Raw genomic sequence first — 57,671 nt, 5'->3', positions numbered from 1 at the left:
AGCCGCAGCATTGTCGGCGCAATCTTGTTTTTCCGTGGACCTGGCCTTGCTGCAGGCGGCGCATGGCGCCTGCGCCGGGCATTCACCCACGCCAGAGACACCATGCTTGCCGCCATGATCATGCCGTCTGGTGCGGGCATTAGGCGAGCGGCAGGCATGAAAAGGGCGTCCGAAGACGCCTTGTTTTGCGATGCCCTTACCGCTTCACGAATTCGGCATTCTTGCTGTCGATTACGACGATGCCGACGATCTCGCATTGCCCGGCCTTCTTCTTGCCTGCCGTGCCATCGATAATCCTGGCGTTTTTGTCCAGGCATGCATCGACATGCATGAAAGGCTCGGCCAGCGATGGAATGCCACCGTAGCCTCCTCCACCCTGGGCGTGGCAGAAACCGGAGAAAACCAGCAAGGAAAGGAAAATCGATTTCTTCATGATTATTCACCCATGACTTCGGCACAAAGCTCCGTACTCAAAGTTGGTGCGACATCATAATTAGCTAAGGCGCGGTTGTACGGAAAATCGTACCCGGATTAATCATCACAGGAACATCCTGCACATATACATCATAGCCCGCGGCTGATGCGGCGTTTCAGGCAAAATCCACTGGCGCATGCCGCCCACCATCGGCTCATCCGCTCCGTCAGGCGCGAACACGCAGACCGCCGCCGGTTTCACCGGCCGACATTCAGCTCTACCGCGCCCCGCCTCACACCAGGCGGCTGCCGCTGGACAGCGGCAGCGTAAACTCCGCCAACACCACATTGCCGGCCTCGTCATAGGCGCCGGTAACCAGCACCTCGGAACGCACGCCGGCTACGCGCTTGGGAGGGAAGTTGCAGACGCACAACACGCGCTTGCCTAGCAGGCTGTCCGGCGAATAATGGTGGGTAATCTGAGCGCTGGCGGTTTTCACACCCAGCTCGCCCATATCCACCGTCAGCACATAAGCCGGCTTGCGGGCCTGGACATTGGGCGCGGCGCCGACAATAGTGCCCACCCGCAGGTCCACCTGCAAAAAGTCGTCCCAGCTGATTTCGTTCACTTGCTCTCTCCTTGCCTTGAAACAGCCGCAGAGTATGGCAAGGGCCGGGACGCCGCGCGCTCGCCAGGCTCCGGTCTAAGCGCGTCGGACTCTGCCCCGCGCGGCGCTGGGCGCGTGACCGAAGTGCAGGCGGTAAGCCGCGCCGAAAGCCGACGCCGATTGGTAGACCACCTGCAGCGCCACATCCAGCACGCTGTCGGGGCTGTCCCGCAACAGACGGCGCGCCCGCTCCATCCGCAGCCGGCACAGTTAGGCCATGGGCGTCAGCCCGGTTTCCGCCTTCAGCCGGGCGTGAAACTGGCTGGCCGACAGATGGCAGGCCGCCGCCAAGCGCGGCATTCGAAAATGACCCACAAGATGAATGTGAAAACGCAAAGGAGGGAGAGATGAAGCAAGCACCAACGCGGGGCGGCGATCAGCCGCTGATTTTGAGCGACAAGCAAGGCTTTGACCGGCGCTGGTTCGCGCCTCAGCTGCAAGCCGTTTACGTGCCCACCCGCCACGAGCAGGCAGAGGAATATGTCGGCGCGGCGCTGAGCGAATATGGCCGCGATATGAAAATCGCCTCCGGCCGCCACTGTTACGAGAACTTCGTCTACAACCACAGCACCCGCGCCATCATCGACATGTCCGCCATGAACCAGGCGGGCTTCGATGCGGAACGCAATGCGTACTTTGTTGATGCCGGCTGTGAAAACTGGGCGTGTACCGCGCCTTGCTCAATGGCTATGGCAAAACCTTGCCGGCCGGCTCCTGTTATTCAGTCGGGGCTGGCGGGCATATCACCGGCGGCGGTTACGGCCTGCTGTCCCGCTTGCATGGCTTGACCGTCGATCATTTAAGCGCCGTCGACATCGTCACCTGGGATGCGGCGCAAGGCCAGGCCAAATTGCGCCATGTTTCCGAGCAAATCGGCGACCAGGCGGAACGCGATCTGTTCTGGGCCCTGCGCGGCGCCGGCTGCGGCAATTTCGGCGTGATTGTCCGCTATTATTTCGCCACGCTGCCGGATGCGCCCGACCATGCCACGCAGTTTACGCTGGCCTGGGATTGGGAGAAGATCACCAAACAAGCCTTCGACCAATTGTTGGACGAATACGCCGACTTCGTCGCGCATATGCCCAACACCGACTTCAGCTTGCTGAAGCTGAATCAAGTCGAGAACACGCAGATCGGTTTGCTGGTGCAAATCGCCTCGCCCGTCGGCGCCAGCTTCCAACAGCACTGCCAGCAGGCCGAGACGCGCATCCAGAGCCTGCAACAACGCTTTGCCGCCATTGCGCCCGCAACCGTTCTGCGCCGGCCGATGGGCGGCCATCCCGGCTGGATCAACACGCTGCACGCCAGTCTCAGCGCGCAACACTTGACCTATCTGGAAGCGCTGCAAACAGTAAACGGCTCCGGCCCCAACCAGTTTGGCAAATACAAATCCGCCTATATGAACAAGGGATTCCCGCAAAATCAAAAGGATGAGATTTATCGCTGGCTGCATGATAAACCGGAAGGGCTGGCGGCCGATGCTCTGGCGCAAAGCCTGCTGCAGGTGGACAGCTACGGCGGCGTGATCAACGAGCGCAGCAGCAGCGCCACCCCGGTGCCGCAGCGCAGCTCCATCATGAAGCTGCAATACCAAACCTATTGGAACAACGCCTCCGCGCCAGGGCAGCGCCATCAATCACGCCACCAGGAACAGGCCCAGGCGCACCTGGACTGGATCAATGGCTTTTACCAGGCGGTATACGCCGAATATGGCGGCACGCCCAATCCGGAGCAAGACAAGAATGGCGTGGTGGACGGCTGCTATTACAACTACCCGGATTGCGAGTTGGGCACCCATGAGAACGGCCAGATCGATCAAGCCATGCAGCTGTATTTCAAGGAAAACTACCGCAGCGCGCCGCGCAACTTGGTGCAAGTGAAGCAGCGGTGGGACCCGCAAGACTACTTCCACCACGCGCAGTCCATTCCCATCAAGTAGGGTGCGTCACCCCACAGGGGCGACGCACCGCAAACATACCTCGCCTGATCAATATTTGAGAAAGTGGGAAACAAATAGTGCGTCGCCCCCTTGAAGTGGCGCACCCTACTCGTTCTTGCCAGCCATTGCCGCCTGCCCGTCACCGTGGTATAAAACCGCGTCGGAAAAGGCAAACTTGGTCTGGTAAGCCCAAGTCCTTTCGGTAACGAAAGCTCTGGTCTTTGGCCTCGCGCACAAGATCCCCGCGACGAACAGCAGACGCCGCAAGCGTCCAATCGTTCGTCCGTGCGGATCTGAAGATGAGGAACGCTCCGGTCGAACATCGACAATGGAGCCCCTCATGCACAATCATCATTCCACCCCTTACGACGTCATCATCGCCGGCGCCGGCCCCGTCGGACTCTTCCTGGCTTGCGAGCTTCGCCTATTCGGCCTTTCGGTCCTGGTATTGGAGCAAGCAGAGGATTCACACTCTCCTTTGAAGCGTCTTCCGTTCGGCATGCGCGGCCTGTCGGTACCCACCTTTGAAGCCTTGCATCGCCGCGGCTTGCTGGACGAAATCGTCGCCGCGACGAATACGAACGATGCGGCCAAGCAGACAGAGGCAAGCGCGCATTGGATGCAAGAGCCGCGCCGCGCTGCCGGACATTTCGCGGGTATACCGTTCTATCTAGATGACATCGACACCTCGAATTGGCCTTTCCGTTTGCCAGGTCCAGCCGACACACCGATGGCGGTCACATTGGAGGTCTTCGAAACAGCCGTAGCACGCCGAGCCTCTGCTATGGGGGCGACGATTCTGCGCGGCGTCGGTGTCGATGGCTATCTTGCCTCAGGCGACGAGGTAACAGTTCACGCCGGCGGCGAAGTTTTTCGCGGACGTTGGCTCATTGGCTGCGATGGCGGCCGCAGCCAGGTTCGCAAGGCTGGCGGCTTCGAATTCCTTGGCACTGATCCCGAGTTTACCGGCTATTCCATCGACGCGGTGTTGGCTGACCCACACGCGCTGCAACCCGGCCGGCACTATACGCCGACTGGTATGTATACCTACGCGCGGCCCGGCGTGATCGCGATGGCCGAGTTCGACGGCGGCGCGTGCCATCGCAATCAGCCGCTCACTCTGGCGCACATACAAGCCGTGTTGCGCCGCGTATCTGGAACAGACCTTACGCTGACAAACATTCGGCTAGCCACCACCTGGACCGATCGCGCCTATCAGGCGACGGCGTATCGCAGGGGGCGCGTGCTGCTCGCTGGCGACGCGGCGCACATTCACTCCCCCCTGGGCGGTCAAGGTCTCAATCTCGGAATCGGCGACGCGATCAACCTTGGCTGGAAGCTGGCCGCGACGATACGCAAAGACGCGCCGACCGGACTGCTCGACAGCTACCACCATGAGCGGCATCCGGTTGGCGCGCGCGTGCTCGACTGGTCCCGCGCCCAGGTTGCGCTGATGCGCCCCACGCCAAGCACGCGGGCGCTCGAGGCCATCATCCGCGACCTGATCGCGACTCGCGATGGCGCGACATATTTCGCTGAACGGGTATGGGGCGTGTCCCTGCGCTACGACCTTGCGGGCAAGCATCCGCTGGTAGGCCGCAGCGTGCCGGACTTCGAGTTTGAAGACGGGATGAAGATTAGCCACCTGTTGCGCAATGGACGGGGCTTGTTGCTGGATTTCAACCCAGCTGCGCCGCTTCGAACATGGATGAAGCGCTGGCAAGGGCGGGTTGGCTATGTCGCGGCCACGGTCAAAAACAATCTTGGCCTGAGCGCCGTTCTGGTGCGTCCTGACGGCTTCGTGGTTTGGGCCAGCGAGACCTCGCCCGATGTGGAGGAAATTACGCCAATCCTGGCGCAATGGTTTGGCGAACCGAAAGAGTCCAGCGATCACCCGTAGGGTGCGTCACCCCAACGGGGCGACGCACCTCTAACATATCCCGCCGAATCAACATTTGTGAGAATGAAAAAAACGGTGCGTCGCCCCTACGGGGTGACGCACCCTACGTGGCCGGCCATGGCGAGCATGCCCAAAACAGAAAAGCCGCCAGCACTGATGCCGGCGGCTTTTGCTTTCAACTCATCAAGGCTCGCTCAGGGGCTGATCGCAAAGAACACGAAAGAGGCGAAGATCACCAGATGCACTATGCCCTGCAAGATCGTGGTGCGCCCTACCGATAGCGACAAGGAGCATGCCACCAGCGTCAGCAGCAAAAATATGGTTTCCTTGATTTCCAAGCCCAGGATCAGCGGCTCGCCCATGAACACGAAAATCATCGCCACCGTGGGAATGGTCAGGCCAATCGATGCCAGCGCCGAACCCAAAGCCAGATTCAGGCTGGTCTGCACCCGGTCCGCCCTCGCCGCATTGGCGGCGGCCAACCCTTCCGGCAACAGCACCAGGGCGGCGATGATAATGCCCACCACCGCCGCCGGCGCGCCGGCATCCACCACAAAACGCTCAATCGACGGCGACAGCAGCTTGGCCAGGGTCACCACCGCTACCAGGCAAATCAGCAGCATCGCCACGGCCAGCATGGCCACCTTGTTGGAGGGCGGCGGCGCGTGCTCATTCTCGTCATGGCTGCCCTCCACCAGGAAATAATCGCGGTGGCGAATGGTTTGCACAAAAACAAAAGCGCCGTACAGCACCAGCGATACCACGCCGGTGAACGCCAATTGTGACGACGACAGCAAAGGCCCTGGCTGGCTAGTGCCATAGTTGGGCAGCACCAGCGCCAATACCGAAATCGCCGCCAGCACCGTCAATGCCGCCTTGGCGCCGCTAAGCTGGAAGTTCTGCTCGCGATGGCGCAAACCGCCCAACAGCAGGCAGATGCCGAGAATGCCATTGCAGGTGATCATGATGGCGGAAAAAATGGTGTCCCGCGCCAGCGCCAGCTTCTCCTCGCCCCCGCCCAGCATGAAGGAAATGATCAGCGCCACCTCGATCACCGTCACCGCCAGCGCCAGGATCAGGGTGCCGAAAGGCTCGCCAACCTTATGCGCCACCACCTCGGCGTGATGCACCGCGGCGAATACCGTTCCCGCCAGCAAAATACCCAGCAGCGCCAGATAAAAAGCCTGTCCGCCCACCGCCGACGACGCGGCGATGGCAGCCCAGGCCAAGACAGGGGTGACAATGGTCCAGCGCGGAATCGTGCTATGAGTCAATGGATTTTCCTTATTTTGACGAACAGCCGCCTGCCCGGCATCGGAACCGCCAAGCCAGCCAAAGCGACCATTCTGAAAGATGAATTGAAAGCCAGCAGGAGAGCTGCCGTAGCCACAGCATAGCAGCATTAAGTAAATAGACCGCGACACGGCCAATGGGTTCAGGCTTTGTAAACAAACGGTGCGTCGCCCCGTCGGAAAGAACGCTACCACCCCCTCACTCCGAAGGCCCATCCACTCGACCAATCTCAAGCGACCTCCAAAGTAGGGTGCGTCACCCCGCAGGGGCGACGCACCGCCAACACATCTCGTCGGATCAACATTTGAGGGTATGCAACGCAAATAGTGTGTCGCCCATCGGTGTGTCGCCCCTACGGGGTGACGCACCCTACGAATCACTCATCTGCTACCCGCAGGCTCATCCGCTCGGCCAAGCGCAAATGGCAGGCCGCGGCCAGCTTCACCAGCTCGGTATCGGTTGCCGGCATGCCGTCCGGCACGGCGATCAACTCCGCCAGGGCATCCAAGGTGGCAACGGAGCTGTTGAGGCCCATCATGCGGCCGAGCGGATGTTTCTGGCGGTTATGCCGCTCGTAGTCCAGCGTCACCAGCCAGCGGCTATGCTGCCAGCACGCCTCGTCATTCTCCAATACCGCATCCAGCACAGCCCGGCTCACCTGCCGCGCCGCCTCCGCCGCCAGCGCCAAGGCCAGCTCCAGCTGATCCGCCGTCAACGCCTCCTCGCCCTCCCGCCGCAAGGCCGGCAGCAACTCCTCCTCCAGCCAACGCCGAAACCGCCGCGCCGCCGGCTTGCGATAGCGCCGAATCGCCATGGCCACGCCGGTTTCGGACAGGCACACCACATCCTCCGCGCCTACCGGCAGGGTGCGGACTTCTTCTTTGTTGAGTTTGCTGAGCAGCGCCGCTGTGCTGCGGCACTTGATCCCCGCCGCGACGTCATCGGCGAAGAACCACAGGCCGTTGTGGCGATGCAGGAGATGGAAGGGTTTATCGAGGAAAGTAAATTCCCGCAAAGATGGGGGCGCGGGTGATTGGATGGACTGTGCCATTGGTAAAACTCCATGTGGGTATTAGCCACTGCCCCCTCGTCGCCAAACGGGGTGGCAGGCCGAAACGGGGTTGGCGAACCGGACACATGGACCCGGCAGACCCGTAGGTCTCCCCGCCCGGCCCGCCATGGAGTGCATGAGCGCGCTCAAGCGCGACAGACATAGCTTCTATCAGCAATGTCTGCCATGTGTCCCAGGTCGCCAAACCTGATCGTGCTATTGAACACGACTCGACTAGGCTAGAACCCAGGCACAAGAGGGTCAAGGGTAAATGACAGCGGGAAGACTGGCAAGAAGATCAGCGGAAAAATACCTATACACTACAAAATACTTGATTCATTTCAAATTCAAAGAATTTATCGCTAGCTCCAGTGTCCGCTCAGCCTCTTCAATACCTACGGCTGACAAGACATGGCTTGGAATCAACCATGGATCAGACGAGGTCCGATGCAAGGAAGATAGGAAAAAATTATATATTGCATAATATGCGTATTCAGCTTTCTCAGAAAACTCAACATCACCATCTTGCAATGCAACTATAGGTTCGCGATAACATCCGTAGACTTGATGCATTAGCTCTATAGAATCAACAGAGTCCAATGCCTTCCTTGGAAGAGTAACATCAAATATTTGACTTGTGCCAGCAACACTCTCTCTATAAATAAAATTCTCAGGAATTAATTTCTCCCATACTTCCAGAGCCACCTCGCAAAGGAAAAGCTGGACATTTCGTTGGCTTTCTGGATTTAATTTAAAGTACTGTTCTACAACTGAATTCATTCCACACCACTCACAATTCTTATAACGTATCCACATCCCGCCCATCAGCGCAAGCCGGCTTCGAAGCCATTTTCAAGGTTTTAAGTCGCCGGTTGTTCGACGCGGCGCGACGGTAGCGCGCCGCTAGTTCCGGCGACTCCTTGAAAATGGCTTTGAAGACGGGGTTTCGCAGCGCTGCTGGGCCGCCTTTTCTTTCGTCTATTTCTTTTGGCGGAGCAAAAGAAATGGACCCGTCAAGCCGGGCGGAACCGGCGCCCAAACATCCGTCCGCGAAGCGGACACAAAAATTCCTACAAACCGATACAGCAAGAGTTGAGCTACATTGCACTCAGCCTGGCCACCAAGCCTATTCCGCAGCTTCCAAATACACCTTCAGCGCCCACGATGGCAACACCGTACTATTTAAATCATCAATCCAATTTAATTTAAAATTCATATAACTAAGGGAAAATGCTGCTCTAGAATTCTCCTCATACACTGAAAGCCCCCTCGGAGTAATTGCCAAGCAAAAAGCTGGGTTATCTACAGAAAGCCATCGACAAGTTCTAACAAAATCCCCATCAGGACTTGCCACCCACTCAGCAAGCCTCTTGACATAAAGCCTACACCTATTTACAGCCACAGTGACCACATCCGCCGTCGCAGCTGATGTGATGCCCGAGCCCGCCATGAAATATACCTTACCACCCAGAACCAATGGAGCGCTTACTCCACTCCTTCTCATTTGATAAATTTCATCCCCCTCACAAACCTTGCCTGGTAACACTCCTTTTAATTGCACCATTCTTTCAGGCCAATTACCGGCAATAATCTCCACAATATCCAAATCTGCATACTCGACACCTCTGAGGTGCGAGCGCGCATCAATAAACAAAACTCTGTCCTCCTCAACAATGCAAAGTAAATGATCCCCCCTCTTTACAAAGTAGTCTCCCACCACCACGTCACCGTCTGAGAGATGGAAGTGCGACACTCCCCAATCGGCCCACAGCCCATCCGTTCTATTACTTTTACGTCGACCACTTGTATCATTAAAGTTTACTAATCCTTGCCCTTGATATGGATTCACATCACCACCAGTCTCAAATATTCTTATTAGCCTATTTAATCCTGACAATGCCTCATCCGACAACCCAGAGATAGGAAATTTATCCGATAGAACAACCTTTCTAGGCCGGGGATTTACATAGCGCAGTCTGAAATCCAACCAACGGAGAAGTGGCAAGGAAAGATGATCCACCTCCCTCTCGAACTTCAACGAAAAAGCAGAAATCAGGCCCTGTGAAATTTGATTGAGATTTTCATAAAATATATTAGCTAGCTCTTCTTGATTTAGAGTACACATATCCCCTCCACGAAGGAAGTCAGCACAATATCAATGCCTAAAAGTCAAAAAAATCATCACTCAAACGATGAAAATTTAACCGCCAAGTATCGCTTTCTGGCTCTACAACCCGCAACTCGGCATTTGGAAATTCATACATCATCCTCTTGGCAACTTGTTTCATCACCCTACGGGGCGATTTTTTATCTTTTTGACATCGCCAACCAAAATACAACTCCTTAACAGCGGCGGGATCAAATACCACATCAAGAAAGGCCTCATAGGTCTTTTTGCTCGCGCCGCCAAGCGCCTCCCTATGGCACACAATTCTCACCTCTTCCTCATAAGCCCATTCTTGGCTTTTGTACAAATAATTTCTCTGCAAAGCTTCAAGATACATTGGATCAAATTCTTGAAGTGAGAATACCCCATCATTAAAAGAATCCGAATAAAACCCTTTTGGCTTTGTATTGGTATAAATTACACTTCCAAACTGACATGGAAGCACGCACTTCCTTTTGTCGTAAAACCCCATGGCAACCATATCAAAACCCACTACAACTCCTCGGTGAGACTCTCCGTAATGGGACCACATCAACGAATTAAGTGGATTCCGCGTCAAACAAAAAACAACCACATTCTCACGAATCCCTGAGAACCTTTCCAGGTCGGCTTCAAACCATGCAGTATTTGATAGCGGATGATCCGCCGCCTTAGTCTCAAATGGGTCATTAAAATCGTGAGGGTTTGAAAAACGTACTTTCTTAGATTTTGAAACAATATTAATCCAAGTATCCCAAGAATAATATTTATACAATATCATATGGCCAGTTGGTCCAAGAGACATAAAAAACCCCCATCACCTTTCGATGATGGGGGTTTTATCATGAATGACATTTAACTATCAAGCCAGCTTGACAAGCTGCGCCTTCACCTTCTCCAACTTGTCATTCAGCTCCGCCAACTGAGCCCTATCGCGCTCCACCAAGTGCGCCGGCGCCTTGTCCACATAACCCGGCTTCTCCAGCTTGGCCGTCAGCTTGGCCAGCTCGGCCTCCACCTTGCCCTGCTCCTTGGTCAGGCGCGCGGTTTCGGCGGCCTTGTCCACTTCCACCTTCAGCATCAGGCGCGCTTCGCCGGACATCGCCACCGGGGCATCGTCTTCCGGCAGCTTGGACACCAGCGTGCCTTCGGTCAGGCGGGCCAGCAACTTCAGGTAAGGCACGAAGTCGGCGATGGAGGCGTCGGCGGTTTCGATGAACAACGGCGCCTTAACGGCCGGGCCGATGCCCATTTCGCCGCGCAGGTTGCGCACCGCGTTGACCATCTCTTTGAACGCGTCCATGCGGGCGTTGGCTGCCGCGCTGATCTTGGATTCGTCCGCCACCGGCCACGGGGCCAGCATCAGCGATTCCGCCTTCTTGGCGTTGGCCAGCGGAGCCACGGTCTGCCACAGCTCTTCGGTGATGAAGGGCATCAGCGGGTGAGTCAGGCGCAGCGCCACTTCCAGTACGCGGACGATGGTGCGGCGGGTGGCGCGCTGCTGCGCTTCGTTGCCGGTTTGCAACTGCACCTTGGCCAGTTCCACGTACCAGTCGCAGTACTCGTTCCAGATGAATTCGTAGATCACCTGGGCGGCGATGTCGAAGCGGTAGGTTTCCAGCGCATTGGTGACATCGATCTCGGCCTGTTGCAGGCGGCCGATGATCCACTGGTCGACAAAGCTGTATTCCAGCGGCAGGCTTTCATCCTGGCCGCAGTCCTTGCCTTCCACGTTCATCATCACGAAGCGGGTGGCGTTCCACAGCTTGTTGCAGAAGTTGCGGTAGCCTTCGGCGCGCTTGAAGTCGAAGTTGACGCTGCGGCCCAGCGTGGCGTAGCTGGCCATGGTGAATCTGAGAGCATCAGTACCGTAAGCCGGGATGCCTTCCGGGAACAGCTTTTCCGTGGCCTTGGCGATCTGCGGGGCCTTTTCCGGGCGGCGCAGGCCGGTGGTGCGTTTTTCCACCAGCGGCGCCAGCGCGATGCCGTCGATCAGGTCCACCGGGTCGATCACGTTGCCCTCGGACTTGGACATCTTCTTGCCTTCGTGATCGCGCACCATGCCGTGGATGTAGACATCCTTGAACGGCACCTTGCCGGTGAAGTGCTTGGTCATCATGATCATCCGGGCCACCCAGAAGAAGATGATTTCGTAGCCGGTCACCAGCACGTTGGAGGTCAGGAAGGCTTTCAGGTCCGGGGTTTCTTCCGGCCAGCCCAAGGTGGAGAACGGCACCAGGGCCGAGCTGAACCAGGTGTCCAGCACATCTTGCTCGCGGCGCAGCGTCTTGCCCGGGGCTTTGGCCTGGGCTTCCGCCTCGGTGCGGCCGACGTAGATGTTGCCGTCTTCGTCGTACCAGGCCGGGATCTGGTGGCCCCACCACAGCTGGCGGGAGATGCACCAGTCCTGGATGTTCTTCATCCACTGGTTGTAGGTGTTGACCCAGTTTTCCGGCACGAAGCGCACTTCGCCGGATTCCACGGCTTCAATCGCCTTGGCGGCGATGGATAGTCCGGTGGCGTCGCCTTCGGCGACTTTGTTCATGGCCACGAACCATTGGTCGGTCAACAGCGGCTCGATCACGGTGCCGGTGCGGTCGCCGCGCGGCACCATCAGCTTGTGCGGCTTGGTTTCCAGCAGCAGGCCCTGGGCTTGCAGATCGACCAGCATCGCCTTGCGCGCTTCCTGGGCGGTGAGGCCGGCATAGGCGGCCGGCAGCTCGATGGTGCCTTGGGCGGCGCCATCGAAGCCGAAGATTTGCGCCTTGGCCAGGATCTTGGCTTCCAGGCTCATCACGTTGATCAGCTGGGTGTTGTGGCGCTTGCCCACTTCGTAGTCGTTGAAGTCGTGCGCCGGGGTGATCTTGACGAAGCCAGTGCCGAATTCCTTGTCCACGTACTCGTCGGCGATCACCGGGATGGTGCGGCCGGTGAGCGGCAGCTGCAGCTGCTTGCCCACCAGATGCAGGTAGCGCTCGTCATCCGGGGCGATGGCCACGGCCACGTCGCCCAGCAGGGTTTCCGGACGGGTGGTGGCGACGGTGACGTACTCGTCGCTATCCACCACCGGGTACTTGATGTGCCACATGTGGCCGTCTTCTTCCTCGGATACCACTTCGAGGTCGGAGATGGCGGTGCCCAACTTGGCGTCCCAGTTGGACAGGCGCTTGCCGCGGTAGATCAGGCCTTGCTCGTACAGACGGACGAAGACTTCGGTCACCACTTCGGCGCGGGCGTCGTCCATGGTGAAGTATTCGCGCTCCCAGTCCACCGAGCAGCCGACGCGGCGCATCTGGCTGGTGATGGTGCCGCCGGATTTTTCCTTCCATTCCCAGATCTTGCTGGTGAAGGCTTCGCGGCCCATGTCGTGGCGGTTCAGGCCCTGGTCGGCCAGCTGGCGCTCCACCACGATCTGGGTGGCGATGCCGGCGTGGTCGGTGCCCGGGATCCATACCGTGTTGTCGCCCTTCATCCGGTAATAGCGGGTGAGGCCGTCCATGATGGTCTGGTTGAAGGCGTGGCCCATGTGCAGCGTGCCGGTGACGTTGGGCGGCGGCAGCTGAATGGCGAAAGACGGCTTGGAGGTGTCCATGCTCGGCTTGAAGTAGCCGGCCTGTTCCCATTGATCGTACCAGCGGCGCTCGATGTCGCCCGGTTCATAGCTCTTGGCAAGTTCCATGGTGCTTAATCTTGGTTTTCTGAATGGAAAAATGGTTCGATTATAACCGGTTTTTAGCCATTCTCCGAGAACCCGCCCCGACAAGCCATGCCGTCACGCTCTACGGCCTGGCACACGCAGCAGTACCTTCAGGCAGCGCATTGGCAATTCATTTAAAAATTTTAATGAAAATAGATTAATCAAAACATTACAATGGAATAACCATCCCATCACTCAGGAGCCAAACATGCCTCATCATCACCATCATGACCACAACCATCACCTTGGCTGCGCCTGCTGCGGCCACTTGCCCAAGCTCGCAAACAGCGACGCGGCAGCGCAAGACTTGCTCGGCGAAATTGAGCAGGTCCTGCGCAAGACCTTTCCTCAGCAGTCGCAACAGGCGGTGATTTTCCACGGCGGCCCGATCCATACGATGGAGGCTCCGGCCAGCCGACGAGTCGAGGCGGTGGGCATCGGCGGAGGCGTGATCGTAGCGGCGGGCACGCTCCAGGAGGTGCGGGCGCAGATGGACCGAGCCAGGCACCACGTCACCGAGCATCATTTGAATGGCCACACCCTGCTGCCCGGTTTGATCGACCCCCACGTGCACATCCTGGGCAGCGCCCTGAATAAAGCCTGGCACAATGTGTCGCCGTTCCGAGGAAACTCCGAAAAAGACGCGGAAATCAGCCAGACCCTCAATGCGAATTACTCCATCGAGTTGCTGGCAGGATGGATACAATCCACGCTGAACGAGCCTGATGGGAAAAGCTTGCTGAAGGACAAGGATGGACAAACCATCTGGTTTATCGGCTACGGGGTAGACCCCTCATTGATGACCGCCTGGGGGAACATCGACAAAACCTGGCTTGACGATTTGCACCATGGGCAAGTCGAGGGCCTCAATCTCGCCATTTTGTTGATCAACGCCTCTGGCCATCTGGCTTATGCCAACAGCGCCGCCATATCGAGGATAGGCAGCACATCAAGCACTGGCGTGCTCACCGAACTGGATGTCACCCAGGCGATGAATATCGTTGCCGCCTCGACCACCACGCAAGAACAAATTCCGCAAGGAATAGCCCAGGTTTTGCGAAATGCCGCGCAAAGAGGCATCACCACGCTATTCGATCCCAGCATGGGCGTAAACGACAGCCGCAATTGCGCCGACAACCTGGAACTGTCAGCCCTGAGCCTGACCGCCGAACTAGGCCCGCTGCGCCTGGCGGGAAGCCTGTTCGCCAGCAAAAACCAGAATCTGGACAGCTGGCTTTGTGACGAGAGCCACTGGCAGTTGGACCTGAACAACCCGCCGGCATCGCGCTTCAGCATCAAGGGCATCAAGATGATTTACGACGGCTCCAATCAGGGCCTGACCGGTTATCAGAAAGAAGAATACGATTGCTTCGCGAACCCGCGCATTCCGCCCATTCCCGCCGTGCCGGAGGTCCCGCCCACCGGAAAAAGCAACTATGAAGGACATACAGGAAGCGAGGCCTTTCCCGCCATGCTCAAGCGCGTGCTGGACCAGGGCTGGCCCGCTTTGATCCACGCCAACGGCGACCGGGCGATGAGCGACGTGCTGGACAGCTACCAGCAAGCGATGACCGCGCCGGACGGCGCCATCGACGCGGCGAAAGCCAAGCTTCTGCGGCTGCGCGTCGAGCACGCCTCGCTGATGGACGATGCCGCGCTGGACAGAATGGCCGCGCTCCAGCTCAACCCCAGCTTTCTGATTGGCCACGTAGGCTATTGGGGCTATGTGTTCCAGAACACCATCTTCGGGCAGAGCAAGGCGGAAATGCTCGACCGCTGCAAGTCCGCGCTGGACAAGGGAATGCGCGTCAGCCTGCATTCCGATCACTTCGTATCGCCGCTGGGACCGTTGCGCATGGCTGAGCAAGCCATCTACCGCAAACAGGAAGGCGCCCCGGGCAAGGACAAGCCGATACTGAACGCAGAAGAAACACTCAGCCCTGAACAAGCGCTGCGCGCAGTGACGCTGGATGCCGCCTGGCATTGCCACCTGGACCACCAGGTCGGTTCGCTGGAGCCGGGCAAGCAAGCCGATTTGGTGATCCTTGAGCACGACCCGATGACTGAAACGGCGCTTCCTCTGCGCGACATCAAGGTCATCGCGACCTGGCTATCGGGCGCGCCGGTTCGCATTGAGCGCTGACTGAATCAGTAGCGGCGCCAAAGCGGCGGCCTGCCCGGCAACGGGCCGGCCGCTTGCTATATTCGAGCATGGAAAATGCCCGCGCCTCAGCAGGAGAATCGATTTGCCCACCCGTTCCCCGCCAGGGTTTCCGTGAGCAAGGCAGCGCAGTGCCTCGCCATGCTGCGGTTTCTCATGCTGATCATGGCCGCAGCTGGACCCACAGCCTAGCCATCAACGATCTCTGCTACGACAACATCAACTTTCTGCTGCAGCAGTCGGGCCGCGCCGACATCGTCAACATTCCCGCCAGCGACGGCTCCAACTCCGCGATGAACCGCATCCGCGAGGGCATCTCGCAACAGAAAGCCACCGTGGCCGAGCCCTGCAACCAGCAAGGCTGGCAACTGGCCAAGGAGCTGAGCCGCGGCTTCGTCAGCAGGCACTGTTGTCCCACCCTCACAACGGCGACATCGAAGACGACCAGACCTACCGCCAGCCCTACCTGGACACCTGGCTCAAAAAGCCCTGGCTCCCCCGTCTGTCCGGCGGCCCGCTGTCCTACACTCAAGCGATGCCATGGCTGGAAAACCTGATCTGCCGTTTGATTGCAAAGCATACGACTGATACTATTTAAATAATCTGGAAACAAAATACCGCAATGGACATATCCCAAAGCCTGGGCATAGACGGGATGCCGCTGTCAGCCGCCACCCTGAACTGCGGCGCGCTCTATCTGATCGCCGCGCCCGGCCCCGCGCTGGCCCAAGCGCTGTTGTTTGCCAATCTGCCCTCGGCCGGCAGCCAACCCCTTGTCTGCGTCAGCAGGCAGCAGCCCGCGTCGCAGCAAGACACCGTCTGGCTGGATCGCCGCATCCATGCCGGCAATCTGCAGTTGCTGTCGCCGCGCCAGCCGCGCAAGCCTTCCGCACAACTGGCAAGCGCCTGCCTGGACGAACTGGCTCGCTGCCGCAAGCAGCTGCAGCCCGCCAATGGCGGCATGACGGTGGCGCTGGACCATGCCGAAGACTACTTGCCGCTGCAGCAGCCGGCGCAGGCGCGCCGCGTGCTGCAGGCCTGCAGCCATTGGGCAGCCCGCCACGGCCACGCGCTGCTATTGCTGCTGGACAGTTCCCAGCTGGACGCCGCGGCGTTGGCGGCCCTCAGTCAGCTGGGCCGCGACTGCGCCGGCATGGCCTACGCCGATCCGCTCGGCGACCGGCTCTACGGTTGGCAGATCGCCCACTGGCTGGGCGCGGCCCCAGGTGAAACCGCCAGGCTGCGCACGCTGGAGCTAAGCCCGCGCCATGTGCTGAGCGCGCAGAGGGAAGCCGGCGACAACGATGCGGCTGGCGCGGCGGACGGCGGCGCCCGCCTCGCCACCGACGCCCTGCTGGTGCTGGCCACCAATGCGGCCCTCAGCGGCAACGCGCCGCCCACCCCGCACTGGCGGCTATTCGATGACCTGCCGCAGTTGCTGGAAGCCGCGCACGACGCGGTGGCCGCCACTGTGCTGCTGGACACCGCCAGCAACAAGAAGGAAGCGCTGGGCCAGGCCATCGCGCAATTGCGCCGGCAAAACGGCAAGCGGCTGAAAATCGTGGTGCGCGAAGTGGGCAACCGCCGGCTGCGCCAGAACGAAGAACAACTGCTATTGCGGCTGGGCGCCAACGCCGTGCTGCCGGCGGAGCTGCGTTTCGCCAGCCTGACCGGCATCGTCCACTCCTTGCGCCAGGCAGTCTACCAAGGCAGCGGCGAGGTCGAGGCCGATGCCTTGCGCGCCGCCAGCCGCCCGGAAACCGACCGCGGCTACCTGCCGCCGGCGCGCTTTGTCGACATGGTGGACAATACGGTGCAGCGCAGCCGCGCCATCGATGTCAGCAATATGCTGATCCGGCTGCAGCCGGCGCTGGGGGCCACCCCGGCCGAACTGCTGGCGCTGGGCCGCTTCCAGCGCGCGGGCGACCTGTGCACCGCCGACCGCGACCATGCCTATCTGTTTCTATTCGCCTGCCGCGAAAGCGACGCCGACGCCGCGCTGGGCAACCTGTTCCGCATGCCGATAGGCGAAGTGGCCCAGTCGGAAGTGCGCAGCGCGGACAGCGACAGCATCCTGCTGGCGCTGTCGCAGCTGGCCCGGCAACCCGGCTTCGACAAGCTGCCGGACCTGAGCCGCCAGTTGTCCAACGCGCCGCAGCTGCGCGAAAGCCGCCACGCCCACACCGCGCCCACGCTGCAGCGCGCGCCCTTGCGCCGCCGCAGTGGCCAGTAAAGGTAAATCGATATGTTCAATCCCGAATTGAGCCAGCTGCAATTCATGGTGCTGCTGGCCGCGCTGGCGGCCGGCATCGCCGGCTACCAACTGCACGCGCGTCTGCTGCCCTGGATCCGCCGCCTACTGCTGCGCCGGATGCGCCACTTCCAGCCCCACCCCTATCTGCAACGCCTGCAACAGCAGGACGACGCGCCGCTGGCTAAGAGCCGGCACGCCGAGCCGGGCCACAAGCAAACATGAAATCCAGCCATTCCGCCACGCAAGACGCCACCGCCCTGTCGCTGGGATTGGGCGCATGGAGCGTCTACTTCATCGCCAAGCTCTTGCTGTCCTGGCAGGGCACGCTCAACTTCCATCCGCTGCCCAACCTCGCCTTCGCGCTGCTGCTGCTGATACCGGTCGCCGGCAAGATCCGGTTGCGCATCCGCGCCGCGCTAGCCTTGCTGGCCGGCGCGGCCCTGCTCTACCACGACAGCTGGCTGCCGCCGCCGGAGACGGCGCTGCAACAGCTGTCCACGCTCAAGGGCTTCAGCCTGCATTACCTGCTGGACCTCGCCGGCCGGGTGTTGTCGCTATCGCTGCTCACCGGGGCGGTGATCCTGCTGTGCGGCTACTGGCTGCTGTCGCGCTATCTGCGGCTGGGCACGCTGGTGATGATAGCCCTGCTGGGCGTGAGCGGACGCCAGCTGTGGCAGGACCGCGCCCCCGCCAGCCCGGCGGTGGCCGCCGACAGCGCCGCCGCTCCTGCCGCTGGTGGACAAAGCGCCCCACAGACGCCGGACCAGCAGCTGGCGACCTTCTTCAAGAACGAGGGGCAGCGCATGGTGAAGTTCCAGGGACCGCTGGCCGACCCCGGCTTCGACGTGCTGCTGCTGCACATCTGCTCGCTGTCCTGGGACGATCTGCGCACCATAGGCATGGACCAGCACCCGCTGTTGGGACGCTTCGACTTCCTGTTCAGCAACTTCAACTCCGCCACGCCATACAGCGGCCCGGCCGCGCTGCGCGTGCTGCGCGCCAGCTGCGGCCAGCCCAAACACAGCGAACTGTACCAGAGCGCATCCAAGGACTGCTATCTGTTTGAAAACCTGGCGGCGCTGGGCTTCAAGACCGAGCTGACGCTGAACCACGATGGCAGTTTCGATGACTTCCTCAAACAGATCCGCACCGACGGCCGGCTCAACCAGCCGCTGATGTCTCAGCAGGGCTTGCCGGTGGGGCTGCGCTCCTTCGACAACAGCCCGATCTACAGCGACTACGCGGTGCTCAACCGCTGGCTGGAGCAGCGCCAGCAGGATGGCAACGCCCATGTGGCCGCCTACTACAACACCATCAGCCTGCATGACGGCAACCGCATCCCGAACGCGCCGGGGCTGAATACCATGGACAGCTATAAATACCGCGCCAACCGGCTGTTCGCCGATCTCAATCAGTTCATCGACCAGCTGGAAAAGAGCCACCGCAAGCTGATCCTGGTGCTGGTGCCGGAGCACGGCGCGGCGCTGCGCGGCGACAAGCAGCAGTTCAGCGGCCTGCGCGAAATCCCCACGCCGCACATCACCATCGTGCCGGCGGCGATCAAGGTTATAGGCGGCCAGGGCCACCCCGGCCAGACCCGGATCGACCAGCCCAGCAGCTATCTGGCGGTGTCCACCATTCTGTCGCGGATGATGAACAAAAGTCCGTTCGGCGCCGACTACCAGCCTGCCGAGTTCGCCCGCGATCTGCCCACGACACCGTATGTGTCCGAAAGCGCCAGCTCCATCGTGATGCAAAACGGCAAGCGCTTCCTGCTGCAGCAGGACGGCGGCGACTGGACCGACTACCCGGTGCAGTAAACATTGCCCGGCCAGCCCGCCCATCGCAAGACGCGGCCCCAAGCAGGGGCCGCTTTTTTTATGGCGGCGATTGCGCACCCGCTTGCTGACCGGCGGAACCGGCATGAACATTATCGCCCGCGCAGCAGGCGCCAAACCTCAACGCAGATGCCAATCAAAGAGAAATGCCGGCCACAACATTCTGTGACCGGCATTTCTTCCATCCTGCGCAACGCCATGCCCCGGCTATGGCTTGACCTCAGCCAAGGGCCACGGCGCCGGCAGCGCCTGCTGGCCGATCGGCGCGCCGACAGTGGCCTCTGCAGACGGGTTGGCCGCCTCCGCCCACGGCTCGTTCGCCACCCGGCGCGAACCTGACTTCAGCCGCAGCAGGTTGGCCTGGATGTCCTCGCGGTCCGGCGCGATGCGCGCCGCCCGCTCCAGCAACACGATGGCGCTACCCACGCTGCCGGCCTTGACTAGTTGCAGAGCCAAGCGGTTGATCGCCTCCGGCTGGTAGGGATGCTGCCAGTACCAGGCGCGCGCCGCGTCCAGCTCGGAAGCGGCGGCGGCCCCTCCCGCCGGCAGCAGCGTGGCGATGGCCAGGCAGCAATATGCAATCGACTTGAACACACTCACGCTATCCTCCTCAGAAGCTCGAATACGGCTGCAGCGGCTCCACCGGGAACGGCAGCGTCAGCGACGCGCCATCCGGCTGGTAGCGTAGATAGAACAACGCCCGGCCCGGCTGGTAGTACTGCGAATGCTGATACTCCAGCATGCCGCCCAAGGCCAGCCGCGGCGTTAACTGGTATTCGAACGCGCCGCTCAGCGACACCCCCCAGCCAGGGCCGGAGCTTTCGCTGGTATAGAGATTGCCGGCCTGCGTCTGCAGGTCCGGCCGGGTCGGATAGAACGGCGACGCCGATTCGCGCGCGCTGGATATCGATGCCGAAGCCCGCGCCAGATAGCTCCAGCGCTCGTTGCGCGCCGCGTAGCTGAGCGGCAGCGACAGCGAATTGTAGCGCTGCGGGCTGTAATAGCCTCCCTGGCCGAAAGTGAACTCGCCCAGGTTCTTCTGGAACCAGAAGTTGATGCTGTTGACGCCCAGCGTCAGTTGTCGGGTGGGCTCCTTCAGCAAGCGCCAGTAGACGCCGCCCATCGCGGTCAGCTTGCGGTTTTCGGCCACGTTTTCGCCGGTCAGCTGCTGGTAGGCGAAATTGGACCACACGCCGAAGCGTCCACCCTGGTCGTAGCCCAGGCTGCCGCCGACACCGGTCGCGACCACTCCGCCCCAGGTCTGGCCGGTATAGGGGGCGCGCACGCCGGCATAGCTGAGCAGGGAACTGGTCACCGGACGGCGCGAGGCCTCCAGCTTGTAGTTGAGGAGGGAGACGCTGTTCGAATAACGGACGCCTCCTATCAGATTGGACACCGGGAAGCTTTGCGGCGTGCCGCCCATGTCCACCCGCCAATGCTCGTTCTCGTAGCCGAGGCCCAACGCCACGCCTTGCGCGGCCTGCGCGCCGAATTGTCCGGCGCAGCTCTGGACATTGTTGCCTGGCAGGGAGGAACAAGCGGCCACGGAGCCAAAGCGCTGCAGCGCGTAATTATTGTCCGGACTGTTGTCCAAGGAGCCGGCGTTGATGCTGACCGCGTCGGCGCGTAGGAAGTACTTGCCCTCGCGCGGGGCCGGCAGCTCCACCAGCAGCGGCGCCTGCCACATCGTCATCTGCGACTGACCCGGCGTGCCATTGTCGGCGCTGCGGTAGGTCAGGTCCAGGCCCTGCCAAATCTTGATGCTGCGCGCGTCCAGCAGCTCGGCGTAATCTTCGTGCAGGGTTTCCTGCTGCGCGGATTCTGCCGGCACCGGCCGCAAGGGTTGCTGCCTCAGCAACAGGCCGCTGTTGGCGGTGGTCTGCACTCCCGCGGCTGCGGAAGCGAAGCCGGCGCGATACCAAGCCAGCGCTTGCTTCGGCTGATTCTTCTGCCGCGCGCGCCGCGCCGCCTGCCCCATCAGCGCTGGGCTTTTCACACCCTGGGCCAGCAGGCTGGCGATTTCCCGGTCCAGCCGCCGCGTGTCGCCGGCATCGCCCAGTCGCGCCAGCGCGCGCAAGCGGAAGTCCAGGCTGCGCCCGGGCTGGTCCCGCAGCAGCGCGTCCACTCCCTGGACGGCCAGACTCCGGTTGCCGGTCTTGATATACAGGTCAACCAGCTGCAGCCGGGCTTCGTCATCGTCCGGCCGCAGGCTTAGCGCCTGTTGCAGCCGGGCGCGGGCGGCATCCCAGCGGCCGGCCTCCATGTCGTAATCTGCCAGTTTGCGCTGCAAACGCGCGTCCTGCGGCGCGGCCAGCACCGCCTGGTTGAGGATGGCTTGCGCGCGGACATGATCGCCGGCCTGTTGCGCCTGATCAGCCTGTGCCGCCGCCAGCGTGGCCTGCAGGTCCGCCAGCTTCCGCTTCTGATCCTCGCTCATGTCCTGTCGCGTCTGCGCGGATGCCGCCAGCAGCGGCTCTGCCGCCGCGATATCGTCCAGGTCCAGCAGCAGGTCGGCGTAGGCCAGTTCGTTGTCGGTGTCCGGCTGCTCCAGATATTGCGACAGCAGCAGCTGGCGGGCATGGCCGGCGTCGCCCGCCCGCAACCAGGCTTGCGCCAGCTCGGAGAGCCGCGCCGGGTCGCCCTGCATCCAGCGCTCCGCGCTTTTCAGGCTCTGCCGCGCCTGTCCGGCCTGGCCCAGCGCCAGCCGGGCGTCGGCCAGGCGGATGATTTCGCGCAGCCAAATGCGGCGCTGCAAGGCCGTCATGCCTTCGCTGCGGGCGGCCGGCGGAATACGCTGCAAGGTGTTCAGCACCGCGCGGTCGTCGTCCAGCTTGGCCTGGAACAAGGCGTAGGCGTACAGGCGCTCTGGACTCGCAGCCGGAGCGTCGGCCAGTTGGCGCAGAATGGAGCCGCCCTTGCCGGCGTCGCCGGCCGCCAGCCAGGCATTGGCCAGCGCGAAGCGGTTCCAGGTGTTTTGCGGTTGCAAGTCCACCGCGCGCTGCAGATGCGGCAACGCCTGCTGCAACTGGCCTTTGGCCAGCAGGCGGTCTCCCAGCTCGCGCTCCACTTCGGCCCGGGCGGATAGATAGGAAGCGCCCAAGGCGCGTTGCTGCTTTTGCGGCAGGCCGCGCAGCATAGCGTCGGCCTGCGCGTATTGGCCAGCGTCCAGATAGGTGCGCAACAGCCCGGCCAGGGCCTGGCCGCTATCCGGCCGGCTCTGCAAAGCCTGGCGGTACAGCTGCTGCGCGCGGGCGGTATGGTTCTGCCGCGCCTGCCAATCAGCGTCGGCCAGCAGCACGTCGGCGCTGGCGGGTTGCAGTTTGCCGGCCCGGTCCAGCAGCGCGCGCGCGGTCTGCCATTGCTGCGCCTGCATCGCGGTTTGCGCCTGCGCCAATATGTCGGCCAGTTGGGCGTCGGCGATGCGGCGCTTCCAGCCGCTGTCGCCCGCTTGCTCCGCCTGCCCCTGGCGGTAGCTGGCCACCGCGTCGGCGTAACGGCCTTGCTTCTCGCGCAGGCGGCCCAGGCTCTTCAGATACTGCGGCTGCTTGGCGTAACGGCTGGCCGCCAATTGCAGGCTCTTTTCCGCCGCGGCCAGTTGGTTGCCGTCCAATTGCTTGTCCGCCGCCAGCAAAGCGCGGTAGGCCGGGTCGGCCAGCAGTTCGCGCTGCTTGCGCCTGCCCGCTCGCAGCGCGGCCAGCTTGCCGCTGATCTGCTCGTCCTCGGGAGCCGCCTGCAGGTAGGCCAGATAGGCGTCCTGCGGCATATCGGCCTGCTGCAGCGCGCGCCGCCACAAGCCCAGCGCCTCGCTGCGGCTGTCGGCGAATTGGGTCAGCGCCTTCATCTCGGCCAGCACTTGCGGCGGCACCGGCGGATGCAACAGATAGATGCTGGCCAGCGCCAGCCGGTTCTTGTGGTTGGACGGGCTTTGCTGGATCAGCTTCTTCAACGCGGCCTGGCTGCGCGCCCAGCCTCCGTTCGGCAGCCGGGCCACCAGCTGCCAGTATTCCAGCGCCAGCGCGCCTTCCGGCGGCGGGCCCTGGTAGAGTTCGTTGAAGGCGGCGTAAGCCTGCTCTACCTTGCCGCTATTGAACAGCGAACGCGCGGTGAGCAGCTTGTTGCGGTCCGGCCCCAGCACCCGGCGCATCTGCTCCACCCGGGCGATCCCGGAATAGCCGGGATACAGCCGGCGCAGCTGCGCCAGCGTTTGTTGCGCCTCTTTGTCCTGATGCTGCTGCACCTGGACCAGCGCCTGCAGCGTCAGGGCCTCGGCCCGGTCCTGCGGCTTGGCGGCGTGGATGCGCTGCAATTTGTCCAGCGCCTGCTGCGCCTCCAGCGGCCTCCCCAGCGACTGCCACAGCCGCGCCTGCTCCAACAGCGCCTGCGCCGGGTCCACCGCCGCGGGCGCGGCGTGCAGCGCGCCGCTGAAACCCAGCGCCAGCATGGCGCTCAGGATGCAGCGCATGCGCCCTCCCAGGCCGGCTTGACTTCGCCGTTGGCCTTGAATTGATAGCGGCCCTGCTGCCAGCCCTGGCCGAACAAGGTCAAGACATGGTCATAGTAGGCGTCCGGCCGCTCGGACAGCGGCATGGCCTCGATGCGCAGCAACTGCGTCTGCAGCGCCGCCTGCTCGCCCTGCGCTTGCAGGAAAGGCAGCAGCGCCATAGAAAAGCCTATCGGTCCCGAACCCTGGACCTTACCGCTGCGGGTGTCCACCATCTCGGGCGGCAGCCCGGTTTTGGCCACCTGCAGCGCCATCGGCTTGAGCTTGCCCAGCAAGGCGGCGCGCCCCGGCGCGTCCGGCGCCAGCATGCCGGCCCACAGGTAGACGCGGATGGCGTTGTAGCTGCCCGACGCCTTGCTGGCATCGTCGGCGGCGAAACCCTTGCGATAGGCGATCCAGTCCGGCGCGAAACCGGCCGGCGCGCTTTCCAGCAACATGCGCTGCGAAGTGCCGCGCAACACGGCCCAGCCTGAGCCCGGCAAGGCGTGCGCCATGCGCGCGACCAGCTGCGGCGGCAGGTAGCTGGGATTGAGCCGGGTCAGCTCCGACTTGGTGAAACCGTAACGGCCGGGCAGCAGGGTCGGCCCCAGGCCGGGCAGGTCCATCACCTCCTCGCGCAGGATGCGCAAGGCCAACAGCTTGCCCAGCGCTGTATAGCGCGGTTCGCGCCACAGCCGGCCGGCCTCCAGCAGGCTATAGGCGATCCACAGGTCGGAGTCGGACGCGCTGTTGTCGTCCATCACGTCCCACTTGCCATCGGGACGCTTGCCCCATTGCCAGGCCGGCAGGCGGGCGCTGAGGTCGCCGGCGGCCAGGTTGTCGCGCGTCCATTGCAGCAGCTTGTCGAAGGCCGGCCTGTCGTTGGCCACCAACGCGAAGAACAGCGCGTAGCTCTGCCCCTCCGAGGTGGTCGGCTGGCCGTCCGAGCCGCGGTCCAGCACCCGGCCGCCATCCGGAATGAAATGCTGGCGAAAGTCCTGCCAGGCCGGCCAGCCGTCGCATGGCCCCGCCTGGGCAGCGAGCGCCAGCGCGCCCAGCGCCGCCAGGCACGCGCGTTGCAGCGCCTTCATCTCACGACTCCTTGAGGCGGCGCGCAGCCAGCGCCTTGAACAGGCGCAAGATGGCGAAGGCGAAGATCAGCACCGCCAGCGCCGACAGCGCCGCCAGCAACAGCGGGTGGGCGGACAGGAACAGCCATACCCAGGTCCACAGCGGCAGGTTGCCGACGTAGTACACCGGCCCCAGCTGCTGGCTGTCTATGCTGTCGCCGCGGATCAGCACCGCGCTGCCGGACATCTGCGCCACCTTGCCGTCGTCGGCCAGCGCGCCGGTCGCGGTGGCCATCGCGTCCGGCTCGCTGCCGGTGACGATCACCACGCTGCGGCCGCTGGCCAGCGGCGATTCCAGCGCCAGCAGCGCGCCCAGCCGGCCCTGGGCTGAGAAGTCCACCTGGCCGTTGATGCGGCCGCCTGCCGCCTGCTCCGGCGTCTGGCCCAGGCCGGCCGGCAGGGTGTTGGCCTCGCCTTCGGCCACCTTGCGGTTGCCGCCCTCCAGCGTGGTGGGCAGCTTGTCGCGCCAGGCCTTGAGCAGACCCAGGTTGCGGGCGTTGCCCACCACCAGCAGGTCAGAGTTCTTGACGCTGTCCAGCGCGCCCTCGTCCACCAGCCGGTAGCGCAGCGCCGGATAGCCGGTGGACTCGCCCATCTTGCCCATCACATTGAGGAAGGCGGCGATGTCCTGCTGCGCCGGCTGCCTGGGTAGCACCACCGCGGTGTCCGACAGGTCGGCCATGCGGGTGAACGGATAGCCAGAGGTGGCGAACAGACCCAGATTGGGCAGCGCCGCATAATGCGGATAGGAGCTGAAGTCGACGGTGGAGTCCGGATCAATCGCCGCGCGGTTGCCGTCGGCCAGATTGTTGGCGCACTCGCCCTGCTTTTCCGCCGCGAACACGTACTGGAACTGCATCTCGTTGCGGCTGCCAACGCGGAAGGGCGGCAGCAGGATGCGGTCGATATTGCTGAGCAGGCCGTTTTCCAGCACCGGCAGGCGCAGGCTGGTCTGGGTGCTGCCCACGCCGCTGGCGTTGAGATTCAGGCTTTGCACGAACAATTCGTTGATGCCGATGCTGAGACGCGAGCCGGCGGCCTGCTGCTGGCCGGTGTAGCGGAACTTCAGATCCAGCGGAATGCCGCGGCTGCCCCAGGTGAACAGGTCTCCCGGCACGCGGAAGGAGATGCGTATCGGCGCCGGCTGCTGGCCTGTGACCTGCAGATCGCGCGGATTGTCCACCAGTTCGCCCAGCCTGGTGGGCCGGTCCGGCCGCACCCAGTTGGGGGCGTCGTACGGCTTGCGCGGCGCCTCCAGCTTGAGGCCGCGCACCACCACCTGGCTGCCGCTCATGCCGGCCTGGCCCAGCACCAGCGCGTCGGTGGCGAGTTTCAGGTCCTTGTCGTCGCGTCCCAGGATCAGCAGCAGCTTGCGCTCCGGCCGATCCGGATGCGGCATGATGCTGATGGTGGGCGCCGACACCGGCGGCAGCTTGGCCAGGAAATCAGGCCGCTGGCTATTGGTGGCGTAGACGATGGTGTGCGCCGCCGCCGGCAGGCTGTTGAGTGAGGCGCTGTAGCGCACGCCGCGCCAACCGGCCTGGGCGCCGAACCACGACGCCAGCTCGCCCGCCGCCTGCAGCGAGGTTTGTGAGGGGCGCGCGGCGAACACGAAAGGCAGCTTCAGCGGCGAGAAGTCGCGCCGGTCGAAGAACGGCTCGGGGAAATAGCTGAGGTCGTTGACGAAGGGCAACGCTTGCACCGTCAACTGCAGTTCGCTGGTATTGCTGATCTCCGCCCACAGACTGCTGTGGGTCTCGTCTTCGCAGCGGTTGGTGTAATGACCGATCAAACGGAATTTGAGCTGGTTGAAATTGGCCAGCAGGCGCGGGTCCAGCGGCAGGGTCAGCTGTTGCGGCTTGCCGCCCTGCTCCTTGGGCAAGGCCAGCACCGTCACCACCTCGTCGTTGAGCAACACTTGCACATGCGACAGGTCGGCCAGCATCGCCGGCGAGAAGGTATAGCGCAGATGCAGCGTGAGACCGCTGATCACCTCGTCGCCGCGGCTGCCGAAACCGACGCCCACCAGGCTGTTGTCGCCGCGCATTTTCAGCGGATAGCCGGCGCCCATCTGCTTGAAGCTGAGGGTACGGGTGGTGACCAGCGGCGCGGCCTTGGCCTGCTCCGGCGCGGCAACCGTCTCTTCCTTGGCATTAACCGTCAACGCCGGCGTCGCCAGCAGCAGGCCGGAAAGGAATATGGACAGGGTTTTTCTTGGTATGCGGCTTATCATTTCATGTTCCGATAAATATGCGGCTGCCGCGGCAGCAGACTGCCCAGCCAATTCCAGAAGCCCACCCAACGGCCGCTGCGGGCCCCGAGCGGCGAAAACAGTTGCTGCGCCAGCTGCCACAGGCTGTGGCCACCCATGCGCCAGATATCCCAGGCCCCGCCCAGCGGCGTGCCCTCATGCTTGCGCTCCGTGGTTTTCAGCCAGGCGTCGGCGCGGCCGAAAGTGCATTGCACCAACGCCATCTCCTCGTCCAGGCTCAGGCCTGCGAAGCGCACGCTCAGGCGCCCGCCCTTGGAGAACACCAGGCGGCAAGGCAAGGCGAAACTGCGGCCGCTGCGGCGCATCGACACCGTCAGCTCGGTGTTCTGCTTCAGCCGCAGCCGCAGGCCTTCCGGCAGCTCCAGCGCCATGCCGCCCTCGGAATAATCTAGGGTGTGGCAGGGATAGACCTTGCCGTCGTGCAGATGCAGCGACACCGGTAGCCGGCTTTGCACGCGGTGGGAAACCCGCACCTGGCGCAACTCGCGCGCCACCGCCAGCGCCACCCCGAGCAGCAAGGTGTTGTAGCCCACCCAGAACAGGTTCACCAGCACGGTGCCGATCTCGTTGGCGGGGCCGGTCCACATCCGGTACACACCGAACCCCACGCCCAGCAGGTTCAAGCCCAGCAAAAACAGATAGGGCTTGGTGATGCTCCAGTCAACATGGTCTTCCTCCACCACGCCGCCCTTGGCGGTGACGTTGAACTTGCCCAGACCTGGAAACAGCAGCGCCACCGTGGTAGGCAGCGTGATGTACCAGGCCAGCACCGTCTCGTAGACTTCGCCCCAGAACGAACGGCGGAATTCGCCGTGCATCCGCGAATTGGACATCACCGAGAACACCATGTGCGGCACCACGTACAGCACCAGACCCAGCGCCGGCGCGTAGATGGTGTAGGCATGGAACAGCAGGAAGGCCAGGGGGGCGGTGAGGAACACCAGACGCGGGATGCCGTACAGGAAGTGCATCATCGCGTTGAGATAGCAGAAGCGCTGTCCCAAGGTCAGTCCCTTGCCCAACATGGGGTTGTCGCTGCGGAATATCTGCGCCATGCCGCGCGCCCAGCGGATGCGCTGGCCAACGTGGGCGGACAGGCTTTCGGTGGCCAGGCCCGCCGCCTGCACCAGGTTGATATAGGCCGAATGGTAGCCGCGGCGGTGCATCTTCAGCGAGGTGTGCGCGTCTTCGGTGACGGTTTCCACCGCGATGCCGCCCACCGCCATCAGCGCGTCGCGCCGCAACACCGCGCACGATCCGCAGAAGAAGGACGCGTTCCACAGGTCGTTGCCGTCCTGCACCCGGCCGTAGAACAGCTCGCCCTCGTTCGGCACCTTGTCGCGGGTATCCAGATTGCGTTCGAACGGATCGGCGGAGAAAAAGTGGTGCGGCGTCTGCACCAACGCCAGCTTTTCGTCCTTGAGGAAACCGCCCATCGTGGTCTGTAGGAAGGAGCGGGTGGGAATGTGGTCGCAGTCGAAGATGGCGACGAAGCTGGCGTCGGTGACGCCCAGCGCGTGATTGATGTTGCCGGCCTTGGCGTGCTTGTGCTCGCTGCGGACGATGTAGCCCACGCCCACCTGGGAAGCGAATTCGCGGATCTCGTCGCGGCTGCCGTCGTCCAGAATATGCACGCGCAGCTTGCCGGGCGGCCAATCCATGCTCATCGCCGCGAACACGGTGGGCTTGAGCACCCGCAACGGCTCGCTGTAGATCGGGATGAACACGTCCACGCTGGGCCATAGCGAAGCGTCCGCCGGCAGCGGCACCACCTTGCGCTCCAGCATCCAGGACGACTGGAAAAACCCCAGCAGCAGCACCAGCCAGGCGTATATCTCGGCGCCCAGCAGAATCACGCCGGCGATCAGGTTAGGCCAGCTGTCGTCATTGATGGTGGAACTGGTGCGCCACCAGATGTAGCGGGTGGACACCGCGATGGAGAACACCATCAGGATCAGCGTGGGCACCGGACCAGGGATGCGCCTCACCCACAAGGCCATCAGCAGCAGCACCACGGTGAATACCGCTTGCGAGTATTCATCGAACGGCGTGGTCACCAGCACTACGCCCAGCAAACCTGCCAGCAGATAACAAGCGGTGCGGATGGCGGCGTTCCGCCACCAGGCATGCTCGGCGAAGCCCTCTACCGAACCGCGCAGATGGGCGGGGTCGAACATCCGCGGAAAGCGGGCTTCCAGCCAAACCTCGGCGCGGCGGCGCTGGCCGGCGGCCGAGGCCAGCGCGTGGCGACTGAACTCCAGCAGGTAGGGCAAAGGTTTCGGCCGCCTGGCCCCCTGCGCGCGCGGCGGCTTGACCAGCAGCAACCAGACCAGCTGCAACAGGATGCGCAGGGGATCGGCCAGCCTGGGCCGGGAGAAATCGACTTGAGGGAAATACTGGCGCGCCACATTGCCCCAGGCGGTCCAGCCATGGGCAGGCGTGACGACAAACAGCGACAGCAGCAGCAAGGCGCAACGCGGCGCATCGGCCGGATGCAGCAAGCGCAGCCGAAGGCCCCATTCGCGCCAGTTCGCCGCCGGTAGATTCATGCGCCGCCCCTGTCGGCATCCAGCCGCACCGACAACCAAGTCGCCAGCTGGCGCAAATCGTCGGCGGCCTGGCTCTCCGGCGCGTAGTCGAACAAGGGCCGCTGCTTGGCGAAGGCCTCGCGCACCGCCTCGTCGCGATGGATGGGCAGCGGCGCCAGCCGCGGTCCCAACGTCTTGCGCAGCATCAATTCGACATCGCCATCCAGCTGCCGCAGCGGATTGAAATGATTGATGGCGAACAGGATGCGCTCCGACGGCAAGCCGCTGGCCAGCAGTTCGGCCTCGGCCATCTCCAGCAGCGCGCAAGACGCGGGTTCGGCCGACAGCATCACCAACGCATGATTGGCGGCATTCAAGCCCTGCTGCCGCTCGGCGACGCCGCGCGCCGGCAGATCCAGCACCGTGCGCTGGCCCGCCTGCTTCTCAAGCAGCGCCAGCTCATCGCGCAACCAATCGTCGCCCTGCGGCTCGCCCTGGTCGACGTCCACCTCCACCCGGCCATGCGGCACCAGCGTCAGATGATGGTCCCCCACCTCCCAGGCGGCCCGCATCCAGTCGGCGCCGGCATCGAGCCGGCTGCGCCAGCCGTCGCCTTCGTCCCAAGCCATGCCGAAATGCAGGCGCAACAGATTCTGCCGGCACAGGTCCATCGCCAGCACTGGTCTTTGCTGCCGTTGCCACAACAAGGCCAGCGACGCCGCCACCGTCGTGGCGCCGCAACCACCCTTCACGCCGCATACCGCCAAAATTGCCATGTCTCGCTCCATCAAGCCGTATCGCTCGCCGCTTCACGCGCCCCCACCACCACGTCCTGCTGCTGGCGCTCCAAGCCGCCGTAGATGGCCTTGAGCAGCGGCCAGCGCTCGCAGACCTCGGTCACTACGGCATCCTGGCCAACCTCCTGATAATGGAAATCCTGGCGTTGGAGATGGGAACGCAAACGAGAAGTGTCTTGATGCATACAGTATGGATGAGTTTGCAGATTCGGCAGGCCATCGCTTCAAAGAGTTTGCACAGCCTCAATGAAAGCTGACCGGTCGACAATTCATGAGTAAACCGTTGATTGTAAGAAGGTAAATTAGACATGTAAATATATTTGAAATCTGTTGTATCAAAACACCCCCTAAAATAACACAGCTTAACAAAGGCTAATATTCAACAAAACTGCATTTGAGCTTTCCTGAAAAAGTCCTGAAAAGCCCTTGCTTGCAAACACAAAGTCATAAATTTCAATGACATACTCAATCGCAGAATTGATGCAGCATTTCGCGCTCGATGGCATCCAAGCCATTACGGCAAATTAAATGTCATTAAATTGCACTGCGTAAAATCACAAAAACAAGGCCGCCCTGACGGGCGGCCTGACAAACGGCTTGCGCGCCGTCGCTCAATGTGCAGACGACTGCGAAAACAGATTGATCACCACCACTCCGGCGATGATCAGCCCCATCCCGGCCATCGCGGCAAGGTCCAGCTTCTGCCCGTACAACAGCCAGGCGATCAGCGAAACCAGCACGATGCCAATGCCGGACCACAAGGCATAGGCGATGCCTACCGGGATATGGCGCAAAGTTTGCGACAGCAGGTAGAACGCCAGCAGATAGCCACCGGCAGTCAACAGCGACGGCCACAGGCGTGTAAAGCCATCAGATGCTTTCAAGGCGGAAGTAGCCACCACCTCCGACAGAATGGCCCCCATCAGGAACAACCATATCTTCATTCATCGCTCCACGGCGGCTGCAGCCAAACCACGCCGCGCCGCGAAGCGCGCGCGCAGATGGTCGTACAGCCAGTTGAATACATAGGTATACGGCAGGAAAAACACGAAGAAGCCCAGGTCCAGCAGCAAGGCCTGCCACCAGCCCACGCCCAGCCACCAGGCCGCCAGCGGCACCAGCATCACTACCAGTCCGCCCTCGAAGCCCAGCGCATGCAGGCTGCGCACCGCGGCACCGCGCCGCCATCCGAAACGGCGCTCCAACCGTTCGAACAGCGCGTTGAAAACCATATTCCACAGCATGGCGACCGTGGACATCATCAAGGCCAGCACGCCCATGTGCAATACACCCTCATCCATCGCCAACGATGCCAACGGCACCAGCAGCGCCATCGCGCACAGCTCGTACAGCATCGCGTGCAATACCCGCTCGCCAAGTGTCTTGTCCTTTGCATCCATGGACGGCTCCCTACTGTAAAAGTGCAATGCCTGCGATTATGATTGGATTTACGGATACTTTTAAAATATTAATGATCGGAAAATCCGATATGACCATTTCCATTGAGGCGCTGAGCGCCTTCGTCTTCGCCGCCGAGCTAGGCTCTTTCTCCGCCGCCGCGCGCCGGCTGGGCAAGAGCCAATCCACCATCAGCGAAGCCATCGCCAATCTGGAAATCGATCTGGCCAGCAGCCTGTTCGACCGCAGCCACCGCCAACCGCAGCTCACCGCGGCCGGCCGCTTGCTGCTGCCGCAAGCCAGGCAGATCATGGCCGCCAGCCAGACCCTGCTGTTGCAGGCCAACCAGTTGAGCGCGGGAGTGGAGGCCAGGCTCACGCTGGTGCTGTCCGACACCTTCCAGTCGCAGACGCTGAAAACCGTGGCCCGCCAACTGGAGCAGCGCTTCCCGCTGCTGGAACTGGAATGCCTGGTCGGCGAGCAGGAAGACGTGGTTGAACTGATCCTGTCCGGCCGCGCGCAACTGGGTTTCGTCAGCGCCATGGCGCACTATCCGCCGGACATCAGCCACCAGCGCCAGCCCGAAGCCAGCCAGCTGGCGCCGTATGCCGCCCATGGCCATCCGCTTGCCCGGCAAGACAGCGTTGGCGAGCTCGACCTGGCGCAACACCGGCAATTGCGACTCAACACCTACAGCGACAAGGCCCCGCCTTCGCCCGGCCAGCGGCATTGGTATGCCCCCAGTTACCTGATGCTGCTGGACATGGCGCGCATTGGCGCAGGCTGGGCCGAGCTGCCCTGCTGGCTGGTAAACAACTATGGCGGCGGAGAACTGAAACAGCTGGAGGTAGTCGATTGGCCCAAGCGGATTCCGGTGGACTTGGTATGGGCTGCGCGCCGCCCGCTGGGACAGGCCGCAGGGTGGCTGCTGAACCAGCTTGCGCAGTCCGCGCCGCCAGAGGGAGGCCGGCAAGCCAACGGCCAGCATAATCCAGGACGCTGATGCGAGCGCGCCGGCACATGACGCCAGCGCGGGTGCCGGATCCATATTCCGCTGGCGCCAACCCAGCTTCACACCCCGACCTTGCCTGACTTAAAGAACAGTCACAGGCTTGCTTTCTGCTTCCCCTACCTATCCTTGCCAAGTACACGGCAGCCCCACCTCCCCCCACTCCCGGAGAAGCATATGAGCAAGCCCATCGTAACCGTGAAGAACCACTCCAGCCGCGACATCTTCATCGACGGCGATCCCAACTGGGACGACCAGGTACTGTTGATCGACGGCCAGCCGCAAGAACGCATCTATCTGCTGGCTTCGGACCAGTCGGTCCAGATCAGTGTGGACTGGGATGGCCAGGGCAATGAGCTGATGATGGGGGTGATCTTCGCGGACGGTCCCGATTACGATTACGGCGGCGACGGCTTCTATCAGCTGTCGATCGGTCAAGAGCCGCGCAGCGGCAACCTAGGCGTGACCGATGGCGGCGGCGACGCCAAGGTGCAATACACGGTTGGCCAACAAACGCCATGGACCATGACCATGGATTTTATCGATCAATAAGCGGCGCCGCGCAATGAAAATGCCGCCCGCCGGAATCCGGCGGGCGGCATTGTTCTGACAAACCGTAAAAGCTATGCCGGCGCCAGCGCCGCGCTCCAACCCTGCGGAATCGCTCCCAGCAACTTCTTGGTGTAGCTGTCCTGCGGCGAACGGTAGATCACGTCCGCGTCCGCCTGCTCCACCACCTGCCCCTTGTTCATCACCAGCACCTGGTCCGAGATGTGCTTCACCACCGCCAGATCATGCGAAATGAACAGATAGGACAGCTTGAACTCGTCCTGCAGGTCCTGCAGCAAATTCAGCACCTGCGCCTGCACCGACACGTCCAAGGCCGACACCGATTCGTCGCAGATCAGCACTTCCGGCTTCAGCGTCAGGCAGCGCGCGATCGCGATACGCTGGCGCTGGCCGCCCGAGAACTCGTGCGGGTACTTGGCCAGCGCGCCCGCCGGCAGCCCCACCTTGTCCAGCAGCTCCTGCGCCAGCTTGCGCCGCCCGCCGCCATCCTGGCCGATACCGTGCAGCAACATCGGCTCGGTCAGGATCTGCTCCACCGTGAAGCGCGGGTTCAACGACGCGTACGGGTTCTGGAAGATGATCTGGATGCGCCGCTTGTAGGCGTGGAACGCCTTGGCGCTCATCCCCATCAGGTCCTGGCCGTGGAACAGCGCCTTGCCCGCCGTCGCCTGGTGCAGCCGCACCAGCGTCAGGCCCACCGTGGTCTTGCCGGAACCGGACTCGCCGACGATGCCCAGCGTCTTGCCGCGCGCCAGCTTGAACGACACGTCCTTCACCGCGTGGAACTGGCGCTTGCCGAACAGGCCTTCGCGGATGTCGAAGCTCTTGCACAGCCCTTGCACGTCCAGCACGATTTCGTCGCCGGCGGCATAGCCGCGTGTCCTTTCGGCCGGCTCCACATAGCCGCCCGGCCGCAGGAAGTCGTCGATCACCGCCAGCCGCTCGGGGCGGCGGTCCAGGTGCGGCCGGCACGACAGCAGCGCCTTGGTGTAGGCGTCCTGCGGGTTTTCGAAGATCTGCTTCACCGTGCCCTGCTCGCGGATTTCGCCGTGGCGCATCACGATCACTTCGTCGGCGAATTCGCCCACCACCCCCAGGTCGTGGGTGATGAACAGCACCGACATGCCGTGCTTCTTCTGCAGGTCGGCAATCAGTTGCAGGATCTGCTTCTGGATGGTGACGTCCAGCGCGGTGGTCGGCTCATCCGCAATCAGGAGCTTGGGTTCGCAGGCGATGGCGATGGCGATCATCACCCGCTGCTGCTGGCCGCCGGACAGCTCGTGCGGATAGGCCTTCACCCGCTTCTCCGGTTCCGGCAGACCCACTTCGCGCAGCAGCTCCACCGCGCGCTTCCACGCCGCGGAGCGCGACAGGCCGGCGTGCAGCGTCAGCGTCTCGACGATCTGCTCGCCGACGCTGAATACCGGATTGAGCGAACTCATCGGCTCCTGGAAGATCATCGCGATGTCCTTGCCGCGCAGCCGGCGCAGCTCCCCGCGCGACAATTGCAGCAGGTTGCGGCCCTGGAACAGCAGCTCGGACGCTGGGTCGATCTCGCTGGCCTGCGGCGGCAGCAGCTGCATGATGGCCATCGAGGTGACCGACTTGCCGGAGCCGGACTCGCCCACCAGCGCCACGGTGCGGTGGGCGGGAATGTCGAAGCTGACGCCCTTGAGCGCCTCGAAGCGGCCGCCGTCTTCCTGGCGGAAACTCACCCGCAGATTGCGGACCGACAGCAAAGTCTTGTTGTTGCTCATGGTGTGATCCTCACTTTACCTTCGGGTCCAGCGCGTCGCGCAGGGAATCGGTCAGCATGCTGAAGGCGGTCACCAGCAGCGACATGAACACCACCACCATCGCCAGTTGCCACCAGTAGCCCTGCAGCAGCTCTTCAGGCACTTCGGCCAGCATCGAACCCCAGCTCACCTGGCGCACATCCACGCCGAAGCCCAGGAAGGACAGGATCACCTCGTACTTGATCAGGCCCACCATCAGCAAGGAAAACTGCACCAGCAGCAAGTGGGAGATATTGGGCAGGATGTGCACGAACATCCTGCGCGCGCTGCTGGCGCCGATGGCGTCGGCGGCCTGGACGAACTCGCGCGAGCGCAGCTTGATGAACTCGGCGCGCACCAGGCGAAACACGCCGGTCCAGGTGGTCAGCGACAGCACCAGGATCACCGTGCCCAGGCCGCGCCCCGCCACCGCGGCGAAAGCCAGCAGCAGCAGCATGTCCGGCATGGCGGTGAACACGCTGTAGAACCACATCAGGAAATCGTCCGCCTTGCGGCCGAAGAAACCAGCGCAGGCCCCCAGCGAGGCGCCGATGACGATGGCCAGCAGGGAGCCGAAGAAGCCGACGAACAGCGAGGTTGAGGTGCCTTTGATCACCTTGTCCAGGATGTCGCGGCCGCGCTGGTCGGCGCCGAAGGTCAGCGATTCAGCTTTCTTCACCTCCGGCACCACGTACTTGTCGCGGTTCTTGCGGGCGATCTGGATTTCCGCCCAGATCGGGTCTTCGGACGGTTTCAAGCCTTCCAGCGCTACAGACGCGGCCTGCGGCTGAGGTTTGCCTGCCGCCTGCACCGCCTGCTGCTGATAGATGAAGGTCGGCGGCGCATAGGACTCGGCGATCTCGTCGTTCCAGCCGCGGCCGACCAAGCCCAGCCAACTGGCCAGCGCCAACAGCATGAAGGCGATGACTATCCACAAGGATGCGAAGCCGATGCGGTCGCGCTTCAGTCTTTGCCAGCCCAGTGCCCACAGGCTGCGGGATGGAGCGGCGGCCGGCGCGGAACCGGCGGTATTCTGCAATGTCGTCATTTGTCTCTCCCCCGCTCACTTCAGCTGAACGCGCGGGTCGATCCACTTGTAGAGGATGTCGGCCAGCAGGTTGAACGCCATGGCGGCGGCGGCGATGGTGATGGTGATGGCCTTGATCACCGGGAAGTCGCTCTTGTCCACAGCGTTGAGCAGCTCGTTGCCCATGCCGGGAATGCCGAAGAAGCGTTCCAGCAGCATCGAGCCCAGCATCAGGAAGGGCAGCGACATGGTGATGTTGGTCACCACCGGAATCAGCGCGTTGCGCAGCACGTGCTTGAATAGCACGCGCGACTCGGATAGGCCCTTGGCGCGCGCGGTGCGCACGTAATCGTGGTTCAGCTCCTCGACGATGAAGCTGCGGTAGAAGCGCACGCTGGGAGCCAGCGACACCAGCAGGCCCAGCAGCAGCGGCAAAGGCAGATAGACGAACAGATTGGCGACCATGCTGTCGTCGTCCCAGCCCATCACCGGGAACCAGTCCAGCGCGAAACCAAGCTGGTACTGGCCGACGATGATGTAGACCAAGGAACTGACCGACATCGCCACCGTGCAGATCAGGGTGACCATGCGGTCGGTCAGGCCGCCGCGGAAATAGGCCACCGCCACGGCGATGGGCAGCGCGGTGAAAAGCTCAAGCAGCAACAGGCTGCCAGCCAACATCAGCGACGGGCCAACGCGATTGGCCAGCGTATGCGTCACCGAGTGCTGGGTTGCCCAGGAGTTGCCGAAGTCGTAAGTCAGCACCTGCTTGACGAACAGCCAGAATTGCTCCGGCACGCTCTTGTCCAGACCCATCTGGGCGCGGAAATTGGCCATCATCTCCGGAGTCAACCGCTTGCCTTCCAGAATGAAGGTCGGGTCGCCGCCCACCCAGTTGAACAGCACGAACACCAGCAGCATGACACCCAGCATGGTGGGGATCATCTGCCAGAGACGGCGAATGACATATGCAAACATGATTTTCCCTTACTCAGGCAATTAGTGCGACGCGACGTCCACGTAGCGCCAGAAGCCGCCGAAAGTGGAAATGGGGTGGCGCTTGAAGCCACTAACGTAGCCTTGAGTCAGTTCGTTGTAGAAGCGGGTGACACCCAGCACATAGGGTTGCTGCGCCGCGACCAGCCGGTTCATCTTACCGTACAGAGCCAGGCGCTCTTCCCCATCCGGCAGAATCTGCGAAGCGTCATATAGCTTGTCGTAAGCAGCAACCTGATAGCCAGCCAGATTGCCCTGGCCAATCAAGCGCGAAGAAAAACTGGACACGAAATCGTCACCGTCCGGCGTCGAGGCGGACCCGCCCAGGCTCCACATCTGCAGTTTGTACGCATAAGCCGCCTTCAGGTTTTCGTTCCACTTTGCGGTTTTGAAACGCACGCGGATCTTGATACTGTCGAAAGCCTTTTGCCAGATCTCGTTGAACTGCTTGTCCAGGGCGGAAGACTGGGTGCCCTGCTCTATCACCAGCGGCTTGCCGTTGGGTTGGGTGCGGTAACCGTCCGGTCCAATCTTGTAGCCGAATTCGTCCAGCAACGCATTGGCGGTGGCCGGATCATATCCAACTTGCCCCTGGAAATGCGGATCGAAGCCCACCATGCCCATAGGAACCAGTCCCTGCAGCGGGATCGCCTGGTTGCCATACAAAAGCGGGATCACTTCCTTCTTCAACGGGTAGGCCAGCGCAATGGCACGGCGCAACGCGACTTTTTCCTTGCGGTAACCGCCGATGACCGGGTCTTTCAGGTTGAAATAGGCATAGGTGACATCCAAACCGAGCGTATGGCTGAGGCGGATGTTGCGCTTGGCCAGCACTGGTCGCAGCGTGGTGTCGTAGGGGTCGGTCGGATTGATGTTCAAAGCCGACTTCATCGCCGACTTCGGCACGACGATCCAGTCCAATTGCCTGTTCATAAAGGAGAGCCAGCGCGGCTGATCTTCCTCGATAATGCGAATCTCAACCCTGCCCACCTGAGGTAGGGTCTTACCTTTCAGCGCCTGGTAGATTTCCGCGTCGCCGGGCTCACTGCCGGGCAATCCGTCGAAAACGGTCTTGCGGAAACCTGGATTGGCGACCAGCACGATGCGGCTGCCCGGCTTCCACTCCTTCAACATGAACGGACCGGTGCCAACCGGGTGGGACAGGGTGTCCTTGGCGTAGGCTTCTATCACTTCGCGCGCCACCGCACCGGAATCTTTGGCTGCGATGGTGTACAGGAAGCCGAAGTTGGGCTTTTTCAATACGATACGCAGGGTGTAACGGTCCAGCACCTGCAGGCCGGAAATCGGCGCATCGTAATCGAACTTGCCGGTCTTGGCTGCGACCTTCCCTGCTTCTTCCAAGCCAGTGATGAAGTCAGTGTAAGACGCGCCGCTGGGAGCATTGTTCAGCGGGTCGGCGAAGCGCTTGAAGGTGTAGGCGTAATCCGCCGCAGTCAATTCCCGTTTCTTACCCTTGAACACGGGATCATCGGCAAAGTAAATGCCGGGCTTGACCTTGAAGGTGAATACCTTGCCGTCGGCCGACACCTCCGGCATTGCGCTGGCGGTATTGGGCACTACTTTCAGCGGCCGGGCCAGGTAGTCGTAGGTCAGCAGGCCATCGAAGATATTCTCCCCGACAGCCATGGAATAGACATCGTGCACTTTGACCATGTCAAAGCCGGTTTCAGGCGCGGAGAACGCCACCCTCAGCACTTTGCCCGGATCCGCCGCCTGAGCATGCGGCATGAGCGCGGCGCCCAGCGCCAGCATGGGCAGCCATTTCAGGTGCTTCATATTAGTTTTATCTCCTTCGTAGCGCAGGAACCGTGTTCGGCTCCCATCTTCTTGTCGCCGCCCAGAGGGCTGCATACAGCAGCCATGAGCGACGCGAATGAATGTAAAGCCAATATGCCAGGCAAATCAACAAAAAATTATCAAGTCGGCATCAATAAAATTCAAATAGGAAAACCATGCCCTCAGGCAGCGCTGCGGCAGGCTCGGTCGTACCAGCGCTGAGGCAGCCAGCGCCGCAGAAACCAGTAGAGCTTGGTGGGAAAGGTCACCCGGTAGCGGGCCTTCGGATGAGAACTGGTAATGGCTCTCCATACCGCTTCTGCCACTGCGCTGGCTGGCAGGGTGAACGGCGCGGCGTGGCCTTCTTTTTTCAGCCGCGCCAGTTGCTGCTGATAGGCTTCGCGGTGGAAGCTGCCCTCTATATCGACATTCTTCAGGAAGCGCTGCAGCGCGTTGGGGCGGAAGCGGCTTTTTATCGGCCCCGGCTCCACTAGCGAAACATGGATGTCGGTGCCGTATAGTTCATGGCGCAGCGTGTCGCACAGGCCTTCCATCGCGAACTTGCTGGCGTTGTAAGCGCCGCGCCAGCGCATGGCGGCGAAACCCAAGATGGAGCTGTTGAACACGATGCGGCCATGGCCTTGGGCGCGCATCACCCTCAACACAGCGTTGGTCAGCTCCCACGGGCCGAACAGATTGGTCTCGAACTGCTCGCGCATGGTCTGGCGGCTGATATCCTCCACCGCCCCCGGCTGGCCAAAGCCGGCATTATTGAACAGCGCGTCCAGCCGTCCCCCGGTCTGCGCCAATACGCTGGCCAGCGCCGCCTGGATCGAAGCGGCATCGTCGACATCCAGCTGCAGGCTTTCCAGGCCCTCAGCGCGCAAACGCGCCGCGTCTTCCGCCGTGCGGCAACTGGCGAACACCCGCCAACCGCGTTGCCGCAACAGTTTCGCGCTATGGTAGCCAATGCCGCTGGAGCAGCCGGTGATCAGGATGGTACCTTGGGTATCGGGCATGGAAAAACCTCTTGCGATAGACAAGCGCCCCACCCTACACCAATCATTCGGATGCCGGAATCCGCAACATGACAAACATCTGACAGCGCTACTGTCGTTTTGCCGTGGAATTGGACTAGAATGTCGGCCTGACACGCACGAGGAAGACCGCCATGGCAAAAGCCGCCAAAGCGCCCGCCAGTTTCGAGAGCGCGCTGACCCAGTTGGAGGACATCATCCAGGCGATGGACAGCGGCGACATGCCGCTGGAGACAGCCTTGGCCTCCTACAAGCAAGGCACCGAATTGATCAAGTTCTGCCAGGGCAAGTTGGCCGACGCGGAACAGCAGCTGAAAATCCTGGAAAATAATGAACTGAAGGCGCTGGATCTGCCCAATGGCCAATGAAACCTTCATCGGCTGGATGACCGCCATCCAGCAGCAAATGGAAACGGCGCTGGAGCGCCTGCTGCCGGCCGCCGATTGCGCGCCGCAGCGCCTGCACCAGGCGATGCGCTACGCCACGCTGGAAGGCGGCAAGCGAGTGCGTCCGCTGCTGGCCTTCGCCGCCGGCGAACTGGTGGACGCCAAGCCGGACAACCTGGCCCGCATCGGCGCTGCGCTGGAGATGATCCACTCCTATTCGCTGGTGCACGACGACATGCCCTGCATGGACAACGACGTGCTGCGCCGCGGCAAGCCCACCTGTCACGTCGCCTTTGACGAAGCCACCGCCTTGCTGGTGGGCGACGCGTTGCAGACCCGCGCCTTCGAACTGATTTCCCAGCCGATGGCCGGCGTCGCCGTCGCCAGCCAGCTGGAAATGACACATACGCTGGCACATGCGTCCGGCCACGCCGGCATGGCCGGCGGCCAGGCGATAGACTTGGCCAGCGTCGGCTTGCCGCTGAGCATGCCGGAGCTGGAGTTCATGCACATGCTGAAAACCGGCGCGCTGATTCGCGCATCGGTGCTGATGGGCGCCATGGCCGGCCGCGAACTGTCCGCCGCGGAAAAGCAGGCGCTGGACGCCTTCGCCAAACGCATCGGCTTGGCCTTCCAGGTGGTGGACGACATCCTGGACTGCGAAGCCGACACCGCCACGCTGGGCAAGACCGCCGGCAAGGACGCCGCCCACGACAAGCCCACCTACGTCAGCCTGCTGGGGCTGCCCGAGGCCAAACGGATGGCGAAAGATTTGCACGATCAGGCCTTTGCCGCGCTGCAGGGCTTCGGCCCGCAAGCCGACCGCCTGAAGCAGCTGGCCGACTACATCGTCGCCCGCTCGTTTTGAACCGCTCGTCTTGAATTCAATCGAACCAGGGCGGCCCACCGCCCGGCGAGCCATACCACGCAGACCCACACAATGTATCCGCTGCTAGAAAACATCAACAGCCCTGCCGACCTGCGGCAGCTGTCCCGCAACCAGCTGCCGCAGCTGGCGCGCGAACTGCGCGAATTCCTGGTGGAAACCGTCAGCAAGACCGGCGGCCACTTCGCGTCCAATCTGGGCAGCATCGAGCTGACCGTCGCGTTGCATTACGTGTTCGACACCCCGCACGACCGGCTGGTGTGGGACGTGGGCCACCAGACCTACCCGCACAAGATCCTGACCGGCCGCCGCGAGCGCATGGGCAGCATGCGCCAGCACGGCGGCCTGGCCGGCTTCCCCAAGCGCGACGAGTCGGAATACGACACCTTCGGCGTCGGCCATTCGTCCACCTCCATCGGCGCCGCGCTGGGCATGGCGGTGGCGGCCAAGACCCTGGGCATCGCCCGCAAGAGCGTGGCCATCATCGGCGACGGCGCGATGACAGCTGGCCAGGCGTTCGAAGCGCTGAACAACGCCGGCGCGATGGACACCGACCTCTTGGTGGTGCTGAACGACAACGACATGTCGATTTCGCCCAATGTCGGCGCGCTCAACAACTACCTGGCCAAGCTGATGTCCGGCCGCTTCTACGCGGCGATGCGCGAAGGCTCCAGCAAGGTGCTGGGCATCGCCCCGCCGTTGAAGGAGATCGCCAGCAAGGTGGAGGAGCACGTCAAGGGCTTCTTCACCCCAGGCACGCTGTTCGAGGAGTTCGGCTTCAACTACATCGGCCCGATAGACGGCCACGACGTGGACGTGCTGGTGGACACGCTGAAGAACATCAAGAACCTCAAGGGCCCGCAATTCCTGCACATCGTCACCAAGAAAGGCCACGGCTACAAGCTGGCCGAAAACGACCCGGTCAAATACCACGGCGTCACCAAGTTCGACCCGGCCAACGGCCTCGCCGGCGGCAAGAGCGGCGGCAAGCCGCAATACACCCAGGTATTCGGCGACTGGCTGTGCGACATGGCCAAGCTGGACCAGCGGCTGGTAGGCATCACTCCGGCGATGCGCGAGGGCTCCGGCATGGTGCGATTCGAGCAAGAACACCCGGACCGCTACTACGACGTGGCCATCGCCGAACAGCACGCGGTGACCTTTGCCGCCGGCATGGCCTGCGACGGCGTCAAGCCGGTGGTGGCGATCTACTCCACCTTCCTGCAGCGCGGCTACGATCAGTTGATCCACGACGTGGCGCTGCAAAACCTGCCGGTGATGTTCGCGATAGACCGCGCCGGCCTGGTGGGCGCGGACGGCCCCACCCACGCCGGCTCATTCGACCTCAGCTACCTGCGCTGCATTCCCAATATGCTGGTGGCGGCGCCGTCGGACGAGAACGAATGCCGCCAGCTGCTGTACACCGCCTTCCTGCACAACGGTCCCAGCGCCGTGCGCTACCCGCGCGGCACCGGTCCGGGCGTGGAAATCCAGCAGCAGATGCAGGCTCTGCCCATCGGCAAGGGCATGCTGCGCCGCGAGGGCCGGAAAATCGCCATCCTGGCCTTCGGCAGCATGGTGGCCCCGGCTCTGGCCGCCGCCGAGGCGCTGGATGCATCGGTCGCCGACATGCGCTTCGTCAAGCCGCTGGACGTGGAACTGATCAAAAAGCTGGCCGAAAGCCACGAGTTGATCGTCACCGTGGAGGAAAACGTGGTGATGGGCGGCGCCGGCTCGGCCTGCGTCGAGGCGCTGCAGGCGCTGCGGCTGAACGTGCCTGTGCTGCAACTGGGCCTGCCGGACGACTACGTCGAACATGGCGATCCGGCCCTGCTGCTGTCGTTGTGCGGCCTGGATGCCCCCGGCATCGAAGCCAGCATCCGCGGGCGCCTGGCAGGCTGATGGCCTCGCTGCCGCTGCCTCGCCTGGAAACCAGGCTGAAACTGCACGCCGGCACGGCGCTGTCGCTAGGCAGCGCCGTGCTGTTCAGCTGCTTGTGGCGCGGCCTGGACTTGCACGGCCTCTTGCCGCGCCAGGGCGAGGAGTGGCTGGCGTGGGCGGTGTTCTTCTGGCCACTCTACCGCACCGTGCGCCACATCCTGCAGCGGCCGCGCCAGCGCCAGCTGGGCGACCTGATCGGCCTCTACATCGGCCTGGTGCTGCAGTTTGCCGTGGTGTACTACCTGTTCGCGCTGCTGCTGACCCGGGGCAACGCCTTCCACGGCATGACCGCGCTGTACGATGGCCACGGCGGTTTCCTGCCCGGCTTCTACCGCAACGCCGCCATGCTGTTTCTGGACTGCTTCCACCTGTCGATCGCCACCGCCGCCACCGTCGGCTATGGCGACATGTATCCCACCTACTGGCCGATCCGTTTGCTGGCCGATCTGCAGATCGTCCTCACCACCGCGCTGGTGATCATAGGCTTCGGCCGCCACTTCTCGGGACACGGCCACCCCTCCGGCGTCAACGGCTAATCCGCCCGCTCCGGCTGGCGGATATAGATCAGGCTGATCACGATGAAGCTGATGAAGGCGTAAGCCTTCATCTGGCCGTTCCACTTGTTGGCCCACATGGCGAAATACTCGCCGCCCACCACCGCGAAGCCGAAGTACCACACCAGGATGGCCAACAGCGCGCCCAGCGTGAACAGGCTCTTGCTCCAGCGCAGGCAGCCCGTGCCTGCCGCGGCCGCCGCCAGACCCGTGCCGCCCGCCGCGCACAGCAGGCCGCAGGCCAGCTCCCCGGCGATAATGGCAAGATAAGCCAGCCGCTGCCAAAACGGGTCGGTCACCGCCCGCCCCTGCACAACCGCGTCGTCGAACCACGGCTCCATGCTGTCCATCGCCAGCACATGGCGGACGAACTGCCAGTTGGACTGGTAGTCGATGATATTGCCGATGGCCGCCAGCAAGCCGAACGCGCCGATGGACAGCGCCAGCGCGCCCTTGCACAGGTACTGGATGCGCAGGTGGATATTGCAACTGGTTTGGCTCATGATTTCTTCACCCTAGTGGACAGGCGCGGAGCATCCCACGCTCCCTGATTGTGGAATATAAAAAAACGGCCAGGATGCCCTGGCCGTTTTTATCTGACGCTATAAAAGATCAACGCGCCGGAATGGCTTTCAACACCGCTTGCAACAGCTGCCAGGCCTTGCCCACCGATTCCACTTCCACCCGTTCGCCCGGCGCATGCGCGCCGCGGATGTTCGGACCGAAGGACACCATGTCCAGTTGCGGGTACTTGGAACCCAGGATGCCGCACTCGAGGCCGGCGTGAATTACCTGCACCTCCGCCTCGCCGCCGAACTCCTTGCGGTACACATCCTTGAACAGCGCCAGCAGGCTGGACTGCGGATTCGGCGCCCAGCCCGGATAGCCGCCTTCCATTTCCACGGTGAAGGCCGCCAGTTTGAACAGGCTTTCGATCTCGCGCGCCAGCATCCAGGTGCCGGAATCCAGCAGGGAGCGCACCATCAGGTTGGCGAACAGCTTGCCGTCGACAATGCTCACCACGCCCAAGTTGTTGGAGGTTTCCACCACGCCGGCCACGCGCTGGCTCATCCGCTTGACGCCGTGCGGCGCGGCGTGCAGCGCAGCCAGGATGGCGGTCTGGTCGGCGCGGGAAAGCACGCTGTCCGCGGCGGCGGCTTCGGACAGCACCACCACGCCCTCGTCCACGCCGGCCAGCTCAAAGCGCATCAGGCCCTGGAACGCATCGAGCTTTGCCGCCACCTTGGCGGCGTCGGCGGCCGGGTAGGCCACTACGGCGAAGGCCTCGCGAGACAGCGCGTTGCGGGCGGTGCCGCCCTTCAGCGTGGACAGACGCAGCTCGGTTTCCGCTTCCAGCTCGCGGATCAAGCGGATCAGGATTTTGTTGGCGTTGCCACGGCCCAAATGGATGTCGGCGCCGGAGTGGCCGCCTTGCAGACCCTTGATGGTCAGGCTGGCCACTTGGTAGCCGGCGGGAAGCGCTTCGCTGGCATACGCGCGGGTGACATTCACGTCCACTCCGCCGGCGCAACCCATATAGAACTCGCCCCATTCCTCGGTATCGATATTAATCAGGTACTGGCCTTGCAAGAGGCCGCTTTCCAGTCCCAGCGCGCCGCCCATGCCGGCCTCTTCGTCCAGCGTCAGCAGCACTTCCACCGGACCATGGGCGACGTCGTCGCCGGACAGCACCGCCATGCCCAGCGCCACGCCTATGCCGTTGTCGGCGCCCAGCGTGGTGTTTTCGGCGATCAGCCAGCCGTCTTTCAGCACCGGACGGATCGGGTCTTTGAAGAAGTCGTGCTCGGTGCCGCTGTTGGCCTGGCACACCATGTCCAGGTGGCCTTGCAGCACCACCCCGGCGCGGTCTTCATAGCCGGGGGTGGCCGGCTTGCGGATGATCAGGTTGCCCACTTGGTCGACAACGGTTTCCAGGCCACGCAGCTCCGCCCAGCCTTTCATGTAGTCGCGCACCTGCTCTTCGTGCTTGGACGGGCGCGGGATGTCGCACAGGGTTTGGAAGTGTTCCCAGACGGCTTTGGGTTCGAGTTGGGCGATATCGGTCACAACGCATTCCTTGATTTCGGTATGGCCGGCGGCGCAGATCGCGGCCGGCCGGTACAACGTTTCACCACGGCGGCGAAAGTTTGAATTAGGCTTTTACTTTATCACGGCGCCGCGGCAACGTCATGCCGGTTGACATGGCGCCGCCGCGACAAAACTGCGGATTACAGGCTGAAATGCAGCGACTTCACCAAGGCGCCGGGCAAATGCCGGCTGCCGGTGGCGCGGCCGCCGTAGCTGCCGGCGTCCACCAACAACTCGCGCTCCTGCGTCAGCGCCTCCAACTGATCGCCCAGCAGGTTGAACAGGCTGTCGTCGAAGCGCATCACGCCCAGCGGCGCGACGATCTCGCCGCCCTCCACCCAAAAACAGGCGAAACGGGTCATGCCGGTGATACGGCAGGCGGAACGGTCGGAAAAGTTCAGATACCACAGATTGGACAAGTACACTCCGGTGCCCAGCGCCTCCAGCGCCTGGGCCTGCGGCAACTCTCCCGCCGCCATCTGCAAAGACTCGGCCGCCTCGTGCGTGCCGGCATTCGGCACCAGGCCAAACTCGCGCGAACTGCGCGGGCTAATCAGGCTGTTGCGGTGCTTGCCGCCGACAATCAATTCCACGGCATCCGGCTTGATGAAGCCCTCGCTCTGGAACTGCGGCGCCAAACCATCGGCGCCGGCCTCAACCAGCGTCAGCAGCGGCGACAGCCTGGCCTCGCCGTCCACCAGCTTCAGCAGCGAGCTGCGCTTGGAGCGCACTTCCTTTTCCGACAAGCCGCCCCAGTTGAGCATGGATAGCAGGCTGCCCAGCGCCGACGGCGTGAAATAGGCGCGGTAGCTGCCCGGCTGCAACGCCTTGGGCGGCAGCTTCAACAGCTCCAGCTGATCGGCTGCTTCGGCGATGATCCGGCGCAGCTGGCCGGCATCCCATTCGCTGCCGGCCAGACTGCGCTTCACCGCCTTATCGCCGTGCGAATACAGGCTCCAGTCGAAACTCCAGCTACCGCCCTGCTGCCAGTTGAGCTGGCCCAGGTGGTTGGCGAAGCCGAAGCTCATGTCGCCGGCGGCCAGGATGCCCACCAAATCATGCCCTTGCGCCGCCGCCAGGATGTCTGCCGCCATCGCCGCGCTGGACGGCAAGCCGGCTGCGGCGACGCGCTCGCTGTTTTGCGGACTGTCGTTCAGCAACAGGAAAGGATCGTCCGCCACGTCATCCAGCGCCGCACGCAGGGCCGGAAGGCTGTCCAGTAACAAGGCCAGGTCCTCCTCGCCGCCGGAAAACGACAATTGCTGCACGACCTGGCGCTGGCCGCGCACCAGCCGCACCTCCAGGTATGCCTGCTTCACCGCGCCGGCCTGGCGCACCTGGCCATGGTTGAAACGGACAAAATCGCTGCACTCGGCTTCCAGCCACAAGGTAAAGCCTTCCTCGCCATGCAACTGCCGCGCCAGCTCCGCCGCCAGATTCTTGAAATGCCCCTGCATCATGCCGCCCCTCCGAACACATCCACCTCGCCGAACACGCAGGCCGGCGAAGCATGGCCCACCCTCACCACCTGATTGGGTTCGCCCTTGCCGCAATACGGCGTGCCCAGCACCGACAGCGTCGACTCGTCGCCCACCGCCTTCAAGGAGCGCCAGAAATTGGCGGAGATGCCGCGGTAATTGGGGTTGCGCACCACGCCTTTCAGTTCGCCGTCCTCTATCAAGCGGCCCCACTCGCAGCCGAACTGGAACTTGTTGCGCGAATCGTCGATGGACCAGCTGACGTTGGTCTGCATCAGCACGCCGCGCTCGACGCCGGCTATCAGCTGCTCCAGGCTCCGGTCGCCTGGCTCGACGTTGAGATTGGCCATGCGGTCTATCGCCGGACGGTTCCAGTTGCAGGCGCGGCTGTTGGCCACGCCATCCAGAGCGAAACCCCGCAGGCCCGCGCGGGCGGACGAGATGTCGCCGCCCAGCGGCCGCTCCAGCCGACCGCTGCGGATCAGCCATACCTTGTCGGCGGCCTTGCCGTCGTCATCCCAGCCATAGCTGGCCAATTCATTGCGCCGCAACGGATCGAACGTGACATTGAGCAGGCTGGAGCCGTATTGGTAATGGCCGAACATGTCCAGCGTGACGAAACTGGTGCCGGCGTAGTTGCGCTCATCGCCCAGGATGCGGTCCAGCTCCAGCGGATGGCCTATACTTTCGTGAATCTGCAGCATCATCTGCTCCGGCATCAGCAACAGATCCATCTTGCCGCAGGGGCAGTTGGGCGCGTGCAGCAACTGCAAGGCCTCGTCGGCGATGCGCCTTCCCGCGCCATGGAGGCCGGCCTCGGCAATCAACTCCTCTCCGCCCTGCCGTCCCAGGCCGCCGTACTGGCCGCCCAGGCTGCGCGTCTGCACCAGTCCGTCGGCAAACGCCGTCACCGCCAGCGATGGCGTCAGGGTGCGAAAGCGCTGTTCCACCTCGCCGCCGTGCGAGGTCAGGTACAGCTGGCGGATGTCTTGCCGAACCAGGCCGGCCGACCAGTCCACGATGCGCGCGTCGTCGCCCTTGGCGGCGGCGGACTCGCTCAGCAACAGGTCCAGCATCGCGGCGCGCTGCCACTTCATCCCGCCTTCGCAGCCCGGGCCCAGATAGCTGCCCTTGGGGCTGGGCATCTCCATCTTGCGGTAGTCGAACACGCCGCAGGCGGCGGTGGCGCGGGCCCAGTCACGCGCCCGCTCAATCGCGGCGCGCAGGCCGGACTCGCTGAGGTCGGCGGTGGCGGCATAGCCGTAGCCGCCCTGGTCCATCACCGTAATCATCGCGCCGCGGTCGCGGCTGAGGCTCAGCGGCAGCTGCCTGCCCTGGCGCACCTGCAGGCGCTCGCTGTCCGCCTCAACATAGCGCAGCGAGCAGAAGTCCACCTGAGGCCGCAGCGCCTGAAAGCGCTGCCGGATAGTTTCAAGCATGGGAGGCTCCATCCAATGGCGGCCGCAGCCGCGCGATGCAATGTCAATGACATTGATGCTAATCAGTCATACGCCTCTCTGTCCATCCTAATTTCATCAAACCGGAATCACGCCGACCCGCGCGGGCCGGCGCTTCGCTGGCCGGAAACGCGCTACAAGCCCAGTTCGCTCAGCCCCGGATGCTGGTCCGGACGCCGCCCCAGCGGCCAGAAGAACTTGCGCTCGCCCGGCTGGATAGGCATGTCGTTGATGCTGGCGTGGCGATCCGTCATCAGACCGTCGGCGCCGAACTCCCAATTCTCGTTGCCATAGCTGCGGTACCACTGGCCGGCGTCGTCGTGCCATTCGTAGGCGAAGCGCACCGCGATGCGGTTGCCGTCAAACGCCCACAGCTCCTTGATCAGCCGGTAATCCAGCTCGCGCTTCCACTTGCGCTCCAGCAGCGCCTGCGCCTCGGCGCGGCCGGCGGGGAAGTCCACCCGGTTGCGCAAGCGGGTGTCCGGGCTGTAGGCCAGCGCCACGCGGGCGGGGTCGCGGCTGTTTCAACCGTCTTCGGCCAGGCGGACTTTCTCGATTGCGCTTTCGCGGTTGAACGGCGGCAGCGGCGGACGGTTTTCCATGGGATGTCTCTTTGCAGTGTTTGCGATTCAAATCAAGTAGACAAATCTGTCTACATGCAAATCAGTCTAGACCCAAGTAGACAACCCTGTCTACAATAACTTGATGATGCTGACCCCCACCCCAATCCTCAAGGAACAAGCTGCGCGCGAACGCATCCTGCTCACCGCGCATAGGCTATTCTACCTCGAAGGCATACGCGCCACCGGCATAGACCGGATCATCGCCGAGTCCGGCGTGACCAAGGTCACCTTCTACCGCCACTTCCCCAGCAAGAACGAATTGATCCACGCCTATCTGGAATACCGCCACGCTTTGTGGCTGCAATGGTTTGGCGACGCGCTGTCGCGCCACGGCGGCGGCATCGGCGCGCTGGTTCCGGCGCTGCGGGAATGGCTTGAAAACGAGCAGTTCCGCGGCTGCGCCTTCATCAACGGCGTGAGCGAGCTGGGACCGGTTTCCGCGGAGACCATGGAGATCGCCCGCCGCCACAAGCAGGCGCTGCGGGAAGCGATAGCCGGTCTGCTGCCGGACACGGCGGAAAAGGAAGAACGCGCCAGCCTGCTGGCCATGGCGGCGGACGGCGCCATCGTGCGCGCGCAGATGGAAAACGGCGCGCAGCCGGCGCTGGCCAGCCTGGGGTTGCTGATCCGGCTTTTGCCGGCGCCTGCGCAGGGATGACGGCCAAGCGGCCGCCATGTTAGTTTTGATCCGGAACCAACCTGGAGCCCGCCGCATGGAACAAGCCCTGTACCGCCTGCTGGAGCAGCAGCAAATCCGCTATCAGCGCTTCGAGCACCCGCCGGTCTACACCTGCGAGGAGGCCGCGCGGCTGATCCCTGACCTGCCCGGCGCCGAATGCAAGAACCTGTTCCTGTGCGACGCCAAGGGCCGCCAGCACTTCCTGGTGGCGGTGCCTGCGGCTGCCGGCGTGGACATCAAGGCGCTGGGAGACGCTCTGGAGGCCAAGGGCCTGCGCTTCGCCTCGCCGGAGCGTTTGAAGAACTATCTGGGACTGGAGCCCGGATCGGTGACGCTGCTGGCGGCGGTCAACGATAGCGGGCATCGGGTGGAAGTGGTGGTGGACGCGGAGCTGTGGGCGGCGGACGCCATCCTGTGCCATCCGCTGGTCAACACCGCCACGCTGAGCGTGCCGGTGGCGGAGCTGCAACGGCTGCTGCGGCACACCGGCCACCAGCCGCGCGTGATGGCGGTGCCGCGGCGCGGCTAGCGCCGGTTTCAGGCCGCCGGCGCGCCCCCCAGCGCCTTGTAAAGCTCGGCCAGCGTCTTCAGCTGATCCAGATTGAGCTCCAGCAGCTTCTCCTCGGCCAGCCGCCTGCCGCGCGCGGCCTCCAGCCATGACTGCATGTCGGTTTCGCCGGCGCGGTAGCGGCTTTCTGCCAGCGCCTCATTGCGGGCGCACAGCGCCAGCGCGTCGCGCTGCAGGCTGGCGCTATCCGCCAGCCGCCGCCGCGCCGCCAAACCCTCCTCCACCTCGCGGTAGGCGCCGTACAGCGTCTTGCGGAATTCTACGGCGGCCAGTTCGTAATCCGCCTCGCTGGATTTCAGCTTCAAATCCAGTTGCCGCCAGTTGAGGAAAGGCAGCGACAGCGCGGCGCCCAGGCCCAGTTGCCCGCCCGGCGCGGCGCCGCTGCGGCTCAGGCCGCCGTTCAGGCTGAAGCGCGGGAAAAAGTCGGCGCGCCGTTGGTCCGCGTCGGCCAGCTTGCCGCGCAACCGCGCCTCGGCAGCCTGCAGGTCGGGACGGCGTTGCAGCAGCTCGCCGGGCAGGCCGGCGGCGATGCCGGGCATGGCCGGCGCTGCCGGCAAGGCGGCTATCTCCGACAGCGGCGCGCCGGGCGGCGCGTCCAGCAGCAGCGCCAGTGCGTTTTCCTTCTTGCGCAGCTGCTCCCGCTGGCTGAGCAATGCCGCGCGCAACTCCAGCACCGCGTTGTCCGCCTGCGTCGCATCCTGCTCCGCCAGCGCGCCGGCGCGCCATTTAGAGCGCGCCAGCGCCTGCATCCGGACGGCGTCGGCCAGCGCCGCTTCGCTCAGCGCCAGTCTGGATTTCAGAGCGGCGATGTCCCAGTACAGGCTGGCGGCGGTGCTGTCGGACAGCAGGCCGGCGCTGACGCGGTCATACTCGCTGGCGACGAAGGCCTGGCCCGCCGATCGCTGCGCCGCGTCCAACCGCCCCCACAAATCCACTTCGTAATCCACTTTCAGCCCGGCGTTATGGCTGTTCGACCAGCCGCCGCCGTCCAGCGTCCGGCTGCGGTCGCCCGACAGCGAGCCGCTCAGCGTCGGACGCGCGTCGCTGTCGGCCAGGCCGGCCTCTATCCGCGCCTTGCGCAGTTTCAGCAGCGCGATCTCCAGATCGGGATTGCGGCCGCGCGCCTGCGACAGCACCTGCGACAGCGCCGGGTCGGCGAAGCCGCCCCACCAGGCGTCGCGGTCCATGTCCTGACCGGCTGCAGCCGATTGCGCCCAATGCGCAGGCGTCTGCAAGGGCTGGCGCTGGTAGGGCGTGGCCTGGCAGCCGGCCAGCAAGGCCAGCAAGGCCAGCAAGGCCAGCAGCGGCAGAAGCCGCCATATCGGGTTCTTGTCCATCTTTCTCACTCCCTGGCCAGCGCGTCTATCGGATTGAGACGCGCGGCGCTACGCGCCGGAAGGTAGCCGAACAGCACGCCGATCAAGGACGAGCAGGCCACCGCCAACGCGATCGCCGTCAAGGACAGCGACATCTTCCATTTGCTCACCAGGAGCGCGAACACGAAACTGATGCCGTAGGACAGCAGCACCCCGATGGCGCCCCCCACCAGGCACACCAGCACCGCCTCGGTGAGAAACTGCTGCAGCACGTCGCCCTGGCGCGCGCCCACCGCCATGCGGATGCCGATCTCGCGGGTGCGCTCGGTCACCGACACCAGCATGATGTTCATCACTCCGATGCCGCCCACCACCAGCGAAATCACCGCGATCAGCGTCAGCAGCAGCGCCAGCATGCGGCTGGTGCTTTCCACCGTTTTCAGCACTTCCTCCATATTGTGGGTGAAGAAGTCCTTGCCGCCGTGGCGCTGGGTCAAGAGCCGGGTGATCGCCTTCTCCGCCAGCGCCGTCGGCTGGCCTTCCTTCACCCGGATCACGAAGCGGTCGAAATACGGCTGGCCGAACAGGCGGCTGGCCGCGGTGGAGTACGGCATCCACATCTGCAGAGCATTGCCGCCGAAACCACGGTCGCGCTGCGCCACCACGCCCACCACGGTGGCAGGCACGCTGCCCACCAGGATCACCTTGCCTATCGCCTCGCCATCGGCGAACAGCTTGCGCCGCGAATTCTTGTCGATCAGCACCACTTGGCGCTGCAGGCGGATGTCGTCCCGGCTGAAGCCCTGGCCCTCGGCCATCTTCATGCCCTGCACCCGGAAGAAATCGCCTCCGACGCCGCTGACCGAGGCGTTGACGTCCACGCTGCGGTAACGGATGCGCTGCGGATTGGAGGTTTCCGGCGTCACGCTGTCGACATAGCCCTCTTCCGCCAGCGCCTTCAGGTCGCCGGGCAGAAAGGTGCGGATGCCGGCGGCCTTGTCGTCGCCCCAGTCCTTGCCCCTGAACACGGTGATGGTGTTGGTGCCCATGGCGCGGATGTCGTTCAGCACGTAGTCGCGCGCGCCTTCGCCGATGGCGATGATGGACACCACCGAAGTGATGCCGATGATGATGCCCAGCATGGTCAGGACCGTGCGCAGGCGGTTGGACAGCATGGCCAGCAGCGCCATCTTGAACGCTTCCCGCATCCGCTCGCGCAGCGCCGGGCCGCCGCCGGCCATCTGCGGCTGCTCGACGGCTCCGGCCGGAACGCGCGCCGCGCCGCCGCTGTCGCGCAGGATTTCGCCGTCTCGGATTTCTATCACCCGCCCGGTCTGGGCGGCGATGGCGGGGTCGTGGGTGACGATGATCACGGTATGGCCGGCGGCGTGCAGCTCCTTCAGGATGCGCATCACCTCCTCGCCGCTGTGGCTGTCCAGCGCCCCGGTGGGCTCGTCGGCCAGGATGATGCCGCCGCCGTTCATCAGCGCGCGGGCGATGGATACCCGTTGCTGCTGCCCGCCCGACAACTGGCCGGGACGGTAATCCTCCTTGCCGGCCAGGCCCAGCCGCGCCAGCAGCTGCCGCGCCCGCTCGCGCCGCTGCGACAACGGCAGGCCGGCGTAGACGGCCGGCATCGCCACATTGTCGATCGCGGACAAATGCGGCAGCAGATGATAGCGCTGGAAGATGAAGCCGAAGTGTTCGCGCCGCAATTCGGCCAGCTGGTCGCCGTCAAGCTCGCCCGCCTCGCGCCCGGCCACCCGGTAGCGGCCGGACGAAGGCTGGTCCAGGCAGCCCAGAATGTTCATCAGCGTGGACTTGCCGGAACCGGAAGCGCCGACGACGGCCACCATCTCGCCGGCCTCTATCCGCAGCGACACGTCCTTCAGCACCGCCACTTCCTCGCCGCCGGACGGAAAGCGCCGCCAGACGCCGCAAAGCTCAAGGGCGGCCGCGCTCATGCGCTCACCACCACCGCGCCGCCCTCTTCGGGCTTGTCGGCGCTCTCCCCGGTCACCACCTTCTCGCCGGCCTGCAAGCCGTCCAGCACCTGCGCGCGGGTGGCGGTCTTCAATCCCACCCGGACCCGGCGCTCCTGCAACCGGCCATCCTTGCCCTGCACCTTGACCGGGTAGCGGCCGTCCTTGCCGGCTTCGCCCAACGCCGACAGCGGAATGCTCAGCGCCTGCGCCACCCTGGCCAGCAGGATACTGACCTCGGCCGTCATGTCCACCCGCAGCTTGCCGTCGGCGTTGGGCACATCGAACAGCGCCTTGTAGAACACCGCGTTGTTGATCTTTTCCGGCGTCGGCAGAATCGTGCGCAGCTGGCTGCGGAAGCGCTGGTCGGGCGCGCCCAGCACGGTGAAGTACACCGGCAGCCCGGCCTTGATGCGGATCACGTCGGCCTCGGCCACCTGGGCCCTGACCGTCACCTGGCTGAGGTCGGCCAACTTGAGGATGACCGGCGCCTGCTGCATGGCGATCACCGTCTGCCCCTGCTGGGTGACAATTTCCACCACCTCGCCGTCCATCGGCGCCAGGATGCGGTTGTAGCTCAACTTGGTGCGCTTGCTGTCCAACTGCGACCTCTCCTGCCGGATCTGCGCCTGCAGTTCGTCCAGGCCGGCCTGCTGCGTCAGAAAAGCGGTTTCGGCCGCCAGCAGCTCCTTGTCTGAAGTGGAACCCTCATGCCGCATGCGCCGCTGCCGCGCCGCCTCCTGCTCCGCCTGCTGCAGCGCCGCCTGCTTGGCGCGCCGCTGCGCGATGCGGGCGTCCAGCGCCGCCTCGCTGGCCTTCAGATCGTTCAGGCTGTCCTCGGGGTCGATCTCGGCCAGCAGTTCGCCCTGCTTGACCTTGTCGCCGGCCTCCACCTTCAGCGTCTTCAACTGGCCGGAAGCCTGCGCGCCGACGTCCACCTGCCGCAGCGGCTGCACCACGCCGCTGGCCAGCACCACATCCTCCAGTTCGCCGCGCTCCACGGCGGCGGTCAAAACCTGCGGCGGCGGCGGCTCCGCCAGCCAGTAGCGCAGGCCCCCAGCCGCCAGCGCCAGAACCGCGGCCAGCAAAACCGCGTTGCGCAGCGGCCGCCGGCCGAAGCCCCATTCCCGCAACCTGGCCCACCCACGCGCGGGCAAACCGACAAACCGCAACATCATGCCAAGCAAGCGCTTCAAAAACCTCATCTGCGACAATCAATCATGAAAAGCAAACCTATTTTGGCAACATCAGTCCAAATTAGTTCCAAAACTCTAGAACCGAGGCCTGCCCAGCCCTCAGTCCAGCAGCCCCAGCCGCTCGCGCAACAACGCCGACGCCCACTCGACAAACACCTGCACCCGTCGCGACAAGTGGCGGCGGTGCGGGTACAGCACCGACACCGGCATAGCCGGCGGCGGCCAATCGGCCAGCACCTCCGCCAGCCGCCCGGCCGCCACATGCGGCTCAGCGTCGTAGCGCGGCAGCTGGATCAGCCCCAAGCCGGCCAGCGCGCAGGCGAGATAGGTCTCCACCTGGTTGATGCTGATCCTGCCCTGCAGCGCCAGCTCACGCCGCTCGCCATCCAGCTGGTATTCCCAGCCGAACACCTTGCCGCTGGCCGGCGAAGCGTAGTTCACCACCTGGTGCCCGGCCAGATCCTGCGGCGTCGCGGGCACGCCCTGGCGCGCCAGATAGTCAGGGCTGGCGTAATTGCCCTGCCGCATCATGCCGATGCGGCGCGCCACCAGCCGCGATTCGCTCAACTGCCCCACCCGGATCACGCAGTCCACTCCCTCCTGGATCAAGTCCACCGGCCGGTCGGTGACGCCCAGTTCCAGCTCGATATCCGGGTACTGGCGGAAAAAATCCGGCAAGGCCGGCGCCAGCACCTGCCTGCCTATCGGCCCGGGCACGTCTATGCGCAGGCGGCCGCGCGGACTGGCGCCTTGCTGGCTGAACAGCGCCTCGATCTCATCGAAATCGGCCAGCAGTTGCTGGCAGCGCTCGTAAAAGCCGCTGCCGTCCAGCGTCAGCTGCACCCGGCGCGTGGTTCGGTGCAATAACCGCACCCCCAACTGCGCTTCCAGCTGCTGCACCGCGCTGGATACCGTGGCGCGCGGCAGCTGCAGCTGCTGCGCCGCCCGGGTGAAGCCGCCGGCGTCCACCACGCTGGCGAATACCCGCATTGCCTGAATCCGGTCCATGGCCGCTCCAATTGGTTAGGTTTTATGGATAGTGTAACCAATTCAAACCTATTTATTAGAACATATCCAAACAATACACTGCAAAGCGTCAACAGCCCGCCGCCACCTGCGGCACCGCAAACGGAGAAATGAAATGAGCCAAACCAACTTTGCAGGACAAGCCGCGCTGGTAGTCGGCGCATCGCGCAATATGGGCCGCGCCTTCGCCGAGGCGCTGGCCGCCGACGGCGCCGCAGTCGCCATCCACTACAACAGCGACAGCTCCCGCGCCGACGCAGAACAGATCGCCGCAGGCATCAACGCCGCCGGCGGCCAGGCCTTCGCCGTGCAAGCCGACGTCACCAAGGTGACGGAAGTGCGCCGCCTGTTCGACACGGTGGAACAGCGCTTCGGCCATCTGGACATCCTGATCAACACCGCCGGCATGATGGTGAAGAAGCCGGTGACCGAAGTCAGCGAAGAAGAGTTCGACGCCATTTTCGCCCTCAACACCAAGGCGGCGTTCTTCTGCCTGCAGGAAGCCGGTCGCCGCCTGCGCGACAACGGCCGCATTGTCAGCGTCGGCACCTCGCTGCTGGCTGCCACCACCGGCTACTACGGCGTCTACGCCGGCAGCAAGGCCCCGCTGGAAGACTTCACCCGCGCGCTGGCCAAGGAGGTCGGCCACCGCGGCATTACCGTCAACGTGGTGGCGCCCGGCCCGATGGACACCGCCTTCTTCTACTCGGTGGAAACTTCGGAAACGGTGGCCTACCTGAAACGCGCCAGCATCAACGGCGAGCTGGGCCAGGTGGCCGACCTGGTGCCGCTGGTGAAGCACCTGGTCTCGCCGGAAAACCGCTGGACCACTGCCCAGACTCTGTTCATCAACGGCGGTTTCGTCTCGCGCTGAGCTGCGAACTGCAGCGCCAAAAGGCAGCGGCGGCCCGATGGTCTCCGCTTTTTAATTCAAATGTCATCTCCAGCGGCTTGCCAGAAACGGGGATGTTCTGCATGATGGCCGATTCGTTGTTGTCACTACAGAAGCCAGCATGTCCGACATTCTCAACACCATCATCGCCACCAAGCATCAGGAGATCGCCGCCGCGCTGGGCAGCCGCCCGCTGGAAAGCGTGCGCGCCGACGCCGAGACCCGCGGCGATCGCCGCGATTTCGTGGCGGCCATCCGCGCCAAGCACGCGCTGGGCAAAGCCGCCGTGATCGCCGAGATCAAGAAGGCCAGTCCGAGCAAGGGCGTGATCCGCGCCGATTTTGATCCGGCAGCCATCGCCGCCAGCTACGCCCGGCATGGCGCCGCCTGCTTGTCGGTGCTGACCGACCGCCAGTATTTCC

General features: G+C 63.4%; 50 protein-coding genes and 1 pseudogene (1 of these 51 only partly in view). 19 read left to right on the top strand and 32 right to left on the bottom strand.

Features of this window, described 5'->3' with window-relative positions:
• Positions 1–196 precede the first annotated feature (196 nt).
• From BI347_RS22000 to BI347_RS25070, 3 genes are all read right to left on the bottom strand, one after another.
• Positions 197–433: a hypothetical protein gene (locus BI347_RS22000; protein ID WP_071117106.1), complete on the bottom strand. Its 237-nt coding sequence runs from the start codon at positions 431–433 to the stop codon at positions 197–199.
• 274 nt (positions 434–707) lie between these two features.
• Positions 708–1,043 (bottom strand): tRNA-binding protein, encoded by a 336-nt coding sequence (locus tag BI347_RS21995; protein ID WP_071117105.1) that lies wholly within the window; start codon positions 1,041–1,043, stop codon positions 708–710.
• A gap of 75 nt (positions 1,044–1,118) precedes the next feature.
• On the bottom strand, positions 1,119–1,277 hold the full coding sequence (locus BI347_RS25070; protein ID WP_083339122.1) for a helix-turn-helix domain-containing protein: 159 nt from the start codon (positions 1,275–1,277) through the stop codon (positions 1,119–1,121).
• Between the two features lie 152 nt (positions 1,278–1,429).
• On the opposite strand from BI347_RS25070, the gene BI347_RS24730 reads away from it, so the two are divergent.
• The 3 genes from BI347_RS24730 to BI347_RS21985 all read left to right on the top strand — a co-directional run bounded on the left by BI347_RS24730 (position 1,430) and on the right by BI347_RS21985 (position 4,921).
• Entirely contained in the window at positions 1,430–1,870 is a 441-nt protein-coding gene (locus BI347_RS24730) for a hypothetical protein (protein WP_139167299.1), read from the top strand.
• Positions 1,858–3,021, top strand: coding sequence for a BBE domain-containing protein (locus BI347_RS21990; RefSeq protein ID WP_139167298.1), 1,164 nt, complete (start codon positions 1,858–1,860; stop codon positions 3,019–3,021). The genes BI347_RS24730 and BI347_RS21990 overlap by 13 nt, the downstream gene beginning before the upstream one ends.
• A 340-nt stretch (positions 3,022–3,361) precedes the next feature.
• Entirely contained in the window at positions 3,362–4,921 is a 1,560-nt protein-coding gene (locus BI347_RS21985; protein WP_071117184.1) for an FAD-dependent monooxygenase, read from the top strand.
• A gap of 194 nt (positions 4,922–5,115) precedes the next feature.
• Here BI347_RS21985 and BI347_RS21980 read toward each other — a convergent pair whose 3' ends face one another.
• From BI347_RS21980 to BI347_RS21965, 6 genes are all read right to left on the bottom strand, one after another.
• Complete coding sequence (locus BI347_RS21980; RefSeq protein WP_071117104.1) at positions 5,116–6,195, bottom strand: calcium:cation antiporter; 1,080 nt, start codon at positions 6,193–6,195, stop codon at positions 5,116–5,118.
• 395 nt (positions 6,196–6,590) lie between these two features.
• Positions 6,591–7,265, bottom strand: a complete 675-nt coding sequence (locus BI347_RS21975; RefSeq protein ID WP_083339120.1) for a BRO-N domain-containing protein — start codon at positions 7,263–7,265, stop codon at positions 6,591–6,593.
• A gap of 336 nt (positions 7,266–7,601) precedes the next feature.
• On the bottom strand, positions 7,602–8,045 hold the full coding sequence (locus tag BI347_RS23840; RefSeq protein ID WP_139167297.1) for a hypothetical protein: 444 nt from the start codon (positions 8,043–8,045) through the stop codon (positions 7,602–7,604).
• 346 nt (positions 8,046–8,391) lie between these two features.
• Entirely contained in the window at positions 8,392–9,390 is a 999-nt protein-coding gene (locus tag BI347_RS23835; RefSeq protein ID WP_139167296.1) for a hypothetical protein, read from the bottom strand.
• Between the two features lie 37 nt (positions 9,391–9,427).
• On the bottom strand, positions 9,428–10,216 hold the full coding sequence (locus tag BI347_RS23150) for a DUF2971 domain-containing protein (RefSeq protein ID WP_083339119.1): 789 nt from the start codon (positions 10,214–10,216) through the stop codon (positions 9,428–9,430).
• 57 nt (positions 10,217–10,273) lie between these two features.
• Positions 10,274–13,090: a valine--tRNA ligase gene (locus tag BI347_RS21965; protein ID WP_071117101.1), complete on the bottom strand. Its 2,817-nt coding sequence runs from the start codon at positions 13,088–13,090 to the stop codon at positions 10,274–10,276.
• Between the two features lie 23 nt (positions 13,091–13,113).
• Between BI347_RS21965 and BI347_RS24075 the strand changes: the two genes are divergently transcribed.
• From BI347_RS24075 to bcsG, 6 genes are all read left to right on the top strand, one after another.
• Positions 13,114–13,269: a hypothetical protein gene (locus BI347_RS24075; RefSeq protein WP_158020841.1), complete on the top strand. Its 156-nt coding sequence runs from the start codon at positions 13,114–13,116 to the stop codon at positions 13,267–13,269.
• Positions 13,270–13,316: 47 nt separating this feature from the next.
• The gene (locus tag BI347_RS21960; protein WP_071113006.1) at positions 13,317–15,251 is read left to right on the top strand and encodes an amidohydrolase; all 1,935 of its coding nucleotides are present in this window, start codon (positions 13,317–13,319) and stop codon (positions 15,249–15,251) included.
• A 149-nt stretch (positions 15,252–15,400) separates the two neighbouring features.
• Complete coding sequence (locus BI347_RS23830) at positions 15,401–15,826, top strand: type 1 periplasmic-binding domain-containing protein (protein ID WP_139166965.1); 426 nt, start codon at positions 15,401–15,403, stop codon at positions 15,824–15,826.
• 65 nt (positions 15,827–15,891) lie between these two features.
• Positions 15,892–17,502, top strand: coding sequence for a cellulose biosynthesis protein BcsE (gene bcsE, locus BI347_RS21950; RefSeq protein WP_071117100.1), 1,611 nt, complete (start codon positions 15,892–15,894; stop codon positions 17,500–17,502).
• Between the two features lie 12 nt (positions 17,503–17,514).
• On the top strand, positions 17,515–17,745 hold the full coding sequence (locus BI347_RS21945; RefSeq protein ID WP_071113009.1) for a hypothetical protein: 231 nt from the start codon (positions 17,515–17,517) through the stop codon (positions 17,743–17,745).
• Positions 17,742–19,343 carry a cellulose biosynthesis protein BcsG gene (gene bcsG, locus BI347_RS21940; RefSeq protein WP_071117099.1) on the top strand — a complete coding sequence of 534 codons (1,602 nt, stop codon included), beginning with the start codon at positions 17,742–17,744 and terminating at the stop codon, positions 19,341–19,343. The genes BI347_RS21945 and bcsG overlap by 4 nt, the downstream gene beginning before the upstream one ends.
• Before the next feature lie 225 nt (positions 19,344–19,568).
• Here bcsG and BI347_RS21935 read toward each other — a convergent pair whose 3' ends face one another.
• The 9 genes from BI347_RS21935 to BI347_RS21900 form a co-directional block, all read right to left on the bottom strand.
• Positions 19,569–19,961, bottom strand: coding sequence for a hypothetical protein (locus tag BI347_RS21935; protein WP_139166967.1), 393 nt, complete (start codon positions 19,959–19,961; stop codon positions 19,569–19,571).
• 10 nt (positions 19,962–19,971) lie between these two features.
• Positions 19,972–23,823 (bottom strand): cellulose synthase subunit BcsC-related outer membrane protein, encoded by a 3,852-nt coding sequence (locus tag BI347_RS21930; protein WP_071117098.1) that lies wholly within the window; start codon positions 23,821–23,823, stop codon positions 19,972–19,974.
• On the bottom strand, positions 23,808–24,932 hold the full coding sequence (gene bcsZ, locus BI347_RS21925) for a cellulose synthase complex periplasmic endoglucanase BcsZ (RefSeq protein WP_071113013.1): 1,125 nt from the start codon (positions 24,930–24,932) through the stop codon (positions 23,808–23,810). The genes BI347_RS21930 and bcsZ overlap by 16 nt, the downstream gene beginning before the upstream one ends.
• Position 24,933: 1 nt before the next feature.
• Positions 24,934–27,204 carry a cellulose biosynthesis cyclic di-GMP-binding regulatory protein BcsB gene (bcsB, locus tag BI347_RS21920; protein WP_071117097.1) on the bottom strand — a complete coding sequence of 757 codons (2,271 nt, stop codon included), beginning with the start codon at positions 27,202–27,204 and terminating at the stop codon, positions 24,934–24,936.
• Positions 27,201–29,792: a UDP-forming cellulose synthase catalytic subunit gene (gene bcsA, locus BI347_RS21915; RefSeq protein WP_071117096.1), complete on the bottom strand. Its 2,592-nt coding sequence runs from the start codon at positions 29,790–29,792 to the stop codon at positions 27,201–27,203. Before bcsA ends, bcsB begins: the two co-directional genes overlap by 4 nt.
• Positions 29,789–30,547, bottom strand: coding sequence for a cellulose biosynthesis protein BcsQ (gene bcsQ, locus BI347_RS21910; RefSeq protein WP_071113016.1), 759 nt, complete (start codon positions 30,545–30,547; stop codon positions 29,789–29,791). Before bcsQ ends, bcsA begins: the two co-directional genes overlap by 4 nt.
• An 11-nt stretch (positions 30,548–30,558) precedes the next feature.
• Entirely contained in the window at positions 30,559–30,732 is a 174-nt protein-coding gene (gene bcsR, locus BI347_RS23145; RefSeq protein WP_158020840.1) for a BcsR/BcsP family cellulose biosynthesis protein, read from the bottom strand.
• A gap of 447 nt (positions 30,733–31,179) precedes the next feature.
• Complete coding sequence (locus tag BI347_RS21905) at positions 31,180–31,512, bottom strand: SMR family transporter (protein WP_071113018.1); 333 nt, start codon at positions 31,510–31,512, stop codon at positions 31,180–31,182.
• Positions 31,513–31,968 carry a multidrug/biocide efflux PACE transporter gene (locus BI347_RS21900; RefSeq protein ID WP_071117095.1) on the bottom strand — a complete coding sequence of 152 codons (456 nt, stop codon included), beginning with the start codon at positions 31,966–31,968 and terminating at the stop codon, positions 31,513–31,515. It abuts the gene before it with no gap.
• 89 nt (positions 31,969–32,057) lie between these two features.
• Here BI347_RS21900 and BI347_RS21895 point away from each other — a divergent pair, with 89 nt between their 5' ends.
• Both BI347_RS21895 and BI347_RS21890 read left to right on the top strand, forming a co-directional pair.
• Positions 32,058–32,969, top strand: coding sequence for a LysR family transcriptional regulator (locus BI347_RS21895; RefSeq protein WP_071113020.1), 912 nt, complete (start codon positions 32,058–32,060; stop codon positions 32,967–32,969).
• Between the two features lie 183 nt (positions 32,970–33,152).
• Positions 33,153–33,527: a hypothetical protein gene (locus tag BI347_RS21890; RefSeq protein ID WP_071113021.1), complete on the top strand. Its 375-nt coding sequence runs from the start codon at positions 33,153–33,155 to the stop codon at positions 33,525–33,527.
• Positions 33,528–33,598: 71 nt separating this feature from the next.
• Here BI347_RS21890 and BI347_RS21885 read toward each other — a convergent pair whose 3' ends face one another.
• The 5 genes from BI347_RS21885 to BI347_RS21865 all read right to left on the bottom strand — a co-directional run bounded on the left by BI347_RS21885 (position 33,599) and on the right by BI347_RS21865 (position 40,159).
• Positions 33,599–35,302, bottom strand: coding sequence for an ABC transporter ATP-binding protein (locus BI347_RS21885; protein ID WP_071117094.1), 1,704 nt, complete (start codon positions 35,300–35,302; stop codon positions 33,599–33,601).
• Between the two features lie 10 nt (positions 35,303–35,312).
• Entirely contained in the window at positions 35,313–36,368 is a 1,056-nt protein-coding gene (locus BI347_RS21880; protein WP_071117093.1) for an ABC transporter permease, read from the bottom strand.
• A gap of 15 nt (positions 36,369–36,383) precedes the next feature.
• On the bottom strand, positions 36,384–37,325 hold the full coding sequence (locus tag BI347_RS21875; RefSeq protein ID WP_071113024.1) for an ABC transporter permease: 942 nt from the start codon (positions 37,323–37,325) through the stop codon (positions 36,384–36,386).
• 21 nt (positions 37,326–37,346) lie between these two features.
• The gene (locus BI347_RS21870; protein ID WP_239690979.1) at positions 37,347–39,215 is read right to left on the bottom strand and encodes an ABC transporter substrate-binding protein; all 1,869 of its coding nucleotides are present in this window, start codon (positions 39,213–39,215) and stop codon (positions 37,347–37,349) included.
• Positions 39,216–39,322: 107 nt separating this feature from the next.
• Positions 39,323–40,159 carry an SDR family NAD(P)-dependent oxidoreductase gene (locus tag BI347_RS21865; RefSeq protein ID WP_071113026.1) on the bottom strand — a complete coding sequence of 279 codons (837 nt, stop codon included), beginning with the start codon at positions 40,157–40,159 and terminating at the stop codon, positions 39,323–39,325.
• A 152-nt stretch (positions 40,160–40,311) separates the two neighbouring features.
• Here BI347_RS21865 and BI347_RS21860 point away from each other — a divergent pair, with 152 nt between their 5' ends.
• The 4 genes from BI347_RS21860 (at position 40,312) to BI347_RS21845 (ending at position 43,926) form a co-directional block, all read left to right on the top strand.
• Positions 40,312–40,545: an exodeoxyribonuclease VII small subunit gene (locus BI347_RS21860; RefSeq protein ID WP_071117092.1), complete on the top strand. Its 234-nt coding sequence runs from the start codon at positions 40,312–40,314 to the stop codon at positions 40,543–40,545.
• Positions 40,535–41,431: a polyprenyl synthetase family protein gene (locus BI347_RS21855; RefSeq protein WP_071117091.1), complete on the top strand. Its 897-nt coding sequence runs from the start codon at positions 40,535–40,537 to the stop codon at positions 41,429–41,431. Before BI347_RS21860 ends, BI347_RS21855 begins: the two co-directional genes overlap by 11 nt.
• Before the next feature lie 72 nt (positions 41,432–41,503).
• Positions 41,504–43,351, top strand: coding sequence for a 1-deoxy-D-xylulose-5-phosphate synthase (gene dxs / locus BI347_RS21850; protein ID WP_071117090.1), 1,848 nt, complete (start codon positions 41,504–41,506; stop codon positions 43,349–43,351).
• Positions 43,351–43,926, top strand: a complete 576-nt coding sequence (locus BI347_RS21845) for an ion channel (RefSeq protein ID WP_071117089.1) — start codon at positions 43,351–43,353, stop codon at positions 43,924–43,926. The genes dxs and BI347_RS21845 overlap by 1 nt, the downstream gene beginning before the upstream one ends.
• Here BI347_RS21845 and BI347_RS21840 read toward each other — a convergent pair.
• From BI347_RS21840 to BI347_RS21820, 5 genes and pseudogenes are all read right to left on the bottom strand, one after another.
• Complete coding sequence (locus tag BI347_RS21840; RefSeq protein WP_071117088.1) at positions 43,923–44,447, bottom strand: DUF2165 family protein; 525 nt, start codon at positions 44,445–44,447, stop codon at positions 43,923–43,925. The two genes, BI347_RS21845 and BI347_RS21840, sit on opposite strands and share 4 nt — an antisense overlap.
• Before the next feature lie 109 nt (positions 44,448–44,556).
• Positions 44,557–46,011, bottom strand: a complete 1,455-nt coding sequence (locus BI347_RS21835; RefSeq protein ID WP_071117183.1) for an aminoacyl-histidine dipeptidase — start codon at positions 46,009–46,011, stop codon at positions 44,557–44,559.
• A gap of 161 nt (positions 46,012–46,172) precedes the next feature.
• Entirely contained in the window at positions 46,173–47,492 is a 1,320-nt protein-coding gene (locus tag BI347_RS21830; RefSeq protein WP_204378127.1) for a metallopeptidase TldD-related protein, read from the bottom strand.
• Positions 47,489–48,949 carry a TldD/PmbA family protein gene (locus BI347_RS21825; protein WP_071113866.1) on the bottom strand — a complete coding sequence of 487 codons (1,461 nt, stop codon included), beginning with the start codon at positions 48,947–48,949 and terminating at the stop codon, positions 47,489–47,491. Before BI347_RS21825 ends, BI347_RS21830 begins: the two co-directional genes overlap by 4 nt.
• 152 nt (positions 48,950–49,101) lie before the next feature.
• Positions 49,102–49,479 (bottom strand): annotated as a pseudogene (locus BI347_RS21820) (DUF1348 family protein); the annotation flags it as partial.
• A gap of 193 nt (positions 49,480–49,672) precedes the next feature.
• On the opposite strand from BI347_RS21820, the gene BI347_RS21815 reads away from it, so the two are divergent.
• Both BI347_RS21815 and BI347_RS21810 read left to right on the top strand, forming a co-directional pair.
• Positions 49,673–50,248 carry a TetR/AcrR family transcriptional regulator gene (locus BI347_RS21815; protein ID WP_071113868.1) on the top strand — a complete coding sequence of 192 codons (576 nt, stop codon included), beginning with the start codon at positions 49,673–49,675 and terminating at the stop codon, positions 50,246–50,248.
• 55 nt (positions 50,249–50,303) lie between these two features.
• Positions 50,304–50,798, top strand: coding sequence for a prolyl-tRNA synthetase associated domain-containing protein (locus BI347_RS21810; RefSeq protein WP_071113869.1), 495 nt, complete (start codon positions 50,304–50,306; stop codon positions 50,796–50,798).
• 8 nt (positions 50,799–50,806) lie between these two features.
• On the opposite strand, the gene BI347_RS21805 is transcribed toward BI347_RS21810, so the two are convergent.
• From BI347_RS21805 to BI347_RS21790, 4 genes are all read right to left on the bottom strand, one after another.
• Positions 50,807–52,174, bottom strand: coding sequence for an efflux transporter outer membrane subunit (locus BI347_RS21805; protein WP_071117087.1), 1,368 nt, complete (start codon positions 52,172–52,174; stop codon positions 50,807–50,809).
• 5 nt (positions 52,175–52,179) lie between these two features.
• Entirely contained in the window at positions 52,180–54,117 is a 1,938-nt protein-coding gene (locus BI347_RS21800) for a MacB family efflux pump subunit (protein ID WP_071117086.1), read from the bottom strand.
• Complete coding sequence (macA, locus tag BI347_RS21795; RefSeq protein ID WP_083339116.1) at positions 54,114–55,340, bottom strand: macrolide transporter subunit MacA; 1,227 nt, start codon at positions 55,338–55,340, stop codon at positions 54,114–54,116. Before macA ends, BI347_RS21800 begins: the two co-directional genes overlap by 4 nt.
• A 90-nt stretch (positions 55,341–55,430) precedes the next feature.
• Positions 55,431–56,339: a LysR family transcriptional regulator gene (locus BI347_RS21790; protein ID WP_071113873.1), complete on the bottom strand. Its 909-nt coding sequence runs from the start codon at positions 56,337–56,339 to the stop codon at positions 55,431–55,433.
• A 133-nt stretch (positions 56,340–56,472) separates the two neighbouring features.
• Here BI347_RS21790 and BI347_RS21785 point away from each other — a divergent pair, with 133 nt between their 5' ends.
• Together BI347_RS21785 and trpC are read left to right on the top strand one after the other, a co-directional pair.
• Positions 56,473–57,231 carry an SDR family oxidoreductase gene (locus BI347_RS21785; protein ID WP_071113874.1) on the top strand — a complete coding sequence of 253 codons (759 nt, stop codon included), beginning with the start codon at positions 56,473–56,475 and terminating at the stop codon, positions 57,229–57,231.
• Between the two features lie 139 nt (positions 57,232–57,370).
• Positions 57,371–57,671 carry the 5' end (the start) of an indole-3-glycerol phosphate synthase TrpC gene (gene trpC, locus BI347_RS21780; RefSeq protein ID WP_071113875.1) on the top strand. 497 nt of this gene lie beyond the right edge of the window, so only the first 301 of its 798 coding nucleotides appear in the window; it begins with the start codon at positions 57,371–57,373; its stop codon lies beyond the right edge, outside the window.

Origin of the sequence: Chromobacterium sphagni (assembly GCF_001855575.1) — a bacterium.
GTDB classification, from domain to species: domain Bacteria; phylum Pseudomonadota; class Gammaproteobacteria; order Burkholderiales; family Chromobacteriaceae; genus Chromobacterium; species Chromobacterium sphagni.
Note: the sequence above shows the minus strand (reverse complement) of the source record. Positions and strands in the feature narration are given on the sequence as shown.

Excerpts from the sequence above, each read along its gene's own strand:
- bcsZ (WP_071113013.1), bottom strand. The coding sequence starts at position 24,932 with ATGAAGGCGCTGCAACGCGCGTGCCTGGCGGCGCTGGGCGCGCTGGCG.
- BI347_RS21825 (WP_071113866.1), bottom strand. The coding sequence starts at position 48,949 with ATGCTTGAAACTATCCGGCAGCGCTTTCAGGCGCTGCGGCCTCAGGTG.
- BI347_RS21885 (WP_071117094.1), bottom strand. The coding sequence starts at position 35,302 with ATGAGCAACAACAAGACTTTGCTGTCGGTCCGCAATCTGCGGGTGAGT.
- BI347_RS21870 (WP_239690979.1), bottom strand. The coding sequence starts at position 39,215 with ATGCAGCCCTCTGGGCGGCGACAAGAAGATGGGAGCCGAACACGGTTC.
- BI347_RS21845 (WP_071117089.1), top strand. The coding sequence starts at position 43,351 with ATGGCCTCGCTGCCGCTGCCTCGCCTGGAAACCAGGCTGAAACTGCAC.
- BI347_RS23150 (WP_083339119.1), bottom strand. The coding sequence starts at position 10,216 with ATGTCTCTTGGACCAACTGGCCATATGATATTGTATAAATATTATTCT.
- BI347_RS21930 (WP_071117098.1), bottom strand. The coding sequence starts at position 23,823 with ATGCGCTGCATCCTGAGCGCCATGCTGGCGCTGGGTTTCAGCGGCGCG.
- BI347_RS21855 (WP_071117091.1), top strand. The coding sequence starts at position 40,535 with ATGGCCAATGAAACCTTCATCGGCTGGATGACCGCCATCCAGCAGCAA.
- BI347_RS21830 (WP_204378127.1), bottom strand. The coding sequence starts at position 47,492 with ATGATGCAGGGGCATTTCAAGAATCTGGCGGCGGAGCTGGCGCGGCAG.
- BI347_RS21890 (WP_071113021.1), top strand. The coding sequence starts at position 33,153 with ATGAGCAAGCCCATCGTAACCGTGAAGAACCACTCCAGCCGCGACATC.
- BI347_RS21965 (WP_071117101.1), bottom strand. The coding sequence starts at position 13,090 with ATGGAACTTGCCAAGAGCTATGAACCGGGCGACATCGAGCGCCGCTGG.
- BI347_RS22000 (WP_071117106.1), bottom strand. The coding sequence starts at position 433 with ATGAAGAAATCGATTTTCCTTTCCTTGCTGGTTTTCTCCGGTTTCTGC.
- BI347_RS21805 (WP_071117087.1), bottom strand. The coding sequence starts at position 52,174 with ATGGACAAGAACCCGATATGGCGGCTTCTGCCGCTGCTGGCCTTGCTG.
- BI347_RS21860 (WP_071117092.1), top strand. The coding sequence starts at position 40,312 with ATGGCAAAAGCCGCCAAAGCGCCCGCCAGTTTCGAGAGCGCGCTGACC.
- BI347_RS21975 (WP_083339120.1), bottom strand. The coding sequence starts at position 7,265 with ATGGCACAGTCCATCCAATCACCCGCGCCCCCATCTTTGCGGGAATTT.
- BI347_RS21905 (WP_071113018.1), bottom strand. The coding sequence starts at position 31,512 with ATGAAGATATGGTTGTTCCTGATGGGGGCCATTCTGTCGGAGGTGGTG.
- BI347_RS21960 (WP_071113006.1), top strand. The coding sequence starts at position 13,317 with ATGCCTCATCATCACCATCATGACCACAACCATCACCTTGGCTGCGCC.
- BI347_RS24075 (WP_158020841.1), top strand. The coding sequence starts at position 13,114 with ATGGAAAAATGGTTCGATTATAACCGGTTTTTAGCCATTCTCCGAGAA.
- BI347_RS21865 (WP_071113026.1), bottom strand. The coding sequence starts at position 40,159 with ATGCCCGATACCCAAGGTACCATCCTGATCACCGGCTGCTCCAGCGGC.
- BI347_RS21945 (WP_071113009.1), top strand. The coding sequence starts at position 17,515 with ATGTTCAATCCCGAATTGAGCCAGCTGCAATTCATGGTGCTGCTGGCC.
- bcsQ (WP_071113016.1), bottom strand. The coding sequence starts at position 30,547 with ATGGCAATTTTGGCGGTATGCGGCGTGAAGGGTGGTTGCGGCGCCACG.
- dxs (WP_071117090.1), top strand. The coding sequence starts at position 41,504 with ATGTATCCGCTGCTAGAAAACATCAACAGCCCTGCCGACCTGCGGCAG.
- BI347_RS21790 (WP_071113873.1), bottom strand. The coding sequence starts at position 56,339 with ATGGACCGGATTCAGGCAATGCGGGTATTCGCCAGCGTGGTGGACGCC.
- BI347_RS24730 (WP_139167299.1), top strand. The coding sequence starts at position 1,430 with ATGAAGCAAGCACCAACGCGGGGCGGCGATCAGCCGCTGATTTTGAGC.
- BI347_RS21840 (WP_071117088.1), bottom strand. The coding sequence starts at position 44,447 with ATGAGCCAAACCAGTTGCAATATCCACCTGCGCATCCAGTACCTGTGC.
- BI347_RS21880 (WP_071117093.1), bottom strand. The coding sequence starts at position 36,368 with ATGACGACATTGCAGAATACCGCCGGTTCCGCGCCGGCCGCCGCTCCA.
- BI347_RS21900 (WP_071117095.1), bottom strand. The coding sequence starts at position 31,968 with ATGGATGCAAAGGACAAGACACTTGGCGAGCGGGTATTGCACGCGATG.
- bcsG (WP_071117099.1), top strand. The coding sequence starts at position 17,742 with ATGAAATCCAGCCATTCCGCCACGCAAGACGCCACCGCCCTGTCGCTG.
- BI347_RS25070 (WP_083339122.1), bottom strand. The coding sequence starts at position 1,277 with ATGGAGCGGGCGCGCCGTCTGTTGCGGGACAGCCCCGACAGCGTGCTG.
- BI347_RS21800 (WP_071117086.1), bottom strand. The coding sequence starts at position 54,117 with ATGAGCGCGGCCGCCCTTGAGCTTTGCGGCGTCTGGCGGCGCTTTCCG.
- BI347_RS21895 (WP_071113020.1), top strand. The coding sequence starts at position 32,058 with ATGACCATTTCCATTGAGGCGCTGAGCGCCTTCGTCTTCGCCGCCGAG.
- macA (WP_083339116.1), bottom strand. The coding sequence starts at position 55,340 with ATGAGGTTTTTGAAGCGCTTGCTTGGCATGATGTTGCGGTTTGTCGGT.
- bcsA (WP_071117096.1), bottom strand. The coding sequence starts at position 29,792 with ATGAATCTACCGGCGGCGAACTGGCGCGAATGGGGCCTTCGGCTGCGC.
- BI347_RS21810 (WP_071113869.1), top strand. The coding sequence starts at position 50,304 with ATGGAACAAGCCCTGTACCGCCTGCTGGAGCAGCAGCAAATCCGCTAT.
- BI347_RS21785 (WP_071113874.1), top strand. The coding sequence starts at position 56,473 with ATGAGCCAAACCAACTTTGCAGGACAAGCCGCGCTGGTAGTCGGCGCA.
- bcsE (WP_071117100.1), top strand. The coding sequence starts at position 15,892 with ATGGACATATCCCAAAGCCTGGGCATAGACGGGATGCCGCTGTCAGCC.
- bcsB (WP_071117097.1), bottom strand. The coding sequence starts at position 27,204 with ATGATAAGCCGCATACCAAGAAAAACCCTGTCCATATTCCTTTCCGGC.
- BI347_RS21815 (WP_071113868.1), top strand. The coding sequence starts at position 49,673 with ATGATGCTGACCCCCACCCCAATCCTCAAGGAACAAGCTGCGCGCGAA.
- BI347_RS21985 (WP_071117184.1), top strand. The coding sequence starts at position 3,362 with ATGCACAATCATCATTCCACCCCTTACGACGTCATCATCGCCGGCGCC.
- BI347_RS23840 (WP_139167297.1), bottom strand. The coding sequence starts at position 8,045 with ATGAATTCAGTTGTAGAACAGTACTTTAAATTAAATCCAGAAAGCCAA.
- BI347_RS21875 (WP_071113024.1), bottom strand. The coding sequence starts at position 37,325 with ATGTTTGCATATGTCATTCGCCGTCTCTGGCAGATGATCCCCACCATG.
- BI347_RS23835 (WP_139167296.1), bottom strand. The coding sequence starts at position 9,390 with ATGTGTACTCTAAATCAAGAAGAGCTAGCTAATATATTTTATGAAAAT.